Below are 55865 nucleotides of genomic sequence, written 5' to 3'. Positions count from 1 at the left end.
GGGTATTCGTTGACCGAACTGCGCCTGCGCGGCCTGGATTTGACCTTGCAGCGCGATGCGAACGGCCAGTGGCATGTCCGCGGCCTGCCCGGGCAGCAGGCCGACACCAATCCGCTGGATACGCTGTCGCAACTGGGCGAGCTGCAACTGGAGCAGGCGCGGCTGCGGGTGCTGGCACCGGAGCTGGGGCTGGATGTGAACGTGCCGCGGATCGACCTGCGCCTGCGCGTCAGCGGCGCGCGGGTGGACGCCGGCGCGCGCGCCTGGCTGCGCCGCGCCGGCCAGCCGCTGGACGTGGCCGGCACGCTGGACCGCGCCAGCGGCGATGGCCGCGTGTATGCCGGCAGCCGCCAGGCCGACCTGGCTGAACTCGCCGGGGTGCTCGCCTGGGCCGGGGTCGCGCCGCAGGCCGGCCGCGGCCATGTCCGGGTCTGGGCCACGCTGAAGCGTCTGCGGGTGGTGGCGATACGCGCGGTGGGCGAGCTCGACGGCGTCACCCTGCGCGGTACGCCGCTGGCGCCGGGCCAGCCGGCGCCGGTGCAGGGGCTCGGGCCGGTGGCGCTCGATGTGGCCTGGGCCGGCACCATCGAGAACTGGCGGGCACGCGCCCTGCGCCTGCGCGTCGGCCAGCAGCAGCTCGATGGCCTGGCGCTGGCCGGCGGGCATGGCCTGGCGCTGCGCGCCGCGCGGCTGGAGCTCGCGCCGCTGCTGGAGTGGGCAGCGCTGTCCGATCTTCTGCCGCCGGCGCTTCGCCGCTGGCTGCGCGCGGCGCGCCCGGCCGGTGTGCTGGATGACGTGCAGTTCGCCGCCGATGGCCAGGGCCGCCTGCGGGCCCGCCTGCGCGCCAGCGGCCTGCGCTTCGCGCCGGTCGGGCATGCGCCGGGCCTGCGCGGGGTCGGCGGCTGGCTGCTGGCCGACCAGGACGGGCTGCGCCTGCGCTTCGATCCCGGCGCGCAGGTGGTGTTCGACTGGCCATCCGGCTTTGGCGTGCCGCATGCCTTCACCTTAGGCGGCGAGGCGGTGGCCTGGCGCAATGGCAGCGGCTGGGATGTGCAGACCCCGGGGCTTGCGATCAGCGGCGGCCCGCTGCAGGTCCGGGCGCGCGGCGGGATCGGCTTCCAGGGCGACGGCAGCCGCCCGCATCTGGACATCGCCGCTGATCTCGGGCAGGTGCCGGTGACTGCCGCGCGCGGCTTCTGGGTCCACTACCTGATGCCGAAGGCGACGGTGGATTGGCTGGACACGGCCTTGCGCGGCGGCGTGCTGCGCGAGGCGCACGCGGTGGTGGCCGGCGACCTCGACGACTGGCCGTTCCGCGACGCGCCCGGGCTGGCCGGCGCCGGCGTGTTCCGGGTACAGACGAAGGTGCAGGACGCCACCGTCAAGTTCCGCCCGGACTGGCCGGCGGCCGAGCATCTCGATGCCGACCTCGCGTTCGTGGCCGACGGCTTTCAGTTGCAGGGGCGCGCCCGCCTCGCCGGAGTGCCGGTGACCACCCTGCGCGCCAGCATTCCCAGCTTTCATCAGCCAGAGCTGACGGTCGATGCCGAGGCCGCCGGCGATGCCGGGCAGTTCCTCGCCCTGCTGCGCGCCAGCCCGCTGCGCAAGGACAACGCCGCCACCCTCGACGCGCTGGCCGCGTCCGGCCCGGCGCAGGCCAGCCTGCACATGCGGCTGCCGCTGCACCACGACGCCCCGGCGCCGCAGCTGGACGGGCGCGTGACGCTGTCTGGCGTGCGCCTGCTGCAGCGCCAGTACAAGCTCACGTTCGAACAGGTGCGCGGGACCTTGCGCTTCGACCACGACGGCTTCCAGGCAGACGGCCTGCAGGTGCGCCACGACGGCGTGCCGGGGCTGCTGTCGCTGCGCTCCGGCCCGCACGTGCGCGATCCGGCGCAGGCGTTCGAGGCACAGCTGCAGACGAGCGCCGACATCGACGCCCTGCTGGACAGGGCCGGCAACCTGGAGTGGCTCAAGCCCTACGTGCGTGGCAGTTCGGCATGGACCACCGAGCTGGACGTGCCACGCGCGGCTCCGGGCACGGCGCGCCTGCGCCTGCAATCCGCGCTGGTCGGCACCCGCTTCGATCTGCCCGCGCCGCTGGACAAGCCGGCGGCGCAGGCGCTGCCGGCCAGCCTCCAGCTGTCGCTGCCGCTGGAGAAGGGCGAGGTTTCGGTCAGCCTGGGCGACGTGCTGGTCCTGCGCAGCCGCAGCGCGGGCGGACAGACGGGTCTGAGGATCCTGCTGGGCGGCGGCGCGGTGGGTGCACCGCCCGTCAATGGGGTGCTGGTGGAAGGGCGGACCCCACGCCTGGACGCGCTGGGCTGGTTGGGAGTGCTCGGCAGCGGCCATGGCGAAGGGCCATCGCTGCAGCGGGTGGACGTGCAGGCCGCGCAGCTGCGCCTGCTGGGCGCGGACTTCGGCGATGCCCGCCTGCAGCTGGCGCCCGCTGCCGGTGGCTGGGCGATGCAGGTGCAGGCGCCCGGCCTGGCCGGCAGCCTGCAGGTGCCGCAGGCGCATGGCGCGGCCGTGGTCGGGCGCTTCGACCGCCTGTACTGGACGCTGCCGGCCACGGAGGCCGAGCCGCTCACTACACCCACCCGCGATGCGGTCGATCCGACCAACATCCCGCCGCTGCAGATCGACGTCGCCGACCTGCGCCTGGGCGGGGTGCCGATGGGCCGCGCGCGCTTCCGCAGCACGCCGGTGACGGGCGGGATGCGGATGGACGAGTTCAGCACCAGCGGTAGCAAGCAGCGCCTGCGCGGCAGCGGCAGCTGGCTGGGCCAGGGCGCGGCCCAGCGCAGCCAGTTCCGGCTGGACGTGGACAGCGATGATGCCGGCGCCCTGCTGGGCGCGCTCGGCTTCGGCGGCCAGATCGGCGGCGGGCACGGCAAGCTCGGGCTGGAGGCCAGCTGGCGCGGCGGCCCGCAGGACTTCGCCCCGCCCAATCTCGACGCGACCCTGGCGCTGGACCTGAAGGACGGCCGCCTGCTGGAACTGGAGCCGGGCGCCGGGCGCGTGCTCGGCCTGCTTGGCGTGGCCCAGCTGCGGCGGCGGCTGATGCTGGATTTCAGCGACTTCTTCAGCAAGGGCTTCACGTTCGATCGCATCCAGGGCAATGCCCGCATCGCCGACGGCATCCTGCATACCGACAATCTGACCATCCGCGGCCCGGCCGCGGATATCCTGGTGCGCGGCGACACCGACCTGCGCAACCAGCGCTTCGACCAGCGGGTGGACGTGCAGCCGAAATCCGCCGGGTTGCTGACCGCGGTCGGTGCGCTGGCCGCCGGCCCGGTGGGCGCGGCGGTGGGCGCGGTCGCCAATGCGGTGCTGGACAAGCCGATGCGCGACATCGGCGCCAAGCATTACCGGGTCACCGGCCCGTGGAGCGCGCCGAAGATCGAGCTGCTGCCGCGCGGCGAAGCAGACGCGCAAGCGGCGTCTGCCAGCGCCAGCGATTGATCCGCGTGCGCGCGTCGCCATATCTCTCAAACAGACTTTCCGAAGGTTTCCTGCATGAATGCACTGGCCATCGCCGAATCCCGACTGCTCGCGCCCGCCGGGCTGGACCACGCCGCGCTGGAGCGCGCCTTCGCCTGCCTGCTGGGGCCGGGTATCGACTTCGGCGACCTCTACTTCCAGCACAGCCGGCGCGAGGCCTGGAGCATGGAGGACGGGATCGTCAAGCACGGCAGCCACAGCATCGAGCAGGGCGTGGGCGTGCGCGCGATCAGCGGCGAGAAGACCGGTTTCGCCTATTCCGACGAGCTGGACGCGCCGGCGCTGCTGGCCGCTGCGCAGTCGGCGCGCGCGATCGCCCGTGACGGCCGCGCACACGACGCGCATGCGCTGCAGCGCAGTGGCGGTCGCATGCTGTACCCGGCACTGGATCCGGTCGATGCGCTGGAGTCCGCCGCCAAGGTCGAGGCGCTGCGCCGCGTGGATGCGCTGGTGCGCGCGCTGGATCCGCGCGTCAAGCAGGTGATGGTGAGCCTGACCGGCGGGGTGGACACCGTGCTGGTGGCGCGCAGCGACGGCGTGCTGGCCGGCGACGTGCGCCCGCTGGTGCGGATGAACGTGCAGGTGATCGTCGAGCAGCACGGCCGCCGCGAATCGGGCTTCGCCGGCTTCGGCGGACGTTACTCCTACGAGGAGCTGCTCTCCGACGGCAAGCCCGAGCGCTTTGCGCGTGAAGCCTTGCGCCAGGCGCTGGTCAATCTCGAGGCCATCGAGGCGCCGGCCGGCACGATGCCGGTGGTGCTGGGCCACGGCTGGCCGGGCGTGCTGCTGCACGAGGCGGTCGGCCACGGGCTGGAAGGCGACTTCAACCGCAAGGGCACCAGCACCTATGCCGGCCGCATCGGCCAGCGGGTGGCGGCGAAGGGCGTGACCATCGTCGACGACGGCACCCTGGACGGCCGCCGTGGGTCGCTCAACATCGACGATGAAGGCACGCCGACGGCGTGTACCACGCTGATCGAGGACGGCGTGCTGGTCGGCTACATGCAGGACACCCTCAACGCGCGGCTGATGGGCATGGCGCCCACCGGCAACGGCCGCCGCGAATCGTTCGCGCATCTGGTGATGCCGCGCATGACCAATACCTACATGCGCGCCGGCAGCCACGATCCCGAAGAGATGATTCGCGCGGTGAAGAAGGGCCTGTACGCGGTCAACTTCGGCGGCGGCCAGGTGGACATCACCAGCGGAAAGTACGTGTTCTCCGCGACCGAGGCTTACCTGATCGAAGACGGGAAGATCACTGCGCCGGTCAAGGGCGCCACCCTGATCGGCAACGGCCCGGAGACCATGCAGAAGGTGGCGATGATCGGCCACGACCTCGCGCTGGACGATGGCGTGGGCATCTGCGGAAAAGACGGCCAGAGCGTGCCGGTGGGCGTGGGCCAGCCGTCCCTGCTGATCTCGGAGCTGACCGTCGGTGGCACCCAGGCGGGCTGATCAGCCGTGGTCTTCTTCCTCGCGTTCCACCGCATCGCCTGGAGCGTCGTCGTCTGGCGCAACGGCGTCCTGCGTCAGCACCTCGCGCAGTTCCCGGAACAGTTCACGGAACGCGCGCGGCGGCTTGTTCTTCGCGCGCTCCTCGCGCGCGTTGCGCATCAGCTGACGCAGCTTCTGGCGGTCGGCCTGCGGGTACGCGGCCAGCAGTTCGGTCAGCGCGGCGTCGCCCTCGTCGCCCAACAGCGCCTCGCGCAGCGCCTCGGCGCGGTGCAGCAGCGCGGTCTCGCGGCGCGCGGCCTCGCCGTCCTTGCGCATGGCGTCGCGGATCGCGTCCAGCGCCGCATCGTCCAGCTTGCGCATCTGCTTGGCCAGGAACGCCAGCTGCCGCTTGTGGGCGATATGCGCGGTGATGCGCTGTGCTTCGCGGATATGCGGCAGCAGCTCTTCGGGGATCGGCAGCCGCGCCAGCTGGGCCGCGCTCAGCGCCACCAGCTGCTCGCCCAGGGCCAGTACGTCCAGCGCTGCGCGCCGCTGCGCGCTGCGGCTGGGGCTGAAGTATTCGCCGGTTTCTTCGTCACGTCCTCGCATCCCGACAGGATAAGCCATTGACCATGTCCAGCATCGAAGATTTCCCCACCATCGCCGACGATAGCCGGCAGCGCCTTCAACACCTGTCTGCGGTCGCCCGGCAGCTGTTGGAGCGTGCCCGCGCCGCCGGCGCCGACCAGTGTGAAGTCACCTGCAACGAAGATGTTGGCTTGGCCGTCAACGTGCGCATGGGGGAGGTGGACACCGTGGAGTCCACCCGCGACCGTGGCGTCGGCATTACTGTTTATTTCGGCAAGCGCAAGGGCAGCGCCAGCACCGCCGACCTGCGCGAGGACAGCCTGGCGGCGACCGTCGCCCAGGCCTGCGCGATCGCCCGCCATACCGAGGAAGATCCCTACGCCGGTCTGGCCGACGCCGCGCTGATGGCGACCGCGCTGCGCGAGTTTGACACCTGGCACCCGACGGCACTCGACGCCGAGCATGCGATCGCGCGGGCGCTGGAGTGTGAGGCCGCCGGGCGCGGCATGGATGTCCGCATCGGCAATTCCGACGGCGCCTCGGTGAGCGCAAATGCCTCGTTGAGCGTATATGCGAACTCGCACGGCTTTCTCGGGAGCGAGCGCAGCACCTCTTACAGCATCAGCTGCGCGTTGATCGCCGGCGAAGGCGAGCGCATGCAGCGCGACGGCTGGTACAGCGTGGCGTTGGCGCAGGGCGATCTCGAGGCGCCAGATGCGATCGGCCGCAAGGCCGCGCAGCGTGCGCTGGCCAGGCTGGATCCACGCCCGCTGCCCACCGGCCAGGTGCCGGTGCTGTTCAGCGCGGAAATGGCGCGCTCGCTGATCGGCAGCTTCCTCAATGCGATTTCCGGCAGCGCCCTGTACCGGCGCGCCAGCTTCCTGCTCGACAGCGCCGGCACGCGCGTCTTCCCCGACTGGTTCGCGATCGAGGAAAACCCGTTCCTGCCGCGCGGCTTTCGTTCCGCCGCGTTCGACGCCGAAGGCGTGGCCACCCGCCGCTCGATGCTGGTCGAGGAGGGCGTCGTCCAGCGCTACGTGCTGGGCAGCTACGCGGCGCGCAGGCTCGGGCTGCAGACTACCGCCAATGCCGGCGGCGTCCATAACCTCCTGGTGCGTGCCAATGCCGGCGATCAGGCCGCGATGCTGCGCGGCATGGGCCGTGGCCTGCTGGTGACCGAACTGATGGGGCAAGGGGTGAATCCCATCACTGGCGACTATTCGCGCGGTGCCGCCGGGTTCTGGGTGGAGAACGGCGAGATCGCCCACCCGGTCGATGGCATCACCATCGCCGGCAATCTCAAAGATATGTTTGCGGCGATCGAGGCGGTGGGTAGCGATGTGGACCTGCGTTCGCACGTGCGCACCGGTTCGATCCTGGTGGGGAAGATGACGGTGGCGGGATGCTGATCGCCTGAATGCGGGCCGCGGACTGTCAACCGGCGCGGGGCTGGCGCGTTGCCGGTGAAGCCTGTCTCTGGAGCCCGCGTCCATGATGCATCCATCCGCGACCAGCGCCGCCAATCGCTTCGGCCTTGGCGCCCGCCCCGGCGAGTTGCAGCGGATCGAACCGGACCCGCGCGGCTGGCTGCTGGCGCAGCTGGGCCCGGCGCCTGTGCCGGCGGCGCTGGTCGGGCTGCCGTCCAGCGCCGACTACTTGGGCCAGTACCGCCGCCTGCAGCAGATGCGCCGGCAGGCGCGCCAGGGTGGTGGCGGCGATGCCAAGGCCGCGCAGATGCAGGCCGGCCAGTTGTTGCGGCAGGGCCTGCAGCGCGAGCTGCTGCTGCGCCAGCAAGTGGCGGCGACCGCCGACGATGGCTTCCGCGAGCGGCTGGTGCGGTTCTGGTCCAACCATTTCGCGATCTCGGTGGACAAGCGGGTGGCCGCGCTGTTCGCCGCGCCGATGGAGCGCGAGGCGATCCGCCCGCACGTGAATGGCCGTTTCGCCGACCTGCTGCTGGCGGTGGAGCGTCATCCCGGCATGCTGCTGTACCTGGACAACGCGCAGTCGGTGGGCGACGACTCGCGCGCCGCGCAGCAGGCCGAACGCCGCCGCCTGCGCACCGGGCAGGGCGCGCGCCGCGGCCTGAACGAGAACCTCGCGCGCGAGATCCTCGAGCTGCACACGCTCGGAGTGGACGCCGGTTACACCCAGCAGGACGTCACCGAGTTCGCGCGCGCGATCACCGGCTGGAGCGTGGACCCCAACGCCGGCGGCTCCGATGCCTTCTTGTTCCGCCTCGCCGCGCACGAGCCGGGCGCGCGCCGGGTATTCGGCAAGACCTACCGCCAGGACGGCGAGCGCCAGGGCATCGCCATCCTGCACGATCTGGCCGTGCATCCGGCCACCGCCCGCCATGTCTCCACCAAGCTGGCGCGCCATTTCGTGGGAGACGACCCGCCGCCGGCGCTGGTGCAGCGCATGGCCCGCGTCTGGGTGGACAGCGAGGGCGACCTGCCCAGCGTGTACCGCGTGCTGCTCGACGACCCCGCCGCCTGGCAGCCGGGGGCGCGCAAGTTCAAGACCCCGGACGACTTCTGCCTGTCGGCGCTGCGCGCCTGCGGGCTGGACGCGGAGGCCGACCTCGCGCTGGCGCTGCGGCTGCAGGCGCAGCTGGGGCAGCCGCTGTTCCAGCCGCGCTCACCGGCAGGGTTTGGCGATGTCGCCGCCGACTGGATTGGCCCGGATGCCCTGTTCAAGCGCGCGCAGGCGGCGCAGGCGCTGGCCAACCGCCTGCCGGACACCGGCGCGACCCCGCTGGCGCTCGGCCAGGCCGCGCTGGGCGAGGCGCTGGACGCGCAGACCGCCACCGCGCTGCGCCGCGCCGAATCCATCCAGCAGGGCGTGGCGCTGCTGCTGGCCAGCCCCGCCTTCCAGTGGAGGACCTGAGATGACCTTGCGCATCGATCGACGTGGATTTCTCGGGCTCGGCGCCTCCGCGCTGGCGCTGGCGGCGCTACCGAAGTTCGCGCTGGCCGCGCATGCGCCGGGCGATACCCGCTTTCTGCTGGTGCTGCTGCGCGGGGGGATGGACGCGCTGCATGCGCTGCAGGTGCCGGGGGATCCGGCATACGCCGCGCTGCGTGGCGGCTTCATCGCCAGCGCCGGGCAGCTGGCTGCGCTGCGGCTGGATGCCGATTTCGCCCTGCATGGCCGGCTTGCCTTCATGGCCACGCTCTACGCCCGGCGCGAGCTGCTGCCGGTGGTCGCGGTGGCGCCGCCGTACCGCCAGCGTTCGCATTTCGAGGCGCAGGACTGCGTGGAGAACGGCACCACCGGCGCCGGCGGTACCACCGGCTGGCTGAACCGCTGCGTGGCGGCGATGCCGGGAGGTGAGGGGCTGGCGATCTCGGCAGTGATGCCGCTGGCGATGCGCGGCGGCGGCAACGTCAAGACCTGGTCGCCGCCGCTGGGCAACCGCATCGACCCGATCCTGTGGCAGCAGCTGCAGGTGTTGTATGCAGCCGATCCCGCGCTGGCGCCGACGTTCGCCGCCATCGACACCGGCATGGCCGGCATGCAGGCCGGCGGCGGCTTGCGCTTGCCGCAGGCGATGGCCGCGGCGGCGCGTTTCATGGCCGCGCCGGATGGGCCGCGGATCGGCTTCGTCGAGGATACCGGCTGGGACACCCACGGCGGCGAGCTGGCGGTGCTCGACCGCAAGCTGGCGGAGCTGGATGCGGCGCTGCAGGCCTTCCGCGACGGCGCGCAGCCGATATGGCCGCGCACGGTGGTGGCGATCGTCACCGAGTTCGGACGTACCGCCGCCATCAATGGCACCGGCGGCACCGACCACGGCACCGGCGGAGTGGCGTTCCTGGCCGGCGGCGCGGTGGCCGGCGGGCGCGTGGCCGGCGACTGGCCGGGACTGGGCCGCACCCAGCTCAACGAGGGGCGCGACCTGCGCGCCACCACCGACCTGCGCGCGCTGTTCAAGGGCGTGCTGCGCGACCACCTCGGGCTGGGCGCGGACGTGCTGGCGCGCCAGGTGTTCCCGGACAGCGCGGCGCTGGCGCCGATGGTCGGGCTGGTGCGTCCGGCGTGACCGCCCGCGGGCGCGCTCCGCGTTAACCTGGGCGACAGGCGCCTTCCGCGCCGCTACCCGGGGAATCCACCACCATGAACGACGTCGCCGTCTCCCAGGACGACCGCAACCTGGCCATGCTCACCCACCTGTCCGGCATCCTGCTGGGCTTCATCGTCCCGCTGATCATCTGGCTGACCCACAAGGACCGGCCCGAAAAGGGTTGGCTGACCGCGCAGGCGGTGGAGGCGCTGAACTTCCAGATCACCATCGCGATCGCGCTGCTGGGCTGCTCGGTGCTGGCGGTGATCCTGATCGGGGCCTTGCTGATGCCGCTGGTGTGGCTGTTCAGCCTGGTGTTCTGCATCATCGCGGGCATTGCGGCGAGCAAGGGAGAAAGCTACCGCTACCCGGTCGCGCTGCGGCTGGTGAAGTAAGCCGCAGCGCCCGCTGCCCCGGCGCGCCGTCGTTCATGCCTGCGCCGGCGCGGTTCGTCGCATCTGACGGGTGTCGGTCGCAGGCCGGGTTGCATCCCCTGCGGCTGCTGTCATCATGGCGGCGTGTCCGCATGAGACCGAAAACGGGGCGACGAAGATGGACGATATCCGCGAGACTGTGCAAGACGCGTCGGCGCCGGCCGTAGTCGGTGCTGGCGTGCGTCAGGATGAGCGGTTGTGGGCCGCCAGCGCCCATGCCGGCGCGCTGCTGCTGGCCTTCCTCACCAGCTGGACCGCCGGCATCGCTGGTATGCTCGCCGGGCTCATCGTGTATGCATTGAAGCGCGGCGATTCCGAGTTCATCGCGGCGCACGCGCGCGAGGCCTTCAACTTCAACCTCAGCCTGTTCCTCGCGGTGTGTGCGCTGGCGCTGGCGGGGCTGCTGCTGGTCGGCGCCACCGTGCTCACCCTCGGGCTCGGCGCGGTGCTCACCCTGCCGGCCGGGATCGTGCTCGCAGTGCTCGCGGCGGGGCTGGCCGTGGGCTGGCTGGTGTGCGGGGTGGTCGCCACGGTGAAGGCGCTGAACGGCGAGACGTGGCGCTACCCGTTCACTCTGCGCGTGCTGCGCTGACACGGTAGCCGCCTGCGGGGTTCATGCCAGCAGGCGGATCACCTTGCGCAGCGCGGCGATGAAGGCTTCGACCTCGGCGTGGGTGTTGTAGAACGCCAGCGAGGCGCGGCAGGTGGTGCCCACGCCCAGCCACTGCAGCAGCGGATGCGCGCAGTGCTGCCCGGAGCGCACGGCCACGCCCTCGAGGTCGAGCAGGGTGGCGAGGTCGTGCGAATGCACGCCGTCGATCGCGAAGCTGATCACCGCCGCCTTTTCCGGCGCGCTGCCGAAGATGCGCAGGCCGTCGATTTTCCGCAGCTCCTCGCTGGCGTGCGCCAGTAGCGCCGCCTCGCGGGCCTGGATCGCGGCCATGCCGATCCCGGACAGGTAGTCCACCGCCGCGCCCAGCCCCACGAACCCGGCGATGTTGGGCGTGCCGGCCTCGAACTTGTGCGGCGGGTCGTTGAACACGGTGCCGTCGAAGCGCACCTCCTTGATCATCTCGCCGCCGCCGAGGAACGGCGGCATCGCCTGCAGGTGCTCGCGCTTGGCCCACAGGCCGCCGGTGCCGGTCGGGCCGCACAGCTTGTGCCCGGTGAAGGCATAGAAATCGCAGCCGATCGCGGCGATGTCCACCGGCATGTGCGGCACCGCCTGCGAGCCATCGACGACGGTGGTGATGCCGCGCGCGCGCGCCTGCCGGCAGATCTCCGCCACCGGGTTCACCGTGCCCAGCACGTTGCTGACATGGGCGACGGCCAGCAGCTTCACCTCCGGCGTCATCGCGGCATATAGCGCCGGCAGGTCCAGGCTGCCGTCCGGACGCAGTTCGGCCACCCGCAGCGTGGCGCCGGTGCGCTGGGCGATGAGCTGCCACGGCACGATGTTGGCGTGGTGCTCCATCCGCGTCAGCAGGATGGCATCGCTGGCCTTGAGCCGCGGCAGCGCCCACGAATAGGCGACCAGGTTGAGCGCGAAGGTGGTGCCGCTGCACAGCACCAGCTCGTCGGCGCGCACGTTGAGGAAAGCGGCCAGCTTGCGGCGGGCGCCTTCAAAGGCCTCGGTGGCCTCGCTGCCGAGCTGGTGCACCGCGCGGCTGACGTTGGCGTTGTGGCGGCGGTAGAAGTCATCGCAGGCTGCGATCACGCACTCCGGCTTCTGCCCGGTGTTGGCGGAATCGAAGTAGATGAGCGGCTTGCCGTGCACCTGCCGCCGCAGCAGCGGAAAATCCGCGCGGATCTTGTCCCAGTCGATCGTGCCGGTTGCGCCCATGGTCAGGCCCCCAGCCGCGCCAGCGCGCGCTCCAGCGCGGCGTCGCACAGCGCGCGGGTGGCGGCGTGTTCGACCCGGCCGATCACCTCGCGGCAGAACGCGCCGGTCAGCAGCGCCCGCGCCTGCGGTTCCGGCAGGCCGCGCGAACGCAGATAGAACAGCGCGGTGGGGTCGAGCTGGCCGACGGTAGCGCCGTGCGCGGCCTTCACCTCGTCCGCGTAGATTTGCAGTACCGGCTGGGTGTCGATCTCGGCATCGGCCGACAGCAGCAGGTTCTTGTTCGACAGCGCGGCCTCGGTGCCGTCGGCGCCGGGATGGATGGTGATGCCGCCGTGGAACACCGCGCGACCGCGCTGGCCGGCCAGGCCACGCCAGGTCAGGCCGCAGCGGGTGTCACGGGCGATGTGGTCGATGCCCAGGCGGGTGTCCACGTGGCGGCGCCCGTCGGCCAGCAGCACGCCGTCGGCATGCAGGCGGGCACCGTCGCCTTCCAGGCGCACGTTCAGTTCGTTGCGCGCCAGTGCCGCGCCCAGTTCCAGGTCGGTGCGCAGGTATCCGGCACAGCGCGCCAGCACCGCGTCGGTGCGCGCGAACAGGGTGGCGCGCGGGGCGGCGTCCTGCACCCGCACGTGCGCCAGGTGCGCCGTCTTCGCCACGTGCGCGTGCAGCAGCACGTTGCCCAGGTGCGCATGCTCGCCGGCCGCCAGTTCATGTTCCACCAGCTGCAGCGTCGCGCCGGCGCGCAGTTCGACGAAATGGCGCAGGTGCCAGGCGGCATCGCCGTCCTGTGGCGCGCCCACGGACACGATGTGCAGCGGTGGCTGCACGTCGACGCCGGCCTCCACCCGCACCACCGCGCCCTCGCGTGCCAGTGCGGCGTTGAGGCGGGCGAACGGTTCGTCGGTGCGGGTATAGCGGCGGGCGAGGAAGTTCACCGCGCGTGCGTCATTGCCCCGCAGCAGCTGCGACAGCGGCTGCACGTCCACGCCGGCAGGCAGCCCGGACAGGTCGCTCAGCGCAGCGTCGAAGTGGCCGTTGACGAACACCAGGCGCGGCGCCGGGATGTTCGCCAGGTGCGCGGGATCGACCGCCACCACATGTGCGGCACCGAAGCGGCGGCGCTCCAGCGCGCGCAGCGATGTGTACTTCCACGCTTCCGCGCGCTGCGGCAGGCCGTCGCGCAGCAGCGCGTCCAGCTGGGCGCGGCGGTCGGCATCGCCCTCGAAGCCGGCGGCCAGCGAGTCGAGCAGGGCGCTCATCAGGCCGCCTCCGGCCCGATGCGCTGGCGGATCCAGTCGTAGCCGTGGGCTTCCAGTTCCAGCGCCAGCTCGGGGCCGCCGGTCTCGACGATGCGGCCGTCGGCCAGCACGTGCACCACGTCCGGCCGGATGTAGTCGAGCAGACGCTGGTAATGGGTGATGACGATGAACGCGCGGTCGTTTGATCGCTGTGCGTTGACGCCGTCGGCCACCGCTTTCAGCGCGTCGATGTCGAGGCCGGAGTCGGTTTCGTCGAGGATGGCCAGCTTCGGCTCCAGCAGCGCCATCTGGAAGATCTCGTTGCGCTTCTTCTCGCCGCCGCTGAAGCCTTCGTTCACGCCGCGGTGCAGCAGCTCGTCCTTCAAATGCAGCACCGCGAGCTTCTCGCGCACCTTCTTCAGGAACTGCATCGAATCCAGCTCCGGCTCGCCGCGCGCCTTGCGTTGCGCGTTGAGCGCCGCACGCAGGAAGTAGGTGTTGTTCACCCCGGGGATTTCCACCGGGTACTGGAAGGCCAGGAACACGCCGGCGGCGGCGCGTTCCTCCGGTTCCAGCGCGAGCAGATCCCGGCCGTCGAAGGTGATGCTGCCGGCGGTGACCTCATAGCCCTCGCGCCCGGCCAGGATGTTGCCGAGCGTGGATTTGCCTGCGCCGTTCGGGCCCATGATGGCGTGCACCTCGCCGGGCTTCACCTCCAGCGAGAGGCCCTTGAGGATGTTCTTGCCGGCGACGCTGGCGTGGAGGTTGTCGATCTTAAGCATGAGTCTCTCCGGGGCCGGTTTCGTCGGCACCTTTCAGTTGTTCAAGGTCGGCCAGGTCCTGCATGCGGCCCACCGCTTGTTTGTTCTTGCGCAGGTCGTCCAGCCCGATCACGGCGACTTGCACGCCATCCAGCGGAACGACGACCCGGCGCGGATAGCAGGCGTCGAAGTCGATACCGTCGGCGAAGTTGATCAGCTCGATGGCATTCGGTTCCTTGCCCAGCACCAGCATCGAGCGTGGCTTGCAGAACGCCGCGGGCGGTACATGGATATCCGTGAACCCAAACGCGCGTAGGGCGGCGATCAGGCGCTCGGCGTTCGCCTCGGTGGCGCGGAACCAGATGTCCAGGTCCTTGGTGTAGCGGACGTGCCCGTGGACGCCCAGGGCGATCCCACCCACCAGCATGTATTCCACGTCATGGGCCTGGAGCGCGGCCAGGAAGTCCTTCCAGTCCCGGTCCAGCGCGCCGTCATCGCGGGAGGTCATGGTACAGCCTCCATTCGAGGGGCACAGGCGGGTTTCCGCCCTTGAACAGGGCATTGCCCTCGCGGTGCAACGTCAGCACGGCCTGCAGGCGTTCGCAGATGTTCTGCGCGCGCCAGTGGTCGGTTGCACCCGCACGCGGTGCGTCGGGATCCACGAAGCGCAGGTGGCGCTCGGGTGTCGCGCTCATCCCACCGCCCCTTCCAGCGACACGTCCAGCAGTTTCTTGGCTTCCACCGCGAACTCCATCGGCAGCTCGCGGAACACCGACTTGCAGAAGCCGTCCACGATCATCGAGACCGCGTCCTCCTCGCCGATGCCGCGGCTGCGGCAGTAGAACAGCTGGTCGTCGCTGATCTTGGAGGTGGTCGCTTCGTGCTCGACGGTTGCGGTGGGGTTCTTCACCTCGATATAGGGGAAGGTGTGCGCGCCGCAGGTCTTGCCGATCAGCAGCGAGTCGCACTGGGTGTGGTTGCGCGCGCCCTCGGCGGAGGCAGCCACCTTCACCAGCCCGCGGTAGGTGTTCTGGCCATGGCCGGCACTGATGCCCTTGCTGACGATCTTGCTCTTGGTGCGCTTGCCGAGGTGGATCATCTTGGTGCCGGTGTCGGCCTGCTGGCGGTGATGGGTGAGCGCCACGCTGTGGAACTCGCCCACGCTGTCATCGCCCAGCAGCACGCAGGACGGGTACTTCCAGGTGATCGCGCTGCCGGTTTCGACCTGGGTCCAGGTGACCTTGCTGCGCGCGCCGCGGCACTCGGCGCGCTTGGTGACGAAGTTGTAGATGCCGCCGACCCCGTTCTCGTCGCCCGGGTACCAGTTCTGCACCGTGCTGTACTTGATCTCGGCATCCTCCAGCGCGACCAGCTCGACCACCGCCGCGTGCAGCTGGTTCTCGTCGCGCATCGGCGCGGTGCAGCCTTCCAGGTAGGAGACATAGCTACCGGCCTCGGCGATGATCAGCGTGCGCTCGAACTGGCCGGTGTGGCCGGCATTGATGCGGAAGTAGGTGGACAGCTCCATCGGGCAGCGCACGCCCTTGGGGATGAACACGAAGCTGCCGTCCGAGAACACCGCCGAGTTGAGCGCGGCGAAGTAGTTGTCGCCCACCGGCACCACCGTGCCGAGGTACTGGCGCACCAGCTCGGGGTGTTCGCGGATGGCCTCGCTCATCGAGCAGAAGATGATCCCGCGCTCGGCCAGCTCCTTGCGGAAGGTGGTCCCCACGCTGACCGAATCGAACACCGCGTCCACCGCCACGCCGGCCAGCCTGGCGCGCTCGTGCAGCGGCACGCCCAGCTTGTCGTAGGTGTCCAGCAGCTCCTGCGGGACTTCGTCCAGCGACTTGTATTTGGGCCCCTTGGGCGCGCTGTAGTAGGACAGCGCCTGCAGATCGATCGGGCCGATCTGCAGCTTGGCCCAGTCGGGCTGGCGCATGGTCAGGAAGTGGCGGTAGGCGGCCAGCCGCCACTGCGTCATCCACTCCGGCTCGTCCTTCTTCGCGGACAGGGCGCGGATGATGTCTTCGTTCAGGCCCGGAGGCAGCGAGTCGGATTCGATCTCGGTGACGAAGCCGGCTTCGTACTTGCGCCCGAGCTGGGCATGGATCTGGGCGTTTTGGGGTGCGTTCATCGGGAAATCCTTCAGGCCTGCGCGAGGCGGGCGTCGATGCGGGCGCGTGCCGGTGGCCGCGGCGGCTGCAGCATCTGCGCCAGGGTCACGCTGCCCAGCGCCTCGGCGACCACGTCGTTGATCCGCCGCCAGTTGGCGCGCACGCCGCAGCTGTGCTCGATTCCGCACTGGCCTGCGTGGATGCTGCACTCGGTCATCGCCAGCGGGCCTTCCATCGCCTCCACGATCTCGACCAGGCTGATGGCCGCTGCCGGACGCGCCAGCCGGTAGCCGCCATTGGCGCCGCGGAAGCCTTCCACCAGCCCGGCCGCGGCCAGCGGCTTGAGCACCTTGGCCACCGTGGGCGCCTCCAGCCCGGCCTGTTCGGCCAGTTCGGACGCGCTGAGCACGGCGTCCGGGCGCGCGGCGAGCACGGTCAGGACGACGGTGGCGTAGTCGGTGAGCTTGGTGACGCGAAGCATGGCGCAGGCAGCGGCACGGGGATTAATGCGTACCGGAATTGTACGATTTCAGGCTGCGCCGGCCAAGTGCGCGGCTCACGCCATCCCGGCGCCGCGCCAGGCCTCCGCCAGCAGGCAGAGGCAGGCGGCAGCCGGGTTGACCTGCTGCCGCGGCGGGCATCAGCGCAGGCGTTGGTTGATCCAGCCGGCCACCGCATCGGTATAGGCCGAGGGCAGGCCGAGTTGATCGTTGATTTCGGCGTGCGTCAGGGCTTCCGGCTGGACCTGCATGGCGACTCCGAGGCTGCGCCCGCGCGCGGCGAACTTGCGCGCCTCCTCGCAGGGCGAGGTCGGGAACTTGCGCGTGCTGGAGCAGACCAGCAGCATCGGCAGGGCATCGCGCTGCACCTGCTGCTGCGGCGAGACCGCCGCCCAGAACGCAGGATCACTGCCGAACGCGTCGTGGTAGAGCTTTGGCACCCGCCGCTGCTGCATCAGCGCCGGCACGTCCAGCGCGCCGCTGTCCAGCGATACCACGCCCAGCGGGCGCTGCGCCCCGGCCTGCCGCAGCAGTGACGGATCGCTGCCGAGCAGCGCCACCAGATGGGCGCCGGCGGAATGGCCCATCAGCACCGTCTTGCCCGGATCCGCCCGCCACTGGCGCGCATGCTGCTGCACCGAGGCCACCGCCGCGGCCACGTCGCGCGCCTGCATGAGCGGATCGGCGTCCGGCACCAGCCGGTTGTTGACCGACACGAACACGCCGCCGCGCGCCAGCCACCACGCCGCCTTGTGGTTCACCACCCGCGCCAGGTTTTTGTCGCCGGTGCGCCAGCCGCCGCCATGCACCATCACCAGGATGGGCGCGCCGGGCGCCACCTGCGCCGGCAGGTACACGTCGTAGCGCTGCTTGGGGTCGGGACCGTAGGCGATGTCGCGCTCGACCCGGGACCCGGGCGGCGGCGTGGCCGGGGTGGCGCGGCCTTCGCCCGCCTCGTTGCCAGCGCGTTGTTCCATGCGCTGCAGCAGGCGTTCGCGCAGGCGCTGCTGGGCGGGGGCGGGATGGCAGGCGATCGCCAGCGCCAGGCCGGCGGTGAGGGAAACGAGGGCGACGCGGGGAATGCGCATGGCGGCTTTGCTTGGAAAGGGACACGGGTCTGGCAACGCACGTCCATCGCTGCGGTTGACGGGCGGCGGATGACAGCTGTCAACGCCGTTGGCTGATGCCCGTGGCTGGGCGCGCCGGTGCCGCCGCGGAGAATGCGCGGCGTCCATTCCGGACACGGGAGATCGTCATGCAGACCCAGACTACGTCACAGCCCCAGACCCGGACGACCGAACCGCTGTTCTCTGCGCTGGCCGCGCCGCTGCAGGCCAAGGTGGGCGAACTGATGGAGCGCGCGGTGGCGGCCGCGCCGGGCGCGGAGCGTTCGCGCCTGCTGCGCTGGCTGCTGGTCGCGGCCGCGCTGTTCCTGCTGTGGCGGGTGGGGCGCGGCATGCGCAAGCTGTTCTGGAGCCTGTTCGGGATCGGCATGGCGCTGTGGTGGAGCGGTGTGGCCTGGTGGCTGCACCGCTGATCGCGTGCGCGCCGGGCCTGCGGCCCGCCGGTATTCAGCCGGACGGCAGGCTGCGGCAGCCCAGCGCGCCCAAGACGCCGTGTAGCGTGGGAAGCTGCATCAACCAGGGTGCGGTCAGGGTGAGCAGCCCGGCGAGGATCACCAGCGCGCCGGCGATCCGACGGGCTCCGCTCCGCTGCAGGCGCTGACCGACGCGGGCACCTGCCCAGGTCAAGGGCAGCATGATGGGAAGCGTGCCCAGTCCGAAAGCGGCCATGGTCAGCATTCCATGCCAGGCGCTGGCGCTCAGCCAGGCGGCGCTGAGCAGAGTGGTGGACAGGCCGCACGGCATCCAGCCCCAGAGCAGCCCGAGCAAGATCCGCTTGCCGGCGGTGTCGGCTGGCACCAGACGGCGCTGCAGCGGCTGCAGCGCGCGCCACACGCGGCTGGACGGGCCGCCGCGCAGGCGCGGCAGCCGACCGCGCAGATCCAGCATGCGCAGTCCTGCCACGATCAGCACCAGCCCTACCAGTGCCCGCATGGCCGGGCCCAGCCATGGTAGGCGGACGATGCCAAGCAGGGTGCCGCCCAGACCGCCGACCAGCGCGCCGGCGAGCATGTAGCCGGCCACCCGTCCCAGGTTTGCTTGCAGTGCCCCCGGCCAGCCGCGCGCATGCAGCGAGAAGCCGGTGGCGATGCCGCCGCACATCGCCACGCAGTGCGCGCCGCCGAGCAGTCCCGCCAGCAGCGCCGAGCCCAGTACCAGAAGGTCAAGCGGCATCGTCGTGGCCCGGCGGGGCGTCGCTGTCGGGACGATGAGGGCGCCCGCGGTGGTCAGGCGGGGCGGGCGGCTCCTCGCGCAGGATGTCCAGCGCAGGGGTGTCCAGATCTTCGAACTGACCGTTGCGCACGGCCCACACGAACACCAGCACGGCGATGCCGAGCAGGATCAGGCTGATCGGGATGAGGAACAGCAGGATGGTCATGGGGCGGGCCTGCGGGTCAGGCGCAGGGCATTGAGCGTGACGAGCAGCGAGGATAGCGCCATTCCCAGCGCGGCCAGCCAAGGCGTCACATGGCCGCTGGCGGCCAACGGCAGTGCCAACAGGTTATAGCCGATCGCCCACGCCAGATTCTGACGGATGATGCGGCGGGTGCGGCGTGCCAGGGCGATGGCCTGCGGAACTGCGCACAGCGAGCGCGCCGACAGCACCAGGTCTGCGCTGCGCTGCGCCAGCGCGGCGCCCTCGCCGATCGCGAGCGAGACATCCGCGCCTGCCAGCACCGGCGCGTCGTTCAGGCCATCGCCCACCATCGCCACGACCCGGCCCGTCTGCTGCAGCGCGCGAACCCGCGCCAGCTTGGCTTCCGGCGATTGCCTGGCGTAGGCCTCGGTGATGCCGAGCGTGGCGGCCAGACGCGCGACTGCGTCGGCCGCATCGCCGCTGGCCAGGTGCAGCCTCAGGCCTTGCGCGCGCAGGTGCTCGAGCGCGCGCGGCGCGTCCTCGCGCAGACCTTCGGCCACGCGCAGGCGCGCGCGCTGGCCGTGTTCGCTCGCAAGCCAGATGGCGCCGTCGTCGGCATCGCCGGTGGCGAACGGAGCGCTGCCGATGCGCCAGCGCACCCCAGCGATGCGTCCTTCCACGCCTTGCCCGGGAATCACCCGGACCGACTCGACGACGGGCGCATCGGGTACGTCGGCGAATGCCGCCGCCAGCGGATGCCGGCTGTCGCGCTCCAACGCAGCCGCGATGCGCAGCGCGGCTGCGGGCGTCAGCCCCGCGCAGCCATCGATGCCGAGCCGGCGCGGCTTGCCATCGCCCAGCGTGCCGGTCTTGTCGAAGACCACATCGGTAACCCGCGCCAGGCGGTCCAGCGCCTCCGGCCGTACCGCCAGCACCCCGATCCGCGCCAGCGCTCCGTGCACAGCGGCCAGCGCCGCCGGCACCGCCAGCGACAGCGCGCAGGGACAGCTGATCACCAGCAGGGCCAGCGTCACTTCGAAGGCGCGCTCCGGATCGTGCGCGCGCCACCACAGATATACCGCGCCGGCGACCAGCGCGAGGGTGGCCACAAAACCGGTGGCGATGCGTTCGGTGGCGCGTGCGAGCGCGGGACGATGTGCCTGCGCGGCTTCCACCAGCCGGGTCAGCTCGGCCAGGCGGGTGTCGGCGCCGACCCGGGTGAGCCGGATGCGCGCGGGTTGCTCGCGGCAGGCGGTGCCCGCATAGACCGGATCACCGGCGTGGCGCTCGACCGGCGTGGCCTCGCCGGTGAGCAGGGATTCCTCGAAGTGGGCGTGTTCCTGCAACAGCACGCCGTCCGCCGGCACTGGCTCGCCGGCCGCCACGCAGACGACATCCCCCACCGCCAGCGCTTCCAGCGGCACCGACTCGCGACGCCCGCTGGCGTCTTCGCGGGTGACGAATGCGGGACGCGCCCGCGCCAGCGCATCCACCTGCGCCGAGGCGATGCCGCGCGCGCGCTGTTCCAACTGGCGCGCGACCAGCAGCAGAAAGACGAACATCACTGCCGCGTCGTACCAGACGTGCATGCCGCCGCGGAAGGTCTCGAAGGTGCTGGCGGCCCACGCCAGCAGGGTCGAGCCGGCGACCAGGGTATCCATGCCCAGCCGGCGGCCGCGCAGTTCGTGCCAGGCGCCGGCCAGGAACGGCCAGCCGGCCCAGAACACCACCGGGGTGGACACCAGGAAGGTGATCCAGCGAAAGAAGTCGCGGGTGGCCTGCGGCATCTGCCCCTGGGTATCCAGATACAGCGCTTCGGCGAACATCATCGCCTGCATCGCGCCCAGGCCGGCCAGCCCGATCCGCAAAAGATCGCGATTGCGCGCAGCGCGGCGGGCGCGTTCGCGTGCCTCCCCAGTCGCCAGATAAGGCCGGTAGCCCAGCGCCACCAGGCGTTTCAGCAGGCTCGACAGGACGGTACGCGTGGGATCCCAGACGATGCGAATGCGTCCGGTGACGGCATTGGCGCAAGTTTCCAGCACGCCGTCCTCGCGCGCGAGCGCATGGTCGATCAGCCAGGCGCAGGCCGCGCAGCGCATGCCATCGGTGAGGATGGTGATCTCGCGTCCGCCGGCGACCGCGCGCGCATGCGTGGCGAGCAGCTCCTCGCGATCCCAGATCGCCAGGTCGCCGCTCTCGGTGTCCACGCGCCCGCCCGGCGCGCTGCGCAGGCGATAGTAGTCGTCGAGATCGGCCTCGCGGATCCAGCGCGCAGCCGCGGCACAGCCGTCGCAGCAGAACGCCTGCTCCTCGCCATCGAGCTTGGCGCGCACCGGCGGCTGTGGCAGGGAGTCGCCGCAATGGGCGCAGACGGAGGGCGACGCCTGGGGCGAATCAGGGCGCGTCATCGTGCAGCGCAGGCCCAAGGCGGGTGGCCTGCTGATGTCGGGGCAGGCGGCCTTGCAGCCGCCATGTGGGTGCGCTGGCAGGCTCCAGCCGCAGCAGCCAGTCGTGGTCCTGGGACGGCGAGGCGTTCGCACGCCAGCCGGTCTCATGCGGTGCCAGGGTCAGCGTCAGATCTTCATCGGCGCGGGTCGGGTGTTGCAGGTGCAGACGCAGCGGCGCGGCATGATCGAAATCGCCAGACACAGGCAGCACCTCGACGATGCCGTGCGCTGGATCCACCCGCGCGATCGCGCTCAGCCCTTGGCGGGCGGCGCGCGCATCGGGGTCGAGATCGGACTGCTGAATCTGCCCGGTGCGCTGCACGGGGTCAGGCGCCACGTCCATCGGGCCGTCGGCGGCGGCCAAGTGATAGGTGACCACGCCGGCGATCACGACCAGGGTGATCAGGCTCACCATCAGCCAGACCACGGGCTGACGCCAGGGAGAGGAGGGCGATTGCATGATTCGTATCCGCCACCGGGCTCAGAGAGGGCCGAAGAAGGCGCTTTCCACTTGCGCGCGCGCGCTGCCGTCGTCGGCCTGGATGAGGAGGGCGATCGGATGCCGTCCGCGCACGCCAGAGGCTGGCGCCTCCACTTCGATCGCCTGCGCCACCACCGCGCCGGCCGGCACGCGCAGTTCCAGCGGCTGGCCCACCAGGCGCAAATGCAGCGCCGGGTCTGCTTGGAGCTGGATGCGGTAGGTCTTGGGTGCGTCGGTCTTGTTGACCAGCTTGAGCGTGTAGTCATTGCGGACGACATCGCCTACCTGCAGGTACAAGGCGTTGCGGTCGCGCAGCACCTCCGCGATCAGCGGGCTGCGATGCAGCACGCCCCAGGCCCAGCCCACCATCAGCGCGGATAGGATCAGGCCGTAGATCAGCACGCGCGGGCGCAGCACGCGGGTCGGCTTGCCGTCGATCGCGTTCTGGGTGGAGTAGCGGATCAGGCCGCGCGGATAGCCGAGCTTGTCCATCACTTCGTTGCAGGCATCGATGCAGGCGCCGCAGGCGATGCACTCGTACTGCAGACCATTGCGGATGTCGATGCCGGTCGGGCAGACCTGCACGCAAATGGTGCAGTCGATGCAGTCGCCCAGCTGTTCCGGAGCAAACTTCGGCAGCGGCTCGACCTCGCCCAGTTCGCCATCCCAGGTGATGGTGCCCTTGGCGTGCGCGGCCTGGGTGGCAGCGGAAGGATGCTTGCTGGCGCGAAACACATAGTCGAAGGCGGTACGCGCATCCAGCAGGCCGCGACCGCGCTCCAGCACGCTGGCGATGCCGCGCCTGCGCGGGCCGCGCGGTTCGCCGCGCATGGCGTCGTAGGCGATGATCAGGGTGTTACGGTCGAACATCGCGCTTTGGAAGCGCGCGTAGGGGCACATGTACTTGCAGACCTGTTCACGCAGGAAGCCGGCATTGCCCCAGGTGGCCAGCGCGTAGAAGAACACCCAAAAGGTCTCCCAGCCGCCCCAGCCCCATCCCGGCGTGCCGATAAACGGCGTGCGTGCGGCCAGATCGCGGATCGGGGTGAAGAAGCCGACGAAGGTGAAGCCGGTCCACAGCGCAAACAGCAGCCAGACGGTGTGCTTGGCGCCCTTGCGCAGAAGCTTCTCACGCGTCCACGGGCCGGCATCCAGCTTCATCCGCTTGGGGCGGTCGCCTTCGATCGCGCGCTCCATCCACAAAAACACTTCGGTCCACACCGTCTGCGGGCAGGCGTAGCCGCACCATAGACGGCCGGCCAGCGCGGTGAAGAAAAACAGGGCGAGCGCGGCGATCATCAGCAGCATCGCCAGGAAGATGAAGTCCTGCGGCCAGAACGTCAGCCCGAACACGTAGAACTTGCGCGCCGGAAGATCGAACAGCACCGCCTGGCGGCCGTCCCAGCTGAGCCATGGGAATACATAGAACATCCCCAGCAGCCAGAACACGGCCGCCGTGCGCAGCCGTTGCAGCGTGCCGGAGACGTCGCGCGGATAGACCTTGCGCTCGCTGACGTAGGCGCTCGTGCCGCCGTCCAGCACTTCGAGGGGGATTTGCTTTTTGCTCATGGGTCAGTTGCGCGTCAGCGGGCGATTGAATCGGCTGGCCGGACGCAACAGGATCCATGTGAACAGGCTAGAAGAGGCAGTGGCCAGCCAAAAACCGAAGAATCCGAGCGTATACCCCAGCCCGCGCGTGATGGGCAGCTGCGGAAAGGTCGCGTCGCGCAGCGCCAGCGGATCGACGAAGGCAAAGAACACCATCGTCGCCACGCCCGCGGCAAAGAAGCTGGGCCAGAGGATGGCGCCCACCCGCTGCGCCAGCGGACGCGGCGGGTGGTCGAACGAGGGGCTGGTGAAGTCGGTCATGGCGGAATCAGGGCGTGCTGCGCTGCGCCGCGCTGGCGGGATGCGACAACGACCACACATACGCGGCCACCAGTCGGGAGCGGGTGTCGCCTAGCACTTTACCCCATGCGGGCATCACGCCGTGGCGGCCGTTGCCGATGGTCTCACGCAGGGCGTCGCGGCTGTCCCCATACAGCCAGTAGCTGTCGGTGAGATCCGGCGCCCCCAGGCTCTGGTTGCCTTTGCCCTGCGGGCCGTGGCAGGCCACGCACACGCCTTCGAACAGCGCCTTGCCGCGTGCGGCGGCGTAGTCGGACGGGTTGCCGCCCTGCGGATCGCCGAGCTGACGCACGTAGGCGATCACATAGTCCACCGCATCCGGGCCGCCCATGCCCTCGAGTACCTTGCCCCAGGGGGGCATCACGGCCTCGCGGCCATTCAGCACCGTCTCCAGGATCTGCTCCGGGCTGCCGCCCCAGTGCCAGATGTCGTCGGTGAGATTGGGATAGCCCACCGCGCCCTTACCTGCCGAACCGTGGCAAGTCGCGCAGTTGTTGCCGAAGATCGATTTGCCGAGCTTGAGCGCCTGCGGGTCGCGCGCCAGGACATCGATTGGCCGGCCCTTGTATGGAGCGAAGGTGCGCTCCAACCGCGCATTGGCGGCGGCGGCATCTTTTTGCACCTCGGATTGCGAGGTCCACTTGCCGATCCCGGGGAAGTTGCCCAGGCCCGGATACCAGATCAGATAGCCGATGGCGAACAGGATGGTCAGGTAGAACAGATTGATCCACCACTTCGGCAGCGGCTTGTTGTACTCGGTCAGGTCGCCGTCCCAGACGTGGCTGGTCTGCTCCGGCGCCGGATCTCCGGGCCGCCGGCGCGCGGTCCACCACAGCAGCCAGGCGCAGCCGAGGATATTCAGGGCGACCAGGGCGATGACATACCAGGACCATCCCGTGCTCATCGAATGTTCTCCTCATCGGGCTCGAGCGGCAGTTTCGCCGCCGCATCGAAATCGGGTTGACGACGCGGGTTCCAGGCCCAGACCCAGCCGGCCAGGAACAGCAGCATCAAGACGGCGGTGATGATTCCCTGCAGCATTACGGTGTCCTCGGTGCGTGTTTGCCCAGGCCTTGCAGATAGGCCACCACGGCGTCCATTTCGGTCTTGCCGGCCACCGCTGCCGGAGCGGCGGCGATTTCGGCCTCGGTATAGGGGTCGCCCAGTCGCTTGAGCGCGCGCATGTGCGCCTGCACGGCGGCGCCATCGACCTTGTTCTGGTTCAGCCATGGGAAGCTGGGCATGTTCGATTCCGGCACCACGTCGCGCGGATTGTTCAGATGCACGCGATGCCAGTCATCCGAATAGCGGCCGCCGACGCGGGCCAGATCCGGGCCGGTGCGCTTGCTGCCCCACTGGAACGGACGGTCGTACACCGACTCGCCGGCCAGCGAGTAATGGCCGTAGCGTTCGGTTTCGAAGCGCAACGTGCGCACCATCTGCGAGTGGCAGTTGTAGCAGCCTTCGCGTACGTAAACGTCGCGTCCGGCCAACTCCAGCGCCGGGTAGGGTTTGACCCCAGGCAGCGGTTTGATCGCCTCGGCCTGGAACATCAGCGGCACGATCTCGGCCAGGCCGCCGAAGGAGACCGCAAGCGCGATCGCCACCGCCAGCAGGCCGACGTTTTTTTCAAGTTTCTCGTGCGGATTGTGTGCTTGCTCGCTCATGGGGATCCTCAGACGCGGGCTTCAGAGACGTCGGGTGCCAGCAGCGGCTGCTCGGCCGGCTTCTCGGCGGTGCGGTAGGTTTGCCACACGTTCCAGGCCATGATCAGCATGCCGGTGAGTACCAACACGCCGCCGAACAGTCGGCCCAGGTAATAAGGATAGGTGGCGTTGAGCGACTCCACGAAGGTGTAGGTCAAGGTGCCGTCAGGATTGGTCGCGCGCCACATCAGGCCCTGCATGACCCCGGCGATCCACATCGAGGCGATGTAGAACACCACGCCCAGGGTGTGGATCCAGAAATGGGTGTCGATCAGCCGGGTCGAGTACATCTCCTGGCGTCCCAACAGGCGTGGAAGCAGGGCATAGATCGAGCCGATCGAGATCATCGCCACCCAGCCCAGCGCGCCGGAGTGCACATGCCCGACGGTCCAGTCGGTGTAGTGCGAGAGCGAGTTGACCGTCTTGATCGACATCATCGGTCCCTCGAACGTGCTCATCATGTAGAAGCTGAGCGAGACGATGAGGAACTTCAGGATCGGGTCGGTGCGCAGTTTGTGCCACACCCCGGACAAGGTCATGATGCCGTTGATCGCGCCGCCCCAGCTGGGGGCCAGCAGGATCAGCGAGAACACCATGCCGAGCGACTGCGCCCAGTCCGGCAGCGCGGTGTACTGAAGGTGGTGCGGGCCGGCCCACATGTACACCGCGATCAGCGCCCAGAAGTGCACGATCGACAGGCGGTAGGAATAGATCGGCCGCTGCGCCTGCTTCGGCACGAAGTAGTACATCATCCCGAGGAAGCCGGCGGTCAGGAAGAAACCCACCGCGTTGTGGCCATACCACCACTGCACCATCGCATCGACCGCGCCGGAATACACCGGGTACGACTTCATCGCGCCGGCCGGGATGGCGATGTTGTTGACGATGTGCAGCAGCGCCACCGCGATGATGTAGGCGCCGTAGAACCAGTTGGCCACGTAGATGTGCTTGACCCGGCGCTTGGCAATCGTGCCGAAGAACAGCACCGCGTAGGCCACCCACACGATGGTGATCAGGATGTCGATTGGCCATTCCAACTCGGCGTATTCCTTGCCCTGGGTATAGCCCAGCGGCAGCGAGATGGCCGCGGCCACGATCACCGCCTGCCAGCCCCAGAACACGAATGCGGCCAGGCGGTCGGAAATCAGCCGCACGTGGCAGGTGCGCTGCACCACGTGCAGGCTGGTGGCGAACAGCGCGCTGCCGCCGAAGGCGAAAATCACCGCGTTGGTGTGCAGCGGACGCAGGCGGCCGTAGCTGAGCCAGGGAATGCCCTCGAACAGATGCGGCCAGTACAGCTGGGTGGCGATGATGACGCCGACCAGCATGCCCACGATGCCCCAGAGCACCGTGGCCAAAGCGAACTGGCGCACCACTTTGTCGTTGTAGGTGGCAGAAATGGCGTGCATGTGGGTCTCCAGGTAATGCAGGGGAATGCTAGAGAAACGGTTGCATTTGAAACTTGATCTGGATCAAAACAGCCCCGTTGCCGCGCAACTTGCGGGATAATCGATTCCTGATCGCCCCCCCCACACACAAGGCGTAGCGCATGAGTCAACCGATTCCGCTCGATCTGGCCAGGCTGCGCCGCACCTGCTCCGAATGCTCCCTGCGCGCCCTATGCCTGCCGGCGGGGGTGGATGCGGATGACCTGCGGCGTCTGGAATCGGTGGTGCAGCGGCGCAAACCGTATCCGCGGGGCAGCGTGCTGTTCCGGGTCGGCGACCCGCTTGGGTCGGTGTATGTCGCCAGCGAAGGTAGCTACAAGACCGTCGTCGTCAATCCGGCCGGCGAGGAGCACGTGCTGGGCTTCCATCTGCCAGGCGAGTTGTTCGGGCTGGACGCGGTGGGGAGCGGCCGCCATCGCTGCGAGGCGGTGGCGTTGAGTGACGCCTACGTATGCGAGCTGCCGTTTGCCCATCTGGCCGAGATCGCCAGCCGGCTACCCAGCCTGCAGCATCAGCTGTTGCGCATCATCGGGCAGAGTGCCGACCTCGATCATGATCATGTAGACGTGCTGTCCAGGCGTCAGGCGGGCGAGCGCATTGCGCTGTTCTTGCTGTCGATCAGCGAGCGTCTGCGCCGGATCGGCCGTCCGGCCGATGAGTTCCAGCTGCCGATGAGCCGCGACGAGATCGCGCGTTATCTGGGGCTGGCGCTGGAAACCGTGAGCCGCGGTTTCACCCGGCTGCAGGATGACGGAATGATCGAGGTGCGCGGACGGCGGATCGTGATTCTCGACCGCCATGCGCTGCAGGCGATGGCCGATGGCTGTCTGGGCGGAGACTTGCCGCCACAGCGGCGGCAAAACCAGCCGGGATGAGTTCAATCCCCCAGGGTCTTGCGCACTGCGGCCACGAACTCGGGGTCGGGCCGGCTGCCGATCTTCTCGGTGCGCGCGACGATGCGTCCTTCGGCATCCACCAGAATCAGCGCGCTGCTGTGGTTGAAGCCGCCGTCGGCCAGTTGCCGGTAGCGGATGCCCAGCACACCGGCCACCGCGCGCACGTCCTCCAGGCGCGGCGAGGCCAGCGTCCAGCGCGTGGCGTCCAGCTTGCGCTGGTCGATGACCTTGCGTAGCGCGGCTGGATCGTCACGCGCCGGATCCATGCTGATCAGCACGACGCCCAGGTGTTTGCGCTGGGTAGGCGTGAGCTCGCGTTCCACCGCCTTGCCCGATTCCACGATCAACGGGCAGATGTACTGGCACGACGTGTAGAACATCGCGACGAGGCGCGGCTTGCCGCGCAGCGCCCGCCAGTCGCGGGTCTGGCCCTGGCTGTCGGTCAGCGGCAGCGGCAGCTGGTAGATCGAGTCGCCCGGCAGGGCGGGGGCCGGCTGGGCGGCACCGGCGATCGCGGCGAAACCGAGCAGGGCGGTCGCGGCGATGCCGCGCAGCAGTCGTTTGATCGAAGCCTGTTTCATGGCGCGCTCCTCGCGCAGCGGAATCCCAGGTTGGCGGTGGTGTCGCGGCCCTCGAGCGAGGATAGCATGGCCACGCGCATCAGCACCGCGTAGTTCGCGCGGTCGTCCATCGACAGCGCGCCGGCGCCGCAGAACTTGCCCTTGTCGGGATCGCCCTGGGTGCGGTTGTCGCCGTCCACCATCAGCGAGGACGCGTCCTCGGTCCACTCCCAGACCAGCCCGTGCAGGTCCTGCACGCCGTAGACGTTCGGCGCCTGCAGGCCGACCCGCGGCAGCGCGTCCTTGGACGAGCGCGCGTACCAGCTCAGGATGCGCTCGCGCCAGGCCGGGTCGCGGCGGGCGTCGCGGCGGGTTTCATCGGCCGCCGCGGCGTATTCCCACTCGTTCCAAGTCGGCAACCGCGCGCCCAGCGACTTGCAGTAGGCCTCGGCCGCGAACCAGCTCACCCACACCACCGGGCGATCGGGCAGGGCCTCTGGGCCGAGCGTGGTAGGCCCGGCCCAGTGCGAGAGGTAGCGCGATTCCGCGAACGTCGTGGCGATGCGGTCGCGCCGCCACTGCGGATGCCGCTGCACGAAGGCCAGGAACTGGGCATTCGTCACCGGGGTGCGCATCAGTGCGAAGGTAGGCACCACCACGCCCTGCCTGGCGTCCTCGTAGCCGAGCACCGACTTGAAGCGTCCGCCCGGGATCCCGGCATAGCGTCCGGCCAGCGACGCGGCCGCCAGCCCGGCCAGCGGCAGCGCGACCAGCAGCAGGATGGCCAGGGCCTTGCGCATCGCCTCAGTGCCCCGCGGCGGCACCGGCCGGCTTGGCGGCGCGCGCCTTCGCCGCGTCCTCGCGGCTGATCTGGCCGCCCGGATTGCCCCAGCTGTTGAGGACATAGGTGGCGATGTTGGCGACTTCGTCATCGGTGAGCTGGCTCATCGGCGGCATCACCGAGTTGTAGTCCTTGCCGTTCACTGTGACCTTGCCGGTCAGTCCATGCAGGATGATCTCAGGCACGCGGTTAGGATTGGACTTGATGAAATCGGAACCGGCCAGCGGCGGGAACACGCCCTCCAGCCCCTTGCCGTCAGGCTGATGGCAGGTGGAGCAGGTGCCGGCGAACAGCACCTTACCGGCGGCGATCTGCTCCTCGCGGGTCAGCTTGCCAGCCTTGGCCGAGGCGGCTGCCAGCGCAACCGGTGTGCGGTCGGTGCCGGCGGTCTGGTCGCCCAGGTACACCGCATCCACCTCCTTGCCGGAATAGATGTCCTTGCGATCGGGGCCTTCCGCTTTGAGGATCGCCAGCGCACCCTTGTTGAAGGCGCGGAAGATGCTGTGGTCGACCAGCACGTAGCTGCCGGGCACTTCCATGTGGAAGTCCATCATCGCCGCACCGCCGGCCGGGATCAGCGTGGTCTGCACGTTCTCCTGGAAGCGGGTGCCACCTTCGAACCAGACCTTGTCGAAGATCTCACCGATCACATGGAAGCTGGACACCAGGTTCGGACCACCATTCCCCACAAACAGGCGCACTTTCTCGCCGGTCTTGGCGGTGAGCGCCTTGTCGCCGGTCAGCGCGCCTTCCATGCCGTTGAACAGCACGTAGGTCGGGTGCTCGTCGATGGCCTTCTCCATGTCGAAGCCCTGGTGACCCTTCTCGCGGTACTTGCCAGTGGTGTAGAAGTCGCCCTGCATCACGTAGTACTCGCGGTCCACCTTGGGCAGCCCTTCTGGCGGTTCGACCAGGATCAGGCCGTACATGCCGTTGGCGATGTGCATGCCCACCGGCGCAGTGGCACAGTGGTAAACGTACAGGCCGGCGTTGAGCGCCTTGAAGGTGAAACGGCTTTCGTGCCCAGGCGCGGTGAAGCTGGAGGCCGCGCCGCCGCCGGGTCCAGTGACGCCGTGCAGGTCGATGTTGTGGGGCATCTTGCTGTCCGGCATGTTGCGCAGGTGGAACTCCACGGTGTCGCCCTGGCGCACGCGGATGAAGCTTCCCGGCACCGTGCCGCCGAAGGTCCAGAACGTGTAGGTCACGCCCTCCGAGATCGGCATTTCCTTCTCGATCACGTCCAGCTCGACGATGACCTTGGCCGGATAGTTCCGGTTGACCGCCGGCGGCACATTGGGTGGTGAGGTCAGGATGGCCTTGATGGGCGTGCCCTGCGGAGGTCCAAAATCTCCTTTTGCCGATCCTCCTGTATCCGGTTGGGTTGCGGCACCCACCGCCGCGGCGGAGCGCGGCGTTGCCGACAGCCAAGCGGAAAGCCCGAAGGCAGTCGCGATGGCCAGTGTCAGGGCGGCATATCGGATCGCAGGTTTCATATGGATGTCTCCAGGGGTGTGTGGATGCTGCTTTCACGGCAAGCATCCGTTTCCATTCGGTGGTGATTCCTTGATTCAAATCAATCAAAGCCGAACATTGCGCACGGCAGTGATCTGGTTTGACTTGGGTCAACGTGCGCGCCGGGAGGGTCGTCAAACTTGTGCGCCATCGGTTCAATCTGTGAGGTTCGAGATGGCAATCCCTGTACGTCCATATGTGTGCCTGGCGCCGGTCGTTGTGCTCGCACTGTCTGCAATCTCAGGCTCACTGCGCGCCGCTGATACGCAGAAGGCGGTTTTCGAGTGGGACCTGCGCCTGCGCCACGAGGCCGTGGACGACGCCGGTTTCGCCCGCCGTGCCGATGCCACCACCGCGCGCCTGCGCGCCGGCCTGCGGCTGGCGCCCGCGCCCGGGTGGTCGATGCTGCTGGAAGGCGAGGGCGTGGCCGGAACCGGGAGCTACAACAGCGGCGCCAACGGCAAGACGGCGTATCCGACCGTGCTCGATCCGACCAGCGCCGAGCTCAACCAGGCCTGGGTGGCCTGGACGCACGAGCGCGGCAGCGTCACGGTCGGCCGCCAGCGCATCGCGCTGGACAACCAGCGCTGGGTCGGCAATGTCGGGTGGCGGCAGAACGAGCAGACCTTCGATGCCGTCGAGCTGCGCTGGCAGCCCACTACCGCGCTGGCCGTGCGCTACGACTGGCTGGACAAGGTGCACCGCGTCGCCAGCGATCGCGCGCTGGCCCCACTGGCGCGCGCGCGCGATCTCGACACTCATCTGCTGAATGTTGCCTGGAAGCGGGGCGGCCAGCAGTGGGTCGGCTATGCCTATCTGCACGACGATCGCGACGTCGCCAGCGCGTCCACCGCCACCTATGGCCTGCGCTGGACCGGCAGCGCCGTGCGCGACGGGCGCGGATTCGGTTGGGCCGCGGAAATCGCGCGCCAGCAGGACTATGCGCACAACCCAGCCCGTTTCCACCATGCGTACTGGCTGCTGGAGCCGAGCTGGACGCAGGGTGGCATCACCGCGCGCGCGGGCTGGGAGCACCTGGGTGGCGACGGCGCCACCGCCGTGCAGACGCCGCTGGCGACCCTACACGCCTTCAATGGCTGGGACGACCAGTTCCTGGTGACGCCGGCAAAAGGGCTTGAGGATCGCTATCTCACCGCAAGCGGAAAAGCGGGGTACGGCCAGCTGGAGGGCAAGCTGGTCTGGACTTTGGCATGGCACGACTATCGCGCTGACACAGGACGCTTGCGCTATGGGCAGGAGTTGAATGCCTCGCTCGGGTTCCCGCTTCCAGGTGGGTTGACGGGGTTGGTGAAACTGGCTGACTACCGTGCCGATGGATTCGCGCGCGACAACCGCAAGCTGTGGTTGCAGGTCGAATGGCGCGGGAAGCACCCCTTGCAGCCGTGATCCGGCTCGATCTGCGGAGCCTGCCGCCGCCGGCGCCTTTCCAGCAGGCGTTGGCGGCGGTTGATGGCCTGGCGCCTGGGCAGTGGCTGGAAGTATTGACGCCGCTGTTTCCTGTGCCGCTATTAGAGACGCTGCAGCAGCGCGGATTGCGCTGGAGCAGTCAGCCTTGCCAGGATCATGGGTTCGCAGTCGTGATCATGCGGCCATAGCGTGAAGGTGCGTGGCATGGCGAAGCTTGCCATTTCACAAGCGCCCGCGCCAGCGGTTCCGCGCCGATTCCTGTACGCGGCGTTGCTATGGGGAGTGTTGGCAGGCCTGCTGCTGACCGGAGCCGGTGACGATGCGTTGGGATCGCGTTGGAGCGGGCCGGTGCTGGCATTGGTACATGCCGTTGCATTGGGCGTCTTGGGCAACGCCATGTTCGGCAGTCTGTTGCAGTTCGTGCCAGTTGTGGTCGCGGCGCAGGTACGTGGCGGCCGGCTTGCGGCTTTTCTCCTGCATGTGCTGCTGAATCTGGGAAGTGCGCTGTTGGTGGTCTCGCTGCGTTGGCCGGGAGCGTTGGCGCCAGTTTGGGGGGGCTTGGTTCTCGCGATGGCATTTGCCCTGTTGCTGGCGATGCTGCTTGCGGGTGTGCTGGTCGCGTCCGGGTCGTCAATGCTGCGATGGGGGATCGCGAGCGCTCTCATCGGGGGCGCCGTAACCGCCTGCCTGGGAGTGTGGCAGGCGATGGCGATGTCTGGATGGGTCACACTGCCATCGATGAGGGTGGTAGACGTGCATGCTGGCTGGGGGCTGACCGGATGGGTGATCTCGCTGTTGGCAGCGGTCGCGCGCGTGGTCATGCCGATGTTTCACGGTACCGGCAAAGTGTCCGGCCGTTTCCAGGCCAGTTGGCATGCTGCGGTATATCTCGTGCTTCTGACCAGCTTGATTGCAGTGCTGAGAGGGGCGCCGATTTGGGGGTTGCGCGAGAGCGCCCTGGTCCTGGTAGCGATAGCGGCGCTGTCGGGTTTGTGCTTGCAGTATCGGGCTTCCACGCGGCGCAAGACTCCTTTGGTGATGTTCTGGAGGGTTGGGCTCGTTGCGGTGTTTGTCGCAGCCATCGTCCTGCTCGCGGCGCCAGGCGATGCCGGGATACGCTGGGCGGGCGCTCTGGGACTGATCATCGGCCTGCCTGCGCTGGTCATCGGCATGCTGCTCGAAATTGCAGCGTTTCTGGGTTGGATCGAAGTCCACCGCCTCTGTGGGCGCGGTATGCAGGTGCCTGGTGTGCACCTGTTGCTGCCGGAGTACGACAAAGGTGTGGTGTTGGTACTGTATCTCCTGGCAGCAGCGTTGATGGTGATCGTGCCGGTGCATCCCGGAGTCGCCCCCGTCGCGGGGTTGCTGCTGTCGGTGGCCTATTGGGCCTGCTTTCTGGCGCTGCTCGGTATCGGTCAGCGGATCAGGCGCTTCATCTCAATGTCAAAAGTCGGATGCAGAGAGATCGAGACGAACAATGAGTGAGAAACTTCCGCTGGTGTATTCTTGTTCTGGCTGTTCAAGCGCCGCACAGATGGCCAATCATCTTGCGCTGCGACTCGATCGCGCGCATGAAGCCGAAATGTCCTGCATTGCGGGGGTCGGGGGTGGGGTGGTCGGCCTGGTACGCATGGCTCGCAGCGGACGCCCGGTTCTGGCACTGGATGGGTGTGTGCTGCATTGCGTGAAGGCATGCTTGGATCGTGCCGGCGTGGCGGCAGATGCCCACCTCGTGCTTTCCAGGTATGGTGTCAAGAAGCGCAAGCATGCGGATTTCGATCCGCAAGAGGCAACTGCCATCTATGAGCAGCATGTGCTTCCGGTGGCGCGCTCATTGAGCAGGCGGGTGACTCCGTGAGCAGTCATCCAGCTCTGCTGCCCCCGCTGCGCCTCGCCATCGACGGTCTGGACGATGGGTTGCTGTTGCTATTGGCGGCGCGTACCCATCTGGCACGCGCAGCAGGCGCATTGAAAGCGGGCTCTGGAGTGCAAGGGCGAGATGCCAAGCGGGAAGCAGAAGTGCTGATGCGCGGGCAAGGGCTGGCATATCGGCTTGGAATGTCGCCGCAGACGGCGCATCGCATTCTTCGGTTGGCCATCGAGGAGGGCTGCCGTGCCCAAGGACTGGACTCTGATCTGGATCAAAGCACGGTAGTCGGCGGCACCGGCATCATCCCAGCTCACGTGTCGAACGATGTTTCTAGCCCGATGCATGGACTTCCCGTTCCCCTGTTGAAGCTGGTGCCGCCACCGCAGCGGCTTGCACCATTGGCGCGTCTGATCCCCAGCGTGGTGCAGGCGCGCTTGCTCGAGCAAATGATGGCCAGGGTGCTGGCTATGCCGATTGCGAATGGCGATCTCGATTTCATGGCCGATCGTCGAATCGGTATCGAGGTCAGCGATCTCGAGCTGCGCTGGGTCGTGACCCTGCGGGAGAGGCACTTGATCGTGGTGCGCGAGCCGGCAGAAGCGACAGTACGTGGAAGCGTCACCGATCTCATGCTGCTGGCAGGTCGGCTGGAGGATGCCGATACCCTGTTCTTCCAGCGACGGTTGGTGCTGACCGGCGATGTCGAGCTTGGATTGACGGCTCGCAATCTTCTTGACCGGTTACCGTGGGAGACCATTCCGCTTGGGTTTCGCATCATGCTCAATCGTGGCGGGCGGTTTCTGCGCGGTGCGCGAGAGGCTTATCACGGATGCGGTTGATGCGCGTGTAAGGGAAATGGCTCGATCCCATTCTCGATATTCATCCATTTGAAATGCAGACTCACGACCATTCCACGCCGTCCTGGCATCCCGCGCTCGAGGTGCGTTATGCGCCGCTGGTCGAGAAACTCGAACGCCTGATCCCGTGCATGGAGGTGCCGCTGCATCTACCATGGATCGACGCGATCCTCGAACTCAAGCGTCGCCGCGGCGCGGTGATCATGGCGCATAGCTATCAGTCGCCGGAAATCTTCCACGGCGTAGCCGATGTCACCGGTGATTCGCTCGCACTGGCGCAGGCTGCGGCGGACTGTGACAGCGACTTGATCGTGCTCTGCGGCGTCCACTTCATGGCCGAGAGCGCCAAGATCCTGGCCCCGGACAAGACCGTGCTGATCCCGGACCTGGAAGCCGGTTGCTCGCTGGCGTCCTCGATCACCGCCGCCGACGTGCGCGCGCTGCGGGTGCAGCACCCGGGCGCGCCGGTGGTCAGCTACGTCAACACCAGCGCGGAAGTGAAGGCGGAGTCCGATGCATGCTGTACTTCGGCCAACGCTGCGCAGGTGGTGAATGCCGTTGCCGCCGAGTTTGGCGTGGACAAGGTGATCTTTCTGCCCGATCGCTATCTCGGTGTGTGGGTGGCGCAGCAGACCGGCATCGAGTTAGTGCTGTGGGACGGTGCGTGCGAAGTGCACGAAAAATTCACTGCATTGGAAGCGCGCCATACCCGCGAGCGTTTCGGTGCCAGGATCGTGGCACACCCGGAATGTGCACCGGAGGTGCTGGCCGAGGCCGATTTCGTGGGCTCCACCAGCGCCATGGGGCAGTGGCTGGCGAAGCAAAAACCGACGCGGGTGGCGATGATCACCGAGTGCTCGATGGCCGACAACCTGCGCAACCAGTTCCCGCAGGTGGAGTTCATCAAGCCGTGCAACCTGTGTCCGCACATGAAGCGGATCACCCTCCCCAATATTCATGCCTGTCTGCGTGATCTGCGGCATGAAGTGACGGTGCCGAATGACGTCGCGATCAGTGCCCGGCGTGCATTGCAGCGGATGCTGGCAGTCGGCCGCAGCGAGCTGGTATGAGCGCGCGTTTGCCGATCATCGTCGTTGGTGGAGGCATCGCGGGATTGGTCACCGCGATTGCGGCGGCCCCGACACCCGTACTGTTGCTGCAGCGCAGTCCCCAATCCGCGAGCCGACTGGCACAGGGAGGGATCGCGGCCGCGGTCGCGGCGAACGATTCGGCACAGGCGCACGCGCACGATACTGCCGTTGCGGGAAGTTTCCACAACGATGCAGCGATCGTCGATTTGCTGACGCGAGGAGCTGCTTCTGCGATCCATTGGCTCGAGACGCTTGGGGTCGTGTTCGATCGCGACGCCGACGGCAATTTGCAGCTTGCGCGCGAAGGTGGGCATGGCCAGTCCCGGATCGTGCATGCTGGAGGCGATGCGACCGGAGCCAGGGTGATGGATGCATTACTGGCGGAAGCGCGACGATCCGGCCATGTCACGCGCTGGAGCAGCGTCGAGGTGGATGGGCTGATGCTGCGCGGAGATCACGTTTGCGGTGTGTGCCTAACACGCGAAGACGGCAGCCGTGAGGCGTTGCATGGGCGCGCCGTGGTCATCGCAACCGGTGGAATCGGTGGACTGTTCGCGCAGACCAGCAATCCCGCAGAGGCAGATGGCAGCGGCCTGGCACTGGCATTGACGGTTGCAGCCACCATGCGCGATTTGGAATTCGTGCAGTTCCATCCGACGGCGCTGGCATTGCCAGGCCGGCACAGCCTTCCATTGGTTACCGAGGCGCTGCGGGGGGCCGGGGCGCGCCTGCTGGATTCTCATGGTGTCCCGTTGATGGCAAGAGTGCATCCGATGGAGGATCTGGCACCGCGCGACGTCGTGGCACGTCGTGTCTGGCAGGCCGGCAGGCAGGGAGGGGCCTGGCTGGATGCGCGGGGCATCGGGAGCGATTTCCAGCGTCGTTTTCCGACCGTGTTTGAGATGTGTATGTCACATGGGATCGACCCGCGGCAACAGCCGATTCCGGTGACGGCTGCGGCGCATTTCCACATGGGCGGGATTGCCGTCGATGCCGACGGGTGCACGTCTATGCCGGGCCTGTATGCGGTTGGCGAAGTAGCATGCAATGGGGTGCATGGCGCCAACCGTTTGGCTAGCAATTCTCTATTGGAAGGAATCGTGTTTGGACGCCGATTGGGGATGCGCTTGCGCTCACTGCCGGACATCATCCCGGGGAGCGGAAACTTCCGGCTGGTACGGCGCGGCCCTGCGCTCACAACGGCGCGCTTGACGCAATTGCGTGAATTGTTGATGGCGGCGATGGGACCCGTACGGCGCAGGGCAGTTTTGCGCGAGGCTAGCCAAGAGTGCCTCGCCCTAGCGAAAGAGGGGTGGCAAGGAGGGGTCGCGTGCGCATTGATCGAGGCCGCCTTGCGGCGCACGCACAACCTTGGCGCGCATCATTGGGAAGATGCGGAAATGCCGGGACAAGGAGCTTCGCTGCGTCAGTTTGCATGATGAAACCGCCGCTCTGCGGATTTCCGTGATCGAATCAGGCCGGTAACGGCATGCCTGCCTCGCCGTGCCAGTAGCCGTTGCGAGCGCCAATCCTGGCAGGAGGGAGATGACTACGGCGTGCTGCATCGAAATGCAATACGACTTCTTCCATCCCCTCTGGCTGTGGATACATGCGCAGAATGTCAACCCCGAGCCCACTCAGCATAGGTAGCTCCGGGCCAAGATCGGTGATGGCTTCTCCTTGGATCGAAATGCCATTGATGCGTAGGAATGGATTGCCTTCGCGTGTGGAAAGCGAAAGACCGTCGGGATGCTCGATGCAGCGGAATCCGCATTTATCCTTCGGCACGTCGAATGCGCGTGCGGTGAAGCAGCGCGCCGAGAATGCCAGCGGCAGCCGACCCCAGGCGATCACTTCCAGTTCCGGAACGGGGGCGCCACTGATGCGGTAGGCGGTCATGAGTTCGGTAAGGAGTGCATGTCCTTGCTCGACGCCTGGGACCCACCGGCGCAGACCATCTTCCACCAGCATTTCCAGCGCGCGATGGTTATAGACGTTGAGGGTTGGTCCGGCTACAAACGGGCGTCCCTTTTCCCTGCACAGCTGCACCGCAGACAGATCGTTGGCCTCGATCCAGAAACCGCCATGGGAGACTTGACGGTCCAGCACGCTGAGTTCGGATTCGGCTTCGATCAGCGCAAGCGTTGACAGCACGATCTGCTTGCCGGATGCGGAAAGCTCTTCAGCAAGCGACAGCCAATCGGAAGTGCGCAACTCGCGCCGTTTACTGCAAACCGTCTCGCCAAGGTAGATGATGTCCACCGGCCAATGGGCCGCAGCACGATAGAACGCCAGTGTGCGCTCGCGTGGCCAGAAATATTGTAAAGGCCCGAGGCTGAGCTTCATCGTTCGCATCTCAGTGCCATGCCCGATGGTAGGGCCCGAGGGTTGTTTGATGGCCTTCGGCGTGACGTGACAGTCCGGCTTGCCATTCCGGCTTGGGCTGCCAGTGAGCCTGGCTGGCGATGACCTGATCGATCGCGTTGCGCCAGATGCGGGTGACCGAGCTGACGTAGGCCACGCCGCGCTGGCGGCCTTCGATTTTCAGCGCGGCCACGCCGATCTGCTTCAATCTGGGAAGCAGCTCCAGCGTATTGAGGCTGGTCGGCTCTTCCAGCGCGTGAAAGACCTCGTTGCCGACTTCGAACCGACCTTTACATACGGTGGGATAGCCTGCAGCTTCGCCAGGGGTGAACTCGTCGATCAGCACGCCATTCAGGCGCACGCTACGACTGCCGTCTGGATGCTCGTCCCAACGTACGAATTTGGCTGGCGAGCACACCCCATGGCGGTTTGGTGATGCGCCGGTGACGTAACTCGAGAGTTGGCAGCGTCCTTCGACCATGATGCACAGACTTCCGAAAGCGAATACTTCCAGCGCCACGGGCGATTTTTCGCACAGGCGTTCCACCTGCTGCAGCGAAAGCACCCGCGGCAGCACTGCGCGGCTGATGCCGAAGCGCTCGAAGGCATAGCGCAACGCTGGAGCGGTAGTGGCGCTGCCCTGCACGGAAAGATGGCGCGGCAGGTTGGGATGAGTGCGCGCGGCATAGTCCAGCACAGCCATCTCGGCCACAATGATGGCATCGGCGCCGAGCTCGGCGGCCTTGTCCACGGCAGCGTACCAATCCTGCAGGCGCGCGCTTTCGGGATAGGTGTTGAGCGCCAGATAGACCTTGGCGTTGCGGTCATGTGCATAGCGGATGCCGGCGCGCAGTTCGTCGTCACTGAAGTTCAGTCCTGGAAAAGCGCGGGCGTTGGTCTGATCGCGAAAGCCGGCATAGACTGCATCGGCACCTGCATCTATGGCGGCTTGCAAAGCAGGCAGATTGCCGGCAGGACAGACCAGTTGCATGGGGGCTCCTCGATGATACGCATGCATGGTCTGGCTCAGACGCTTCGGCGTCATTGACGTGGATCAAACTGCCAGACATCCGGCGCTACTGAAGTTGACGTAGGTCATGGCGTGTCGCACGAGCTACCGCGATGGTAGCGCGGTGCGCGGTCAAGCCCGCGTGTCATCGGAGAACACTATGCTGTCCAGGATGATTCTGTCGATGTATGTGCCGGCGCTTGTGACTGCGCTGGCGCTTGACAGCGCGCTGTCGACGCCTTCTGTTGCGGCCAAGTCAACCATTCATCACGACTCTGTCGCGCAAGTCAGAGATGCGGCCAGACCGAAGGTGCCGGCGCACCGTTGGGCGAGCGATGCAGTACTACGCGCGGGCATGCGCAACCTGCGTGAGGCGACCGAAGCGCTCCACCATTACAAGATGGGGCATCTCGATGATGTCCAGCGAGACAATGCGGTGGAAAAAATCGATGCCGCGATCCGGAACATGATCGCGAACTGCAAGCTCGAGCCGCAAGCGGATGCGGCCTTGCACGGATTGTTGGCGACATTCATCGTGGGTGCCAATGCCGTGCGGGCTGGTACGTTCGGAACGACTGAGCTTGTGTCGATGCAGGAAGCGCTGGCGCAGTATCCGCAGTTGTTCGATGACGCGCAGTGGAGCCAGCCGGCCGAGTGATCAGGCCATTCAAGCGCAGGGAGGCAGGTTGGCCATCGCGCGCAGGTACTGCGTTCTCCAGGGGCAGGCATGCACTTTACGTGCTTCCCCGTGCGCTTACGGAAGCCGATGTGTGCGCTCACATCCAGCCATGATCTGCTGCCACAGCGCATCGACCCGCTTTTCCACCTCGACGTCCAGCTTGATTGGCTTGCTCCAGGCACGCGTGGTTTCCGCTGGCCATTTGTTGGTGGCATCCAGTCCCAGCTTCGATCCGAGGTTTGGGGTGGGGCTGGAGAAGTCGAGGTAGTCGATCGGGGTTCTGTCGATCAGCACGCTGTCACGCGCTGGATCGACGCGGGTGGAAATCGCCCAGATCACCTGTGACCAGTCGCGCACGTCGATGTCCTCGTCGGTGATGATCACGAACTTGGTGTAGGTGAACTGGCGCAGATATGACCAGATGCCCATCATGATCCGGCGTGCGTGGCCGGGATATTGCTTGTGGATCGACACTACCGCGATGCGGTAGGAGCAAGCTTCCGGCGGCAGGTAGAAATCCACGATCTCCGGAAACACCTTGCGCAGCAGCGGAACGAATACGTCGTTCAGCGCCATCGCCATTACCGAGGGTTCGTCGAACGGCGCGCGGCCCATGTAGCTGCCCTGGTAGATTGCATCCTTGCGCAGATGCATGCGCTGGATGGTCATGACCGGGAAGTAATCTTGGGCGTTGTAATAGCCTGTGTGATCTCCGAATGGGCCTTCCAGCGCGGTTTCAGTTGGATCGATGAAGCCTTCCAGCAGGATCTCGCAGCCCGCGGGCGCATCCAGTCCGGTCAATGTGCTGGGCCAGACGCGGGTGCGCTGGCCACGCAGCAGGCCGGCGAATTCGTATTCGGACAGGGTATCGGGAATCGGCGCCACTGCCGCCAGCAGGGTGGCCGGGTCGGCTCCGATCGCCACGAGTACGGGAAATGGCTGGCTGGGATGGAGTGCTTTCCAGTCGGCGAAGTCTAGCGCGCCGCCGCGGTGTGGCAGCCAGCGCATGATCACTTTGTTGCGCGCAATGACCTGTTGGCGGTAGATTGCGACGTTCTGACGTGGCTTGGTGGGGCCTCTGGTGATCACCAGTCCAAGCGTGATGAGGCGGCCGGCATCCTCCGGCCAGCAGCGTTGGATCGGTAGGCGGGATAAGTCGATATCGTCGCCTTCCAGGGTCGCGTATTGAAACGCAGCCTCGCGCACCTTCTGGGGGGCGACGTGCGCCAGCTGTGCCAGCTCCGGCCAGCAGTCGAGCGCCGCGCGCAGGCTGGAGGGCCAGCGCGGCTCGCGGATCGCCGCCAGCAGCTCGCCGAGCTCGCGTAGGGACGCCAGCGGGCGTCCGGCCAGCGCTGCCTCGATGCGGTCGCGATGGCCATACAGGTTGCCGAGATAGGCGTGGTCGCTGCCGAGCGGGTGTTCCATCAGCAGCGCGGGCCCACCTTCGCGTAAGGCGCGCAGGCAGAGCGAGGTGGTTTCAAGTTCGGGGTCGATGGTTGCGGACACACGCCGCAGGTGTCCGCGACGCTCAAGGGCCTCGAGAAAGGCACGTAAATCGTGAAAGCTCATGCGGGCAGGTCGGGGGGCGCGAATAGTCCTGAGTCGAGCGTGTTTGCAAGCGATCGCTTCCAGGGCACGACATCAATGCCATGTGTATCGCGCCAATTGGGATCGAACAGGGTCTGCTGGTAGCGGCTGCCGCGATCACACAAGAGCATCACGATGCTGCCGGTCTGGCCGCATTCGCGCATGGTTGCGGCCAGCTGTAGGCAGGCTACGAAGTTGGTGCCGGAGGAGCCTCCGTAGCGAACGCCGAGCAGATCTTCCAGCAGCAGCGCGGCGGCGATCGATGCGGCATCCTCGACTTCGATCACCGCATCCACCACATCGAACAGAAAGCCGGGCTCCACGCGTGGACGGCCGATCCCTTCGAGCAGGGTTGGTCGGCTTGCGACTGCATTGCGATCGCGCGTGCGCCAGCCGTGCGCATAGGCGCTCCCAGATGGCTCGGCCACGCACAGGCGGGTTTCCAGGCGGCGATAGCGCAGATAGCGACCGATGGTGGCGGACGTGCCGCCGGTGCCTGCGCCGCAGACGATCCAGGTGGGCACCGGTTGCGGCTCGCGGCGTAGCTGGACAAGGATGGATTCGGCAATGTTGTTGTTGCCGCGCCAGTCGGTGGCACGCTCGGCCAGCCCGAACTGGTCGAGATGGCAGGCGCCGTTGCTGGCGTGTTCGGCGGCGCGCGCATGCACGGTCAGCGGGTCTTCGACCAGGTCGCAAATGCCGCCGAGAGCCTGCACGGCGGCGATCTTCTGTGGCGCGGTGCAGGCCGGCATCACGGCGATGAACGGCAGGCCCAGCAGTCGCGCGAACCAGGCTTCGGAAATCGCGGTGCTGCCGGAGGAGGCATCCACCACGGTCTGACCCCGGCCCAGGCGGCCATTGCACAGCGCATACAGGAACAGCGAGCGCGCCAGCCGGTGTTTCAGGCTGCCGGTCGGATGGCTGGCCTCGTCCTTGAGATAGAACGGGATCCCGGGGAATCCCGGGAAGTCCAGCCGCAGCAGGTGGGTATCGGCGGAGCGGGTGGCTTCCTGCTCCAGTTTGGCAATGGCGTCATGCACCCATGCACGGGCTTCGGGAAATCGCGATCCATCCATCCGCTGCTCTTGCGGCGGATATGGCATGGGTTCGATTGGTGACCGCACCCAACTCATTGGGCAAGCATTGCGCGGATGCTCGAACCAAGATAGTCGAAGTACAGGTCGATATAGCTGATGCCGTTCTCGTGGTCGATCAGATAGGGATTCATGAGGGTGTGGCGCAGGATCAGCAGGCGGTCGTTGCCATCTCTTCCGAGGCTGGCCAGGTCGAGCCCGAGGACATCGAGGATGCGTCGAGTTTCAGTCTCGCCGAGTGCATCCGGGCGTAGGGTGGTGATCGAGCCGAAGAACTGCTTGTCCTGGAGCGGCCGATTGACGTCGCAGCGCAACTGTTCGTAAAGGCGGCGCAGGAAGGCATTGGCATGGGCGACATCGCGATTGCCGGCCGGATTCAGCGCAAGGCAGACCAGATTGCTGTCCGGCTGGAAGGGAATGACGGCGTGCACCCTGGACTGCATGTCCTCGGCAAAGCGCATAGCACGATCATAGAAAGACTCTGCGGCGTGTACGGTCTGGGCGGTCAGACGGCCGAAGTGGGTGTGATCCAGCGGAAGTACCCGTTGGGCGACATACACCCCGGCTGCTGCCGCGCCGGATTTGGAGCCTTCCAGAATGAATCTTCCCAGGCCCCGGTAGCGGGCCATATAGTCCTGCGAAGGCTTGTCGTGAAAGACGTAGTCGGCCTCTTCGGACAGCAGTGCCGTCGCACGATGGTCGCGGCAGACGAAAGCCCCGCTTCCATAAGGAAGATAGCCAAGCTTGTGGGGATCCACCGTGGCCGAGTCGGTCTGACTCAGTGCGGCGATCGCGGCATACACTTCGGGGGCGGGGAAGCGTTTGAATTCGGCGGCGACGTCTTCGCGCGGGCGAAGGCTGCCATCGGCATTGCGTAGAAGCGTGGCCAGATAGCCGCCCCAGGCGGCATCCACATGCACGCAGAAACCAAGGCCTTCCGCCGCGAAGTGTTCACGCGCCGCCACCACGGCGTCGATCGGGTCGATGGTGCCGTATTCGGTGGTGCCCATGACGGCCACCGTCATCAACACCGGCTGCTTCTCGCGCAGGCAGCGATCCAGTGTCTCCTGCAGCGCCGCCACGTCGATCCGCATGCCGCGCTGGGGCAGCAGTTCGAGCTGGGCGCGGCCGAGGCCAAGCAACTTGCAGCCCTTGCTCCATGAATAGTGAGCAGTGATCGGCGCCAGCACCTTCGGGGGGCGCAGGCTCGGGTGCTGGGCGAAGAAGGCGGCAAGGCCAAGATGCTCGATGCGTGAACGCTCGACCTTCTCCCGCCAGCGCCTGCGCATCCCGCCATCGGCTTCGGCTTGCCAGCGTTGCCAGGCCTCGACTAGCTCGATGGCGCGTTGGGGATGCAGGTTGAAGGCGTGCCAGGCATCCTCGGGCAGCGGAAGATCCCCGATCCCGGACGCCCACAGCGCGACTGGAAAGGCCTTCATCGCAAGCGCCAGCCGCAGCGCCTGGTAATTGGCCAGGGTGCCGCCGGAGGTGAGGTGACCGAATGCGCAATCCGGGCGGCTCGGGTCGTTGGGGTATCCGAGCATTCCGGCGAGCTGGAGCCCCGCTTTGACCTCGAGATCCACTGTGACGGGCGCGGCATCCTCGGAGACGTTGTTGGGGTTGTAGGGCAGGGTCAGGATGTGCGCGGCCAGGCCCGGAAGCAGGAGATCGGAGGCCATGTGGCCGATGTAGCGTGGGCTGTGAAACGGCACCGACTTCTTCAGTGCCGCCGACAGCTGGTGCAGCTCGCGGCGCATGCGCGCTTCGAAGGCCTGGTAGTCGGGGCGTTGTGCCGCCGCCGTGGAGATCGCCGGAGGATCCTCCGGATGGAAGTTGCGGCGCCAGTACACGTGGTCGCGTAGGAACTCGACTAGCAGTTTTTCCAGCAGGGTGTCGTTCTCGCCGTAAGGGCCGAGAAAGCAGGCATCCGGTGCGCGCGCAGGGGCGGAATGGTCTTGCATCGGTCGGAAGCTCTTGGCTAGTGCATCAGCAGGCGCAGCCAGCCGGACGGATCATGCGTGCGTGCGATGCCGTAGATGGTCAGGAACGTGGCCAGCGCCGCCAGGTAGAACGCGACGCGCCGGCGGCGCGGCAGGCGCTCGCGCATGGCCAGGATGCCCAGCGCGATGTACACCACCACCAGCACGACTTTCACGCCCAGCCAGCCGTTCGCGAACACGGCGCCGGGCAGCATCGAGAACAGCATCGTGGCCGCAGTCAGCAGGATGGTGTCGATGGTGTAGCTGGCGTATCTCGGTAGCCAGTGCCACGGCCAGTGCGCGCCCAGCAGCGATGCGCCGCCGCGCAGCGAGAACAGGGTGCCGCTGCACAGCGCGGCATGCACGTGCACCCACTTGATCTGAGGATAGAAGGCCAGCAGAGGCGAGGAAGCGTCCATCGTCATCCACCCTTCCTCAGCCCGTCCGGCCGTCGGCGCGCGGGCGCAGGTAGATCGCCAGCGAGCGCAGCACCCAGGGCAGGAATGCCAGCAGCCAGCCGGCGGCGGCCACCGCCTGCCAAGCATAGGTGTCGGGCGCGATCTCCGCGACGATCCGCACCAGCGCCACCAGCTGCAGCAGCGCGAAGGCGAACCAGCCGGCGGCCGGCATCGCCAGCGGTCGGCCGGAATGGCCCTGGGTCACCCGCGTCACCATCGCCACCAGCAGGCTGCCGAAGAAGCCGATGAACAGCGCATGCGCCGGGCCGCGGCCGAGCAGGAACTCGCCGCTGGCGGCGTAGATCGCGCTCTGCAGCGCATACAGCGCGAACGCCAGCGGCAGCCAGGCAAAGCCGATGAACAGCACCCACAGCAGGCCCGGCGCCCTGCCGCGCGGCCACCAGCGCCACAGCGTCCATGCGCTGCCGAGTGCCAGCGCCGCGTCGACCGGCCACAGCCACGCATTCGCATGCACGAGCTCCAGCGCCAAATGTGCCAGCAGCAGGCCCCACAGCGCGGCCAGCAACCACAGCGGCCGCCATGCGCGGTAGCCGGGCACCACGTTGCCGGCGAAGAACGGGAACATCCGGTGCGCCACCGTGGCATACACCGGCAGCAGCAGGCCGAACGTGCCCAGCTTGATCGAAACCAGCACCGTCCATCCGGGCGCGCCGTGCAGGAACGCGACCATCAGCAGCACCCCGGCCAGGCCCAGCGCCAGCGCCGCGAAGCAGGACCAGGCGTGCCAGGTCGGGCCGCGTCCGGCGCGGCGCTCGGCCAGCAGTACCCGCAGCAACTGCACCAGGCCGTAGCTCCAGCCGGCCAGCGTCATCAGCACCCCGACATGGAGCATCGCCGGCTGTCCCAGCAGCAGGCCAGCGACCACCGCCAGCTGCCCGCCCAGCAGTCCCAGCCCGACCGGCACGTAATGCCAGCGCGCCAGTTCCGGCAGCCCCATCCAGCGCGGGAAGGTCGTCATCAGGAAGCCGAACATGAACGGCGGCAGCAACTGGTACTGCATCACGAAGGCATGCATCCAGCCGCCGAACGGGGTATTGGTGGGCAGGCCGATCGCGCTCCAGCGTGCATCCAGGAGCCACAGCAGCCACCAGCCCATCGCCAGCAGCACGTTGCTCGCGCCGACGAAGAACAGCAGCCGGTGTGGGGCGGCTGCCAGTAGGGCCAGCGAGAGCCGGCCGGAAGAAGGGGAAACGATCGAATGCATGTAGGGAGTGTTGCGGTAGTGCCGACCGGCTGCCTTGATCCAAGTCAGAAAGCGGAACCCTGGCCGTGGAGGTGGAGCAGAAGGGGTGCTCCACCGCAACCCGTGCTGTACAACCTTCTCAAGCAGATCTCGATCCAGGAGCCACGCCCGATTCTGGTCCGGGAATGTTTAGGTGTGAGTCGTCAAGAGGTTGTTCCTGGGAACTGGAAGCCGTGACATGGGCGCAATGCATCCCTCATGCACGTGATCGATGCGTGTGAGCCGACAGCGCCTGGATGGCGTTGTTCAGACCTTCCTTAGGAATGGCCTTCCATTACGCACCGCAGAAAGTGCGTGCGCGGTGGTGCTCAGCCGGCGCGCGGATGGCGGGGCATCTGCGCCTTCAGAAACTCCATTTGGTCGGCGAGGATGTTGCGGTTCGACAGGATCAAGTGCTCGACCCAGCTCGGGCGGTAAGGGATGGCCAGCAGCGGCATTCCGGCCTGTTGCGGGGTGCGGTTGCCCTTGCGCGAGTTGCACTGCACGCAGGCGGTGACGACGTTTTCCCACACGTCGCGCCCGCCGCGCGACACCGGCAGCACGTGGTCGCGGGTGAGCGCATGCCGCGAGAACTCGCGCCCGCAGTACAGGCAAAGGTATTGATCGCGGGCGAACAGGGCCTGGTTGGTGAGCGCGGGCGTGGGCGCGATGGCGGCGGGGCGTACGTGCCCGCGCGCGGCGATGATGGGGTGCAGTTGCAGCACGCTGCGCTGGCCGCTGTCGCGATTGATGCCGCCGTGCAGTTCCAGACAAGGGTCGCCCAGGGTCCAGGCGACCGCGCCGCGCGCATACAGGCAGGCGGCATCCTGCCAGCTCATCCAGTCGAGGGCGCGGCCGTGTGCGTCGAGCGCCAGCAGGCGCAGCTGCGGAGCGAATCCTGCAGCGATGGCCGATACGTCCCGGACCGCATGCCGTGAAGCAGCGGGACGAGGGCCGTGCTGGGCCAGACGCAAGATCGCGCTGTCGCTCTCCATCGGGAGATCAGCTTATACCGCGTCCATGACGGTTTGTGTACCGCCCCGAGGCATATGCGCTCCCGGCTGTGATGCTGCCTCCCATACCGTCCAGGCAGCGCCGCTCATACAGTCAGCGCGCCGAGTTCCCGGGCGGGAACTCGGCGCGGGCTTGCAGGGTGATCGCGGCTTACTGCGGACCGAAGCCGGTGTCGGGCAGGGCCATCAGCGGGCCGGCACCGGCGTCGATCGCGGCTTTGTGCGCCAGCGTGCGCGGCAGCACGCGGGCGAAGTAGAAGCGGGCGGTGTCGCGTTTGGCGTCCTTGAACGGCTGCGGGCGCTGCGACGCATTGGCGGCGGCCACGCTGCGCGCCCACCAGTAGGCCAGCACCACGTAGCCCGAATACAGCAGGTAGTCGGTGCTGGCTGCGCCCAGCTCCTCCGGATTGGTCGCCGCGCGTTGCAGCACGTTCCGGGTCAGGCTGGCCCATTCCTCGCACTTGGCGCGCAGCGGCGCGATGAACTCGGCCAGCGCGGCATCGCCCTCGTGCTGCTTCGCGAAGGCCTCCACTTCGGCCAGGAACAGCTTCAGCCCGGCGCCTTGCGTGGCCGCGGTCTTGCGCCCGATCAGGTCGAGCGACTGGATGCCGGTGGTGCCTTCATACAGCGTCGTGATGCGGGCGTCGCGCGCGTACTGTTCCATCCCGTGCTCGTGGATGTAGCCGTGGCCGCCGAAGCACTGCAGGGCGTTGTAGGTGTTCTCGATCGCCCATTCGGTCAGGCAGGCTTTGGAAATCGGCGTCAGCCAGCTCACCAGGGTCTCGGCGCGCTCACGCTCGCCGGCATCGGTGGCCTTCTCGGCCACGTCCAGCAGCGAGTAGGCATGCAGGGACAGCAGGCGGCCGCCTTCGATCAGCGCTTTCTGGGTGAGCAGCATGCGGCGCACGTCCGGCTGTACGATCAGCGGGTCGGCCGGCTTGTCCGGGTATTTCGGGCCGGACAGCGAACGCGACTGCAACCGCTCGCGCGCGTAGCGCAGCGCGTTCTGGTAGGCGCGCTCGGACAGCCCCAGGCCCTGCACGCCCACGCCCAGGCGGGCGGAGTTCATCATCACGAACATCGCCTGCAGGCCCTTGTGCGGCTGCCCGACCAGGTAGCCCTCGGCGCCGTCGAAGTTCATCACGCAGGTGGCCGAGCCGTGGATGCCCATCTTGTGTTCGATCGCGCCGCAGCGCACCGCGTTGCGCTCGCCCACCGTGCCGTCGCGCGCGACCTTGAACTTGGGCACCACGAACAGCGAGATGCCCTTGGCGCCGGGCGGCGCGTCCGGCAGCTTGGCCAGCACCAGGTGCACGATGTTGGGGACGAGGTCGTGCTCGCCGGCGGTGATGAAGATCTTGGTGCCGGTGATGGCGTACTTGCCGTCGGCGATAGGTTCGGCGCGGGTCTTGATCAGGCCCAGATCGGTGCCGCAGTGCGGCTCGGTCAGGCACATGGTGCCGGTCCAGGTGCCGGCCACCAGCGGTTTCAGGAAGACGTCCTGCTGCCAGTCCTCGCCGTAGGTCTCCAGCGCCTTGACCGCGCCGTGGCTGAGCATCGGGAAGTTGCCCCAAGCCAGGTTGGCGCTGTCCACCATTTCGGTGAGGACGCCGCCCAGCAGCGCGGGCATGCCCTGGCCGCCGTGCTCGGGGGCGTTGGTGAGGCCGGTCCAGCCGCCTTCCACGAACTTGTCGAAAGCCTCTTTGAAGCCGGGTGGAGTGGTCACGCTACCGGTCGTCTTGTCGTACTGGCAGCCGACCTCGTCGCCGACCCGGTTGAGCGGGGCCAGCACGGTCTCGGTGAAGCGAGCGGCTTCGTCCAGCACCGCGTCCACCAGCTCGCGGTTGGCGTCGGCATAGCCCAGGCGGGCGAACAGGGCCTCCGCGCCCAGCACGTCGTACAGGCCGAAGCGAAGGTCATCCAAGGGGGCTTTGTAGGTGCTCATGAGGAACAGTCCATCACCGGCGTGGGCCGCCGATCGGCCCACCTCAGGACTTGAGCATACTACAGCGTATGGTGTGATGGCGTGACCGCCGCCGTGGCCGGGTCAGCGCAGCGCGCCGGGCAGGCCGGGAACCGGCGAAAGGGCGCTTTCGCGCTGGATCGTCCACGCCCTCTGCTTGCCATCCTGTGGGGTGGCGTCGAGGCTGCCGGACAGGGTGTAGGACAGTGCGGCGCCGTCCGCGAGCGCGGCGGCAACGCGCGCCCGGCCGGCAGGCAGCGGGGTCAGGGTGGCGTTGACCACGTCTGCCGATTCCGGGCCGACATCGAGCCCAGGCGACAGTTCCAGCTGCGCCGCCGGGCCGTTGTCGAACGCCAGCGCCAGCGCGACGCGGTCGAACCGCATCGGCACGCTGCTGTAGTTCTGCAGGCGCAGCTGCACGTCCCACTCACCGTCGGCGCGCACGCGCAGCTGCTGGATGCTGGCGGTCGGTTCCGAGACCCGCCGCACCGGCCCGCTGCTGCAGGCGGAGAGCGCCAGCACGGCGGCGGCCAGGGTGGTGCTGGCAAGGCAGGCAAGCACGCGCATCGGGCGCATCTTAGAAGCCTTGCTCATTGACGGGGACGGGCTGCTCGCGGATGTATTGATCCTTGGCGGCGACGAAGGCCTCGGCATAGCGATAGGCCTCGCGTCCCAGGGCGATGCGCGCGGCGTCGTCCTGCGGCGTGTCGCGGTGGGCACCGACCAGTTGCGTGTACAAGGTCAGGGCGATGTCGTGGATGTCCATGTGGTGTTCCCCCTAGGCTAAGTGGCGACCATACACCCGCAGGTGATGAGCAGGAACCTACGGGTGGTAAGGTGAGGAAGCAAGAAGCATCGGACGCTAGGAAATTTGTCGAATTGCATCTTCGATATGCTTTGCCTATGATTCCGCGCCGTGACGCACGTCACGGATATGCTTGGGGATTGGAGTTCTGAAACATGGCACAGGGAGGTGGGCAGGCGCAGACTGCCGGGCTGCGCGTGTGCGCGGAAAACAGCAATTCCGACGCATCGAGGCTTGAAGTCGAACGACGGGACGCCGGCCTGTATGGTCTGGTGCTGCTGGCACAGTTCCACGGCATCGCCGCCGACCCGGCGCAATTGGCGCACCAGTTCGGTGATGGCGGCAAACCGTTCGACGAGCCGGCGCTGCTGTTGGCGGCCAAACAGCTGGGCCTGAAGGCAAAAATCACTCACCCGCCGGCGGCGCGCCTCGCTTTCGCCAGCTTACCTGCGCTGGCACTGGATGAGGAAGGTCGGCATTTCATCGTGGCCCGCACGAGCGAGGACGCCGTCCTTATCCACGACCCGGCCGAACAGCGCCCTCGCAAGCTGTCGCGCGAGGAGTTCGCGAACCGCTACCAAGGTCGCCTGTTGCAGGTGGCCTCGCGGGCCTCGGTGCTGGGACAACTGGCGAAATTCGACTTCCGCTGGTTCGTGCCGGCGGTAGTCAAGTATCGCAAACTGCTCGTCGAGGTGCTGGTCGCTTCGCTGTTCATCCAGCTGTTCGCACTGGTGACGCCGTTGTTCTATCAGGTGGTGATGGACAAGGTGTTGGTGCACCACGCCATCACCACGCTGGAGGTCGTGGCCGTGGGGCTGGTATCCATCGCGCTGTTCGACGTGGTGCTGACCGGGCTACGCAGCTATGTGTTCGCCCACACCACCAGCAAGATCGACGTCGAACTGGGTGCGCGCCTGTTCCGGCACATCTTGGCTCTGCCGCTCAGCTACTTCGAGTCGCGGCGGGTGGGCGATACCATTGCCCGGGTGCGGGAGCTGGAGAACATCCGCAGCTTCTTGACTGGGCAGGCACTGACCTCGCTGCTGGATCTGCTGTTCACCGTGGTGTTCCAGCGGCTGGCTGACCCTGATCGTGGTGCTGTCGCTGCCGGCCTACGCGCTGTGGTCGGCGGCGATCACGCCGGTGTTGCGCAAGCGGCTGGATGAGAAGTTCGCCCGCGGCGCGGACAACCAGGCCTTCCTGGTGGAAACCATCAACGGTATAGGCACGGTCAAGGCCACCGCCGTCGATCCGCGCGTCACCCGTACCTGGGACAACCAGTTGGCGGGGTACGTCGGCGCCTCGTTCCGCGTCACTCGGTTGGCGACCATCGGCCAGCAGGGCATCCAACTGGTGCAGAAGCTGGTGGGCATCGCAATCCTGTTCTTCGGGGCGCGGCTGGTCATCGAGGGCAAGCTGTCGCTGGGCCAGCTGATCGCCTTCAACATGCTGGCCGGGCAGGTGGCCGCACCGATCGTGCGGCTGGCACAGCTGTGGCAGGAGTTCCAGCAGGTCGGCATCTCGGTCGAGCGGCTGGGTGACATCCTCAATACCCGTACCGAACTGCCGGGCAGCAAGATGGTACTGCCCGCGATCCGAGGCCGGGTGACCTTCGAGCGCGTGACGTTCCGCTATCGTCCGGACGCTGGCGAGGTGCTGGCCGGCATCGATCTGGACATCGCGCCGGGCGAGGTGATCGGCATCGTCGGGCGCTCCGGCTCGGGCAAGAGCACGCTGACCAAGCTGGTGCAGCGGCTGTACGTGCCCGAGCGCGGGCGGGTGCTGATCGACGGCCACGACCTGGCGCTGGCCGATCCGGCCTGGCTGCGCCGGCAGCTGGGCGTGGTGCTACAGGAGAACTTCCTGTTCAACCGCAGCGTGCGCGAGAACATCGCGCTCAGCGATCCGGGCCTTGGACTGGAGCGGGTGATCCACGCGGCGAAGCTGGCCGGCGCGCACGACTTCATTCTGGAGCTGCCGGAAGGCTACGACACCGTGGTGGGCGAGCATGGGGCTTCGCTGTCCGGTGGACAGCGCCAGCGCATCGCCATTGCCCGCGCCCTGATCACCGATCCGCGCATCCTGATCCTGGACGAGGCCACCAGCGCGCTGGACTACGAGTCCGAGCACGCGGTGATGCGCAACATGCGCGCTATCTGCAAGGGGCGCACCGTGCTGATCATCGCCCACCGCCTCTCCACCGTGCGGATGGCCAACCGCATCGTGGTGGTGGAGAAGGGCCGCATCGTGGAAGCGGGTCCTCACGCGGAGCTGGTGGATCGCCCCGGCGGCCACTACGCCCGGCTGCACCAACTCCAGCAGGGGCTGGCATGAAGCACATATTCGCTGCCCTGCGCGAATTCCTCGCGCGCTACACGGAAGTCTTCAAGGCCGCCTGGTCGATCCGCGCCACCTTGGATCCGCCCCGGCGCAGCGAAGACGAACTCGCCTTCCTGCCGGCGCACCTTGAACTGACCGACACGCCGGTCTCGCCCGCCTCGCGCTGGATCATGCGCGCGATCATGGCGTTCTTCGCTGTCGCGCTGCTGTGGGCCTGCATCGGCCAGCTGGAGATCGTGGCGGTGGCGCCGGGCAAGACGGTGGTGGGCTCGCGCACGAAGGTGGTGCAGCCGTTGGAAGCCGGCGTGGTCAAGCGCATCCTGGTGCGGGACGGGCAGGCGGTGAAGGCCGGCGATCTCCTGATCGAACTGGATGCTACCGCCGCGGACGCCGACTACGAACGCGCCGGCGAAGCGTTGATGGCCGCCAAACTGGCCGAGCTGCGCCTGGCGGCCCTGGCCGATGCCTATGCGCACGACCGCCTCCCGCAGCTGGCTGGCAATCCCGGCCTGCCGGAAGCGCGCTACGCGGCGGAACGCGCGCTGGCGTCGAGCCAGTTCCAGGCGTATCGCGCACGCCGGGGCAATCTGCAGGCCACGCTGGCGCAGCGCCGGGCGGAACTGTCCACGATCGACGCCTTGATCCCGCCGCTGGAACAAACCGCGCGCATCGCCGCGGAACGCGCGGCGGACTTCGCCCGGCTGGTGGAAGGCAAGTACGTGGGCCGTCACGACTACCTGCTGCGCGAGCAGGAGCGCATTGCCGCCGAGCGGGATCTGGCCGCCCAGCGCCGCCGCCGGGTGGAAGTACAAGCGGCGATACAGGGCGCGGCGGAAGAACTGCGGGTGCTGGACACCGACGCCTTGCAGCAAACGCTGGACGATCTGCGGCAGGCGCGCGAACAAATGGCCCAGTCCCAGCCGGAGGTTGCCAAGGCGGGGCAGCGCGACCAATTGATGCAGCTGCGCGCCCCGGTGGACGGCACCGTGCAGCAGCTGGCCGTGCACACCGAGGGCGGCGTGGTGACGCCGGCGCAGGCGCTGCTGGCGGTAGTGCCGAGTGCGGACACGCTGGAAGTGGAGGCCACGGTGCTGAACAAGGACATCGGCTTCATCAAGCCGGGCCAGCGCGCCACGGTGAAGGTGGAGAGCTTCCCGTACACCCGCTACGGGTATCTGGAAGGGGTGGTGGAGACGATCTCGCACGATGCGGCGCAGGACGAGCATCTGGGGCTGGTGTTCCCGGCGCGGGTGCGGTTGCGGAATGCGGCGCTGGTGATCGACGGGGTGAAGGTGAAGCTCACGCCGGGCATGAATCTGAGCGTGGAAATCAAGACCGGCAAGCGGCGGGTGATTGATTACCTGTTGAGTCCGTTGCAAACGCATGCGCAGGAGGCGATGCGGGAACGGTAGCGCAAAGATGTCGCCATGGAACTGGAAAAAGCGTCGTTGGGATTTCGAACGTTGTGGAGGCTGTCCGTGAGGATTGTGGTCGGGAATGAGGCTTTTTTGAATCGGCGAGTTCAACTCTGATTCGCAACAGTGTTGACTGATTCCTCGGCGAGTTCCCCGCTATGCGCCTGATCCAAAATTAATTCTCATTGAGGTGAATTCAGTGAATAACGATAATGACAGAGTCCTTTTGCGTGTTTGGGTAATTATTTTATTTATTTCAATCCCGTTTTCCTGGGTTGCCCTTGAAATGCCACGTCTTTCAATTTCGTCAATTTGTCCGGCGTCTCAGGAAAATACAAATGGCGCTTTCATTTATTTTTCATCAATGATAGTCATTGTTCTGCCGGTAATGTTATTTATTAATTATAAAAAACATAATCAGTACATGAAGTCAAGGATTGAAAGTGGATTGAGTGTGAAGTTTTCGGTTGTTGCTTTTATTTTAATTATAGGCGTTGTGATGGCGGTTTTGCCCTACTTGTTGGTGTGTCGCGATGCGGGAGGAGGGTATGGGAGGGCAATGCTGGTGAGTCGAATGTTGAAATCTGGCTGGTTTGGATTGTCAATTGGTGGTTCCTTTATAGGTTTGATCGTTTATTTTTCGTTTGTTGTAATATTTATTTTCTCAGCCCGTGCTGATTCGCAATTACTGCCATAATAAATGAGGAATTGACGGTGCCGTAAAGTGAGAATTTTAGTTTTGATGAACTTCAGGAATATCTCCTTCAGTATGTATCCTTCTCTGATGGGTTTGCGGATGGATATAAGCTGGCGTATGACGCAGCAATTAAACAAGGGCGAATTCCATTTGAAGCAACGCTTGAGGGAATAAATTCAGGATATCGGGCTGGAAAAGGGTGTCAGAGACACTTTTAAGGAAGAGTCTCTCCGTGAAAGTGTCTCTAACACCGTTTTCCCGAGGGCGCTGTTTTTTTTACTTGGGTTTTCTGGGCGTCGTCTTTTTGTGAATAATGACTGGAATGTGTTATGAATAAGTTTGCGAATAAAATCAAAGATGGATTAAGGGGGAGTCCATTCTTTAACTATATCAATATGACAATTTTGATTGGATGTGTTTTGTGTGGGTTATTTTTTTCACATAGCGTTGGCGCTGGTTTCCTGAAGGGGATAGCGTCGCTAGATGTTTTTCCTTTTACTTCAATTGATCGTCATGCTGATCGAAGTTTATATCCGGATGCTGTGCGGGGGCAGTTGATAATGCTATGGCTATGTTCGCCTATCCTATTTTTTTCGACCTACATTAGATCTGTCAGGTTTCCTCATTATATTGGGGGGAAGAAGATTTTCTTCATTCTGATCATGGGTGGGGTGTTTTTATTCTTTAGCATAGTATATGCCCCACCAGAACCATCGTTCTGTAAAGGATGTGAATACGGGAATGCATACGTAGGGGCATTCATACGATGGGGCAAGTTTGTTGCTATTGCGTTCATTGCCGGGCAACTCCGGTTAAGTGTTTTCCCCTCTAAAAACTCAACCAATAAGGAATGATTATGCCGGATGGCTCTCAGCAGACGACCTATATGTCATATTCCGAGTTTAATGCTTGGATGGCGACTTTTTTCGCAACCCCAATTTTCAGGGATGGCGTTGAAGAAGCGACTGGATCCACGCTCGAGGTAATAAGTAGAACGTTTGAAAATGCGGCAAAATCCGCAAGTGAGGATGCCGCTGCATCACGGGCTCTTGCGGAAAAAATTAGCAATCTCACTTCTACCTTAGGGAAGGTCTGAACAACCCGCCCTGACGCCTCGATCTCGGTCTCCCAAGGCAGATTTTTGCCTCGAATGCCGTTCCAATGCCCTGTATACGCGCCGTTTCCGGCGCTTTCAGGCGGGT

The 55865-nt window shown here is 66.9% G+C and carries 53 protein-coding genes and 1 pseudogene (1 of these 54 running past the window's edge); 20 read left to right on the top strand and 34 right to left on the bottom strand.

Features of this window, described 5'->3' with window-relative positions:
- Together ML342_RS07135 and tldD are read left to right on the top strand one after the other, a co-directional pair.
- A protein-coding gene (locus ML342_RS07135; protein WP_240126356.1) for a YhdP family protein crosses the window boundary here: on the top strand, positions 1–3468 show its 3' portion. It extends 321 nt beyond the left edge of the window; only the last 3468 of its 3789 coding nucleotides appear in the window; the start codon falls outside the window, past its left edge; the stop codon is at positions 3466–3468.
- Between the two features lie 54 nt (positions 3469–3522).
- Positions 3523–4965 (top strand): metalloprotease TldD, encoded by a 1443-nt coding sequence (gene tldD, locus ML342_RS07130; RefSeq protein WP_240126355.1) that lies wholly within the window; start codon positions 3523–3525, stop codon positions 4963–4965.
- Here tldD and yjgA read toward each other — a convergent pair whose 3' ends face one another.
- Entirely contained in the window at positions 4966–5553 is a 588-nt protein-coding gene (yjgA, locus tag ML342_RS07125; protein ID WP_240126354.1) for a ribosome biogenesis factor YjgA, read from the bottom strand.
- A 23-nt stretch (positions 5554–5576) separates the two neighbouring features.
- Here yjgA and pmbA point away from each other — a divergent pair, with 23 nt between their 5' ends.
- The 5 genes from pmbA to ML342_RS07100 all read left to right on the top strand — a co-directional run bounded on the left by pmbA (position 5577) and on the right by ML342_RS07100 (position 10624).
- Positions 5577–6941 (top strand): metalloprotease PmbA, encoded by a 1365-nt coding sequence (gene pmbA / locus ML342_RS07120; protein WP_240126353.1) that lies wholly within the window; start codon positions 5577–5579, stop codon positions 6939–6941.
- 82 nt (positions 6942–7023) lie between these two features.
- Positions 7024–8421 (top strand): DUF1800 domain-containing protein, encoded by a 1398-nt coding sequence (locus ML342_RS07115; RefSeq protein WP_240126352.1) that lies wholly within the window; start codon positions 7024–7026, stop codon positions 8419–8421.
- A gap of 1 nt (position 8422) precedes the next feature.
- Positions 8423–9577 (top strand): DUF1501 domain-containing protein, encoded by a 1155-nt coding sequence (locus ML342_RS07110; RefSeq protein ID WP_240126351.1) that lies wholly within the window; start codon positions 8423–8425, stop codon positions 9575–9577.
- Positions 9578–9651: 74 nt separating this feature from the next.
- On the top strand, positions 9652–9993 hold the full coding sequence (locus ML342_RS07105; RefSeq protein WP_240126350.1) for a DUF4870 domain-containing protein: 342 nt from the start codon (positions 9652–9654) through the stop codon (positions 9991–9993).
- A 157-nt stretch (positions 9994–10150) separates the two neighbouring features.
- Positions 10151–10624: a DUF4870 domain-containing protein gene (locus tag ML342_RS07100; protein ID WP_240126349.1), complete on the top strand. Its 474-nt coding sequence runs from the start codon at positions 10151–10153 to the stop codon at positions 10622–10624.
- A gap of 21 nt (positions 10625–10645) precedes the next feature.
- Here ML342_RS07100 and ML342_RS07095 read toward each other — a convergent pair whose 3' ends face one another.
- From ML342_RS07095 to ML342_RS07060, 8 genes are all read right to left on the bottom strand, one after another.
- A complete protein-coding gene (locus tag ML342_RS07095) occupies positions 10646–11875 on the bottom strand; it encodes a cysteine desulfurase (protein WP_240126348.1) in 1230 nt (409 codons plus the stop codon).
- 2 nt (positions 11876–11877) lie between these two features.
- On the bottom strand, positions 11878–13134 hold the full coding sequence (gene sufD, locus ML342_RS07090; RefSeq protein ID WP_240126347.1) for a Fe-S cluster assembly protein SufD: 1257 nt from the start codon (positions 13132–13134) through the stop codon (positions 11878–11880).
- Entirely contained in the window at positions 13134–13895 is a 762-nt protein-coding gene (gene sufC, locus ML342_RS07085; RefSeq protein WP_240126346.1) for a Fe-S cluster assembly ATPase SufC, read from the bottom strand. Before sufC ends, sufD begins: the two co-directional genes overlap by 1 nt.
- On the bottom strand, positions 13888–14382 hold the full coding sequence (locus ML342_RS07080) for a hypothetical protein (RefSeq protein ID WP_240126345.1): 495 nt from the start codon (positions 14380–14382) through the stop codon (positions 13888–13890). Before ML342_RS07080 ends, sufC begins: the two co-directional genes overlap by 8 nt.
- Complete coding sequence (locus ML342_RS07075) at positions 14366–14569, bottom strand: hypothetical protein (protein ID WP_240126344.1); 204 nt, start codon at positions 14567–14569, stop codon at positions 14366–14368. The genes ML342_RS07080 and ML342_RS07075 overlap by 17 nt, the downstream gene beginning before the upstream one ends.
- Positions 14566–16011 (bottom strand): Fe-S cluster assembly protein SufB, encoded by a 1446-nt coding sequence (gene sufB / locus ML342_RS07070; protein WP_240126343.1) that lies wholly within the window; start codon positions 16009–16011, stop codon positions 14566–14568. The genes ML342_RS07075 and sufB overlap by 4 nt, the downstream gene beginning before the upstream one ends.
- Before the next feature lie 11 nt (positions 16012–16022).
- Positions 16023–16472, bottom strand: coding sequence for an SUF system Fe-S cluster assembly regulator (locus tag ML342_RS07065; protein WP_240126342.1), 450 nt, complete (start codon positions 16470–16472; stop codon positions 16023–16025).
- A gap of 159 nt (positions 16473–16631) precedes the next feature.
- Positions 16632–17579 (bottom strand): alpha/beta hydrolase, encoded by a 948-nt coding sequence (locus ML342_RS07060; protein ID WP_240126341.1) that lies wholly within the window; start codon positions 17577–17579, stop codon positions 16632–16634.
- Positions 17580–17746: 167 nt separating this feature from the next.
- Here ML342_RS07060 and ML342_RS07055 point away from each other — a divergent pair, with 167 nt between their 5' ends.
- Positions 17747–18028, top strand: coding sequence for a hypothetical protein (locus tag ML342_RS07055; RefSeq protein ID WP_240126340.1), 282 nt, complete (start codon positions 17747–17749; stop codon positions 18026–18028).
- 34 nt (positions 18029–18062) lie between these two features.
- Here the strand turns inward: ML342_RS07055 and ML342_RS07050 are convergent, their stop codons facing one another.
- Genes ML342_RS07050 through ccoN form a run of 10 tightly spaced genes read right to left on the bottom strand, consistent with a single transcriptional unit; the run spans position 18063 to position 26923 of the window.
- Complete coding sequence (locus tag ML342_RS07050; RefSeq protein WP_240126339.1) at positions 18063–18788, bottom strand: sulfite exporter TauE/SafE family protein; 726 nt, start codon at positions 18786–18788, stop codon at positions 18063–18065.
- Entirely contained in the window at positions 18778–18993 is a 216-nt protein-coding gene (gene ccoS, locus ML342_RS07045; RefSeq protein ID WP_240126338.1) for a cbb3-type cytochrome oxidase assembly protein CcoS, read from the bottom strand. Before ccoS ends, ML342_RS07050 begins: the two co-directional genes overlap by 11 nt.
- Positions 18990–21380: a heavy metal translocating P-type ATPase gene (locus ML342_RS07040; RefSeq protein ID WP_275672418.1), complete on the bottom strand. Its 2391-nt coding sequence runs from the start codon at positions 21378–21380 to the stop codon at positions 18990–18992. Before ML342_RS07040 ends, ccoS begins: the two co-directional genes overlap by 4 nt.
- The gene (locus ML342_RS07035; RefSeq protein WP_240126336.1) at positions 21367–21879 is read right to left on the bottom strand and encodes a FixH family protein; all 513 of its coding nucleotides are present in this window, start codon (positions 21877–21879) and stop codon (positions 21367–21369) included. The genes ML342_RS07040 and ML342_RS07035 overlap by 14 nt, the downstream gene beginning before the upstream one ends.
- Before the next feature lie 21 nt (positions 21880–21900).
- A complete protein-coding gene (locus ML342_RS07030) occupies positions 21901–23469 on the bottom strand; it encodes a 4Fe-4S dicluster domain-containing protein (RefSeq protein ID WP_240126335.1) in 1569 nt (522 codons plus the stop codon).
- Positions 23470–23472: 3 nt separating this feature from the next.
- Complete coding sequence (locus tag ML342_RS07025) at positions 23473–23769, bottom strand: hypothetical protein (protein ID WP_240126334.1); 297 nt, start codon at positions 23767–23769, stop codon at positions 23473–23475.
- A gap of 7 nt (positions 23770–23776) precedes the next feature.
- Positions 23777–24712: a cytochrome-c oxidase, cbb3-type subunit III gene (gene ccoP / locus ML342_RS07020; RefSeq protein WP_240126333.1), complete on the bottom strand. Its 936-nt coding sequence runs from the start codon at positions 24710–24712 to the stop codon at positions 23777–23779.
- Positions 24709–24849, bottom strand: coding sequence for a cbb3-type cytochrome oxidase subunit 3 (locus ML342_RS07015; RefSeq protein ID WP_240126332.1), 141 nt, complete (start codon positions 24847–24849; stop codon positions 24709–24711). Before ML342_RS07015 ends, ccoP begins: the two co-directional genes overlap by 4 nt.
- Positions 24849–25475 (bottom strand): cytochrome-c oxidase, cbb3-type subunit II, encoded by a 627-nt coding sequence (ccoO, locus tag ML342_RS07010; RefSeq protein WP_240126331.1) that lies wholly within the window; start codon positions 25473–25475, stop codon positions 24849–24851. Before ccoO ends, ML342_RS07015 begins: the two co-directional genes overlap by 1 nt.
- A gap of 8 nt (positions 25476–25483) precedes the next feature.
- Positions 25484–26923 carry a cytochrome-c oxidase, cbb3-type subunit I gene (ccoN, locus tag ML342_RS07005; protein WP_345778712.1) on the bottom strand — a complete coding sequence of 480 codons (1440 nt, stop codon included), beginning with the start codon at positions 26921–26923 and terminating at the stop codon, positions 25484–25486.
- A 140-nt stretch (positions 26924–27063) separates the two neighbouring features.
- On the opposite strand from ccoN, the gene ML342_RS07000 reads away from it, so the two are divergent.
- The gene (locus tag ML342_RS07000) at positions 27064–27837 is read left to right on the top strand and encodes a helix-turn-helix domain-containing protein (protein WP_240126330.1); all 774 of its coding nucleotides are present in this window, start codon (positions 27064–27066) and stop codon (positions 27835–27837) included.
- A 2-nt stretch (positions 27838–27839) separates the two neighbouring features.
- Here ML342_RS07000 and ML342_RS06995 read toward each other — a convergent pair whose 3' ends face one another.
- From ML342_RS06995 to nirK, 3 genes are read right to left on the bottom strand one after another with little or no spacing between them, the layout of a single operon-like run.
- Positions 27840–28439: an SCO family protein gene (locus ML342_RS06995; protein ID WP_240126329.1), complete on the bottom strand. Its 600-nt coding sequence runs from the start codon at positions 28437–28439 to the stop codon at positions 27840–27842.
- The gene (locus ML342_RS06990; protein ID WP_240126328.1) at positions 28436–29218 is read right to left on the bottom strand and encodes a formylglycine-generating enzyme family protein; all 783 of its coding nucleotides are present in this window, start codon (positions 29216–29218) and stop codon (positions 28436–28438) included. Before ML342_RS06990 ends, ML342_RS06995 begins: the two co-directional genes overlap by 4 nt.
- A 4-nt stretch (positions 29219–29222) precedes the next feature.
- Positions 29223–30752, bottom strand: a complete 1530-nt coding sequence (gene nirK, locus ML342_RS06985; protein ID WP_240126327.1) for a copper-containing nitrite reductase — start codon at positions 30750–30752, stop codon at positions 29223–29225.
- 193 nt (positions 30753–30945) lie between these two features.
- On the opposite strand from nirK, the gene ML342_RS06980 reads away from it, so the two are divergent.
- From ML342_RS06980 to ML342_RS06950, 7 genes are read left to right on the top strand one after another with little or no spacing between them, the layout of a single operon-like run.
- Positions 30946–32178, top strand: a complete 1233-nt coding sequence (locus ML342_RS06980) for an alginate export family protein (protein ID WP_240126326.1) — start codon at positions 30946–30948, stop codon at positions 32176–32178.
- Positions 32148–32387: a DUF2249 domain-containing protein gene (locus tag ML342_RS06975; RefSeq protein WP_240126325.1), complete on the top strand. Its 240-nt coding sequence runs from the start codon at positions 32148–32150 to the stop codon at positions 32385–32387. The genes ML342_RS06980 and ML342_RS06975 overlap by 31 nt, the downstream gene beginning before the upstream one ends.
- Positions 32388–32403: 16 nt before the next feature.
- Entirely contained in the window at positions 32404–33684 is a 1281-nt protein-coding gene (locus ML342_RS06970) for a hypothetical protein (protein ID WP_240126324.1), read from the top strand.
- Positions 33677–34057 carry a putative zinc-binding protein gene (locus ML342_RS06965; RefSeq protein ID WP_240126323.1) on the top strand — a complete coding sequence of 127 codons (381 nt, stop codon included), beginning with the start codon at positions 33677–33679 and terminating at the stop codon, positions 34055–34057. The genes ML342_RS06970 and ML342_RS06965 overlap by 8 nt, the downstream gene beginning before the upstream one ends.
- Positions 34054–34908 carry a ubiquinone anaerobic biosynthesis accessory factor UbiT gene (gene ubiT / locus ML342_RS06960; RefSeq protein WP_240126322.1) on the top strand — a complete coding sequence of 285 codons (855 nt, stop codon included), beginning with the start codon at positions 34054–34056 and terminating at the stop codon, positions 34906–34908. The genes ML342_RS06965 and ubiT overlap by 4 nt, the downstream gene beginning before the upstream one ends.
- Positions 34909–34961: 53 nt before the next feature.
- A complete protein-coding gene (nadA, locus tag ML342_RS06955; RefSeq protein ID WP_240126321.1) occupies positions 34962–35996 on the top strand; it encodes a quinolinate synthase NadA in 1035 nt (344 codons plus the stop codon).
- An 8-nt stretch (positions 35997–36004) separates the two neighbouring features.
- A complete protein-coding gene (locus ML342_RS06950; protein WP_240126320.1) occupies positions 36005–37456 on the top strand; it encodes an L-aspartate oxidase in 1452 nt (483 codons plus the stop codon).
- 34 nt (positions 37457–37490) lie between these two features.
- Here ML342_RS06950 and ML342_RS06945 read toward each other — a convergent pair whose 3' ends face one another.
- Both ML342_RS06945 and ubiU read right to left on the bottom strand, forming a co-directional pair.
- Positions 37491–38363: a U32 family peptidase gene (locus tag ML342_RS06945; RefSeq protein ID WP_240126319.1), complete on the bottom strand. Its 873-nt coding sequence runs from the start codon at positions 38361–38363 to the stop codon at positions 37491–37493.
- Positions 38364–38373: 10 nt separating this feature from the next.
- On the bottom strand, positions 38374–39372 hold the full coding sequence (ubiU, locus tag ML342_RS06940; RefSeq protein ID WP_240126318.1) for a ubiquinone anaerobic biosynthesis protein UbiU: 999 nt from the start codon (positions 39370–39372) through the stop codon (positions 38374–38376).
- Between the two features lie 190 nt (positions 39373–39562).
- On the opposite strand from ubiU, the gene ML342_RS06935 reads away from it, so the two are divergent.
- The gene (locus tag ML342_RS06935; protein ID WP_240126317.1) at positions 39563–40048 is read left to right on the top strand and encodes a DnrO protein; all 486 of its coding nucleotides are present in this window, start codon (positions 39563–39565) and stop codon (positions 40046–40048) included.
- A gap of 96 nt (positions 40049–40144) precedes the next feature.
- On the opposite strand, the gene ML342_RS06930 is transcribed toward ML342_RS06935, so the two are convergent.
- The 9 genes from ML342_RS06930 to ML342_RS06890 form a co-directional block, all read right to left on the bottom strand.
- Entirely contained in the window at positions 40145–41638 is a 1494-nt protein-coding gene (locus tag ML342_RS06930; protein ID WP_275672417.1) for a UbiD family decarboxylase, read from the bottom strand.
- Positions 41635–42732, bottom strand: a complete 1098-nt coding sequence (locus ML342_RS06925) for a PLP-dependent cysteine synthase family protein (protein WP_240126315.1) — start codon at positions 42730–42732, stop codon at positions 41635–41637. The genes ML342_RS06930 and ML342_RS06925 overlap by 4 nt, the downstream gene beginning before the upstream one ends.
- A 53-nt stretch (positions 42733–42785) precedes the next feature.
- The gene (locus ML342_RS06920; protein WP_240126314.1) at positions 42786–44600 is read right to left on the bottom strand and encodes a pyridoxal phosphate-dependent decarboxylase family protein; all 1815 of its coding nucleotides are present in this window, start codon (positions 44598–44600) and stop codon (positions 42786–42788) included.
- 128 nt (positions 44601–44728) lie between these two features.
- The gene (locus tag ML342_RS06915) at positions 44729–45154 is read right to left on the bottom strand and encodes a SirB2 family protein (protein WP_240126313.1); all 426 of its coding nucleotides are present in this window, start codon (positions 45152–45154) and stop codon (positions 44729–44731) included.
- Between the two features lie 10 nt (positions 45155–45164).
- Entirely contained in the window at positions 45165–46412 is a 1248-nt protein-coding gene (locus ML342_RS06910) for an NnrS family protein (RefSeq protein WP_240126312.1), read from the bottom strand.
- 347 nt (positions 46413–46759) lie between these two features.
- Positions 46760–47425 carry an HNH endonuclease gene (locus ML342_RS06905; RefSeq protein WP_439655178.1) on the bottom strand — a complete coding sequence of 222 codons (666 nt, stop codon included), beginning with the start codon at positions 47423–47425 and terminating at the stop codon, positions 46760–46762.
- Positions 47426–47594: 169 nt separating this feature from the next.
- On the bottom strand, positions 47595–49388 hold the full coding sequence (locus ML342_RS06900) for an acyl-CoA dehydrogenase C-terminal domain-containing protein (RefSeq protein WP_240126311.1): 1794 nt from the start codon (positions 49386–49388) through the stop codon (positions 47595–47597).
- A gap of 102 nt (positions 49389–49490) precedes the next feature.
- A complete protein-coding gene (locus ML342_RS06895) occupies positions 49491–49973 on the bottom strand; it encodes an LEA type 2 family protein (protein ID WP_240126625.1) in 483 nt (160 codons plus the stop codon).
- Positions 49974–49983: 10 nt separating this feature from the next.
- Positions 49984–50172, bottom strand: a complete 189-nt coding sequence (locus tag ML342_RS06890; protein ID WP_240126310.1) for a hypothetical protein — start codon at positions 50170–50172, stop codon at positions 49984–49986.
- A gap of 236 nt (positions 50173–50408) precedes the next feature.
- Between ML342_RS06890 and ML342_RS06885 the strand changes: the two are divergent.
- The 3 genes and pseudogenes from ML342_RS06885 (at position 50409) to ML342_RS06875 (ending at position 54663) form a co-directional block, all read left to right on the top strand.
- Positions 50409–52545, top strand: a pseudogene (locus ML342_RS06885) (type I secretion system permease/ATPase).
- Positions 52542–53963, top strand: a complete 1422-nt coding sequence (locus ML342_RS06880; RefSeq protein ID WP_240126309.1) for an HlyD family type I secretion periplasmic adaptor subunit — start codon at positions 52542–52544, stop codon at positions 53961–53963. Before ML342_RS06885 ends, ML342_RS06880 begins: the two are co-directional and overlap by 4 nt.
- A gap of 202 nt (positions 53964–54165) precedes the next feature.
- Entirely contained in the window at positions 54166–54663 is a 498-nt protein-coding gene (locus tag ML342_RS06875) for a hypothetical protein (RefSeq protein WP_240126308.1), read from the top strand.
- Positions 54664–55545: 882 nt separating this feature from the next.
- Here ML342_RS06875 and ML342_RS06870 read toward each other — a convergent pair.
- On the bottom strand, positions 55546–55865 hold a 320-nt coding region (locus tag ML342_RS06870), incomplete at its 5' end, for a hypothetical protein (protein ID WP_240126307.1).

It is taken from the genome of Thermomonas alba (assembly GCF_022419205.1).
Lineage (GTDB): Bacteria > Pseudomonadota > Gammaproteobacteria > Xanthomonadales > Xanthomonadaceae > Thermomonas > Thermomonas alba.
The sequence above is the reverse complement of the archived record's forward strand: the minus strand, read 5'-3'. Positions and strand labels throughout refer to the sequence as shown.

Excerpts from the sequence above, each read along its gene's own strand:
- ML342_RS06980 (WP_240126326.1), top strand. The coding sequence starts at position 30,946 with ATGGCAATCCCTGTACGTCCATATGTGTGCCTGGCGCCGGTCGTTGTG.
- ubiU (WP_240126318.1), bottom strand. The coding sequence starts at position 39,372 with ATGCAACTGGTCTGTCCTGCCGGCAATCTGCCTGCTTTGCAAGCCGCC.
- ML342_RS07040 (WP_275672418.1), bottom strand. The coding sequence starts at position 21,380 with ATGACGCGCCCTGATTCGCCCCAGGCGTCGCCCTCCGTCTGCGCCCAT.
- ML342_RS06945 (WP_240126319.1), bottom strand. The coding sequence starts at position 38,363 with ATGAAGCTCAGCCTCGGGCCTTTACAATATTTCTGGCCACGCGAGCGC.
- ML342_RS07080 (WP_240126345.1), bottom strand. The coding sequence starts at position 14,382 with ATGACCTCCCGCGATGACGGCGCGCTGGACCGGGACTGGAAGGACTTC.
- ML342_RS06990 (WP_240126328.1), bottom strand. The coding sequence starts at position 29,218 with ATGCGCAAGGCCCTGGCCATCCTGCTGCTGGTCGCGCTGCCGCTGGCC.
- yjgA (WP_240126354.1), bottom strand. The coding sequence starts at position 5,553 with ATGCGAGGACGTGACGAAGAAACCGGCGAATACTTCAGCCCCAGCCGC.
- ML342_RS07035 (WP_240126336.1), bottom strand. The coding sequence starts at position 21,879 with ATGCAATCGCCCTCCTCTCCCTGGCGTCAGCCCGTGGTCTGGCTGATG.
- nadA (WP_240126321.1), top strand. The coding sequence starts at position 34,962 with ATGCAGACTCACGACCATTCCACGCCGTCCTGGCATCCCGCGCTCGAG.
- ML342_RS06930 (WP_275672417.1), bottom strand. The coding sequence starts at position 41,638 with ATGAGCTTTCACGATTTACGTGCCTTTCTCGAGGCCCTTGAGCGTCGC.
- ML342_RS06905 (WP_439655178.1), bottom strand. The coding sequence starts at position 47,425 with ATGGAGAGCGACAGCGCGATCTTGCGTCTGGCCCAGCACGGCCCTCGT.
- sufD (WP_240126347.1), bottom strand. The coding sequence starts at position 13,134 with ATGAGCGCCCTGCTCGACTCGCTGGCCGCCGGCTTCGAGGGCGATGCC.
- ML342_RS06880 (WP_240126309.1), top strand. The coding sequence starts at position 52,542 with ATGAAGCACATATTCGCTGCCCTGCGCGAATTCCTCGCGCGCTACACG.
- ML342_RS07065 (WP_240126342.1), bottom strand. The coding sequence starts at position 16,472 with ATGCTTCGCGTCACCAAGCTCACCGACTACGCCACCGTCGTCCTGACC.
- ML342_RS07075 (WP_240126344.1), bottom strand. The coding sequence starts at position 14,569 with ATGAGCGCGACACCCGAGCGCCACCTGCGCTTCGTGGATCCCGACGCA.
- ML342_RS07110 (WP_240126351.1), top strand. The coding sequence starts at position 8,423 with ATGACCTTGCGCATCGATCGACGTGGATTTCTCGGGCTCGGCGCCTCC.
- ML342_RS06925 (WP_240126315.1), bottom strand. The coding sequence starts at position 42,732 with ATGGATGGATCGCGATTTCCCGAAGCCCGTGCATGGGTGCATGACGCC.
- ML342_RS07000 (WP_240126330.1), top strand. The coding sequence starts at position 27,064 with ATGAGTCAACCGATTCCGCTCGATCTGGCCAGGCTGCGCCGCACCTGC.
- ML342_RS06900 (WP_240126311.1), bottom strand. The coding sequence starts at position 49,388 with ATGAGCACCTACAAAGCCCCCTTGGATGACCTTCGCTTCGGCCTGTAC.
- ML342_RS06975 (WP_240126325.1), top strand. The coding sequence starts at position 32,148 with ATGGCGCGGGAAGCACCCCTTGCAGCCGTGATCCGGCTCGATCTGCGG.
- sufC (WP_240126346.1), bottom strand. The coding sequence starts at position 13,895 with ATGCTTAAGATCGACAACCTCCACGCCAGCGTCGCCGGCAAGAACATC.
- ccoN (WP_345778712.1), bottom strand. The coding sequence starts at position 26,923 with ATGCACGCCATTTCTGCCACCTACAACGACAAAGTGGTGCGCCAGTTC.
- ML342_RS07055 (WP_240126340.1), top strand. The coding sequence starts at position 17,747 with ATGCAGACCCAGACTACGTCACAGCCCCAGACCCGGACGACCGAACCG.
- ML342_RS06910 (WP_240126312.1), bottom strand. The coding sequence starts at position 46,412 with ATGCATTCGATCGTTTCCCCTTCTTCCGGCCGGCTCTCGCTGGCCCTA.
- ML342_RS06890 (WP_240126310.1), bottom strand. The coding sequence starts at position 50,172 with ATGGACATCCACGACATCGCCCTGACCTTGTACACGCAACTGGTCGGT.
- nirK (WP_240126327.1), bottom strand. The coding sequence starts at position 30,752 with ATGAAACCTGCGATCCGATATGCCGCCCTGACACTGGCCATCGCGACT.
- ML342_RS07015 (WP_240126332.1), bottom strand. The coding sequence starts at position 24,849 with ATGCTGCAGGGAATCATCACCGCCGTCTTGATGCTGCTGTTCCTGGCC.
- ML342_RS06895 (WP_240126625.1), bottom strand. The coding sequence starts at position 49,973 with ATGCGCGTGCTTGCCTGCCTTGCCAGCACCACCCTGGCCGCCGCCGTG.
- ML342_RS06915 (WP_240126313.1), bottom strand. The coding sequence starts at position 45,154 with ATGACGATGGACGCTTCCTCGCCTCTGCTGGCCTTCTATCCTCAGATC.
- ML342_RS07115 (WP_240126352.1), top strand. The coding sequence starts at position 7,024 with ATGATGCATCCATCCGCGACCAGCGCCGCCAATCGCTTCGGCCTTGGC.
- ML342_RS07050 (WP_240126339.1), bottom strand. The coding sequence starts at position 18,788 with ATGCCGCTTGACCTTCTGGTACTGGGCTCGGCGCTGCTGGCGGGACTG.
- ML342_RS07030 (WP_240126335.1), bottom strand. The coding sequence starts at position 23,469 with ATGAGCAAAAAGCAAATCCCCCTCGAAGTGCTGGACGGCGGCACGAGC.
- ML342_RS06935 (WP_240126317.1), top strand. The coding sequence starts at position 39,563 with ATGATTCTGTCGATGTATGTGCCGGCGCTTGTGACTGCGCTGGCGCTT.
- ML342_RS07100 (WP_240126349.1), top strand. The coding sequence starts at position 10,151 with ATGGACGATATCCGCGAGACTGTGCAAGACGCGTCGGCGCCGGCCGTA.
- ML342_RS07105 (WP_240126350.1), top strand. The coding sequence starts at position 9,652 with ATGAACGACGTCGCCGTCTCCCAGGACGACCGCAACCTGGCCATGCTC.
- ccoP (WP_240126333.1), bottom strand. The coding sequence starts at position 24,712 with ATGAGCACGGGATGGTCCTGGTATGTCATCGCCCTGGTCGCCCTGAAT.
- ML342_RS06995 (WP_240126329.1), bottom strand. The coding sequence starts at position 28,439 with ATGAAACAGGCTTCGATCAAACGACTGCTGCGCGGCATCGCCGCGACC.
- ML342_RS06965 (WP_240126323.1), top strand. The coding sequence starts at position 33,677 with ATGAGTGAGAAACTTCCGCTGGTGTATTCTTGTTCTGGCTGTTCAAGC.
- ccoO (WP_240126331.1), bottom strand. The coding sequence starts at position 25,475 with ATGAGCGAGCAAGCACACAATCCGCACGAGAAACTTGAAAAAAACGTC.
- ML342_RS07060 (WP_240126341.1), bottom strand. The coding sequence starts at position 17,579 with ATGCGCATTCCCCGCGTCGCCCTCGTTTCCCTCACCGCCGGCCTGGCG.
- ML342_RS07025 (WP_240126334.1), bottom strand. The coding sequence starts at position 23,769 with ATGACCGACTTCACCAGCCCCTCGTTCGACCACCCGCCGCGTCCGCTG.
- sufB (WP_240126343.1), bottom strand. The coding sequence starts at position 16,011 with ATGAACGCACCCCAAAACGCCCAGATCCATGCCCAGCTCGGGCGCAAG.
- ccoS (WP_240126338.1), bottom strand. The coding sequence starts at position 18,993 with ATGACCATCCTGCTGTTCCTCATCCCGATCAGCCTGATCCTGCTCGGC.
- pmbA (WP_240126353.1), top strand. The coding sequence starts at position 5,577 with ATGTCCAGCATCGAAGATTTCCCCACCATCGCCGACGATAGCCGGCAG.
- ML342_RS07095 (WP_240126348.1), bottom strand. The coding sequence starts at position 11,875 with ATGGGCGCAACCGGCACGATCGACTGGGACAAGATCCGCGCGGATTTT.
- ML342_RS06970 (WP_240126324.1), top strand. The coding sequence starts at position 32,404 with ATGGCGAAGCTTGCCATTTCACAAGCGCCCGCGCCAGCGGTTCCGCGC.
- tldD (WP_240126355.1), top strand. The coding sequence starts at position 3,523 with ATGAATGCACTGGCCATCGCCGAATCCCGACTGCTCGCGCCCGCCGGG.